General features: G+C 59.9%; 56 protein-coding genes (1 of these 56 only partly in view). 23 read left to right on the top strand and 33 right to left on the bottom strand.

Annotated features, from left to right (window positions below; all coding sequences use genetic code 11):
- Window positions 1-145: 145 nt before the first annotated feature.
- Window positions 146-490: a YbaB/EbfC family nucleoid-associated protein gene (locus tag ACRZ9X_RS13455; RefSeq protein ID WP_480519649.1), complete on the top strand. Its 345-nt coding sequence runs from the start codon at window positions 146-148 to the stop codon at window positions 488-490.
- 61 nt (window positions 491-551) lie between these two features.
- Window positions 552-1,145, top strand: coding sequence for a recombination mediator RecR (gene recR / locus ACRZ9X_RS13450; RefSeq protein WP_480519647.1), 594 nt, complete (start codon window positions 552-554; stop codon window positions 1,143-1,145).
- Between the two features lie 24 nt (window positions 1,146-1,169).
- Here the strand turns inward: recR and ACRZ9X_RS13445 are convergent, their stop codons facing one another.
- Window positions 1,170-1,763 (bottom strand): hypothetical protein, encoded by a 594-nt coding sequence (locus ACRZ9X_RS13445; RefSeq protein ID WP_480519645.1) that lies wholly within the window; start codon window positions 1,761-1,763, stop codon window positions 1,170-1,172.
- Between the two features lie 105 nt (window positions 1,764-1,868).
- On the opposite strand from ACRZ9X_RS13445, the gene ACRZ9X_RS13440 reads away from it, so the two are divergent.
- A complete protein-coding gene (locus ACRZ9X_RS13440) occupies window positions 1,869-2,357 on the top strand; it encodes a hypothetical protein (RefSeq protein ID WP_480519643.1) in 489 nt (162 codons plus the stop codon).
- Here ACRZ9X_RS13440 and ACRZ9X_RS13435 read toward each other — a convergent pair.
- Complete coding sequence (locus ACRZ9X_RS13435; protein ID WP_480519641.1) at window positions 2,354-2,983, bottom strand: ribonuclease T2 family protein; 630 nt, start codon at window positions 2,981-2,983, stop codon at window positions 2,354-2,356. The two genes, ACRZ9X_RS13440 and ACRZ9X_RS13435, sit on opposite strands and share 4 nt — an antisense overlap.
- A 131-nt stretch (window positions 2,984-3,114) precedes the next feature.
- Here ACRZ9X_RS13435 and ACRZ9X_RS13430 point away from each other — a divergent pair, with 131 nt between their 5' ends.
- Window positions 3,115-3,876, top strand: a complete 762-nt coding sequence (locus ACRZ9X_RS13430) for a DUF1013 domain-containing protein (protein WP_480519639.1) — start codon at window positions 3,115-3,117, stop codon at window positions 3,874-3,876.
- A gap of 54 nt (window positions 3,877-3,930) precedes the next feature.
- The gene (locus ACRZ9X_RS13425) at window positions 3,931-4,320 is read left to right on the top strand and encodes a hypothetical protein (protein ID WP_480519637.1); all 390 of its coding nucleotides are present in this window, start codon (window positions 3,931-3,933) and stop codon (window positions 4,318-4,320) included.
- A gap of 41 nt (window positions 4,321-4,361) precedes the next feature.
- Here the strand turns inward: ACRZ9X_RS13425 and ACRZ9X_RS13420 are convergent, their stop codons facing one another.
- Window positions 4,362-5,393, bottom strand: a complete 1,032-nt coding sequence (locus ACRZ9X_RS13420) for a permease (protein WP_480519663.1) — start codon at window positions 5,391-5,393, stop codon at window positions 4,362-4,364.
- Window positions 5,386-5,694 (bottom strand): ArsR/SmtB family transcription factor, encoded by a 309-nt coding sequence (locus ACRZ9X_RS13415; protein WP_480519635.1) that lies wholly within the window; start codon window positions 5,692-5,694, stop codon window positions 5,386-5,388. Before ACRZ9X_RS13415 ends, ACRZ9X_RS13420 begins: the two co-directional genes overlap by 8 nt.
- Before the next feature lie 123 nt (window positions 5,695-5,817).
- Here ACRZ9X_RS13415 and pdxR point away from each other — a divergent pair, with 123 nt between their 5' ends.
- From pdxR to ACRZ9X_RS13390, 5 genes are all read left to right on the top strand, one after another.
- Complete coding sequence (gene pdxR / locus ACRZ9X_RS13410; RefSeq protein WP_480519633.1) at window positions 5,818-7,278, top strand: MocR-like pyridoxine biosynthesis transcription factor PdxR; 1,461 nt, start codon at window positions 5,818-5,820, stop codon at window positions 7,276-7,278.
- A 124-nt stretch (window positions 7,279-7,402) separates the two neighbouring features.
- Window positions 7,403-9,169 (top strand): sulfoacetaldehyde acetyltransferase, encoded by a 1,767-nt coding sequence (gene xsc / locus ACRZ9X_RS13405; RefSeq protein ID WP_480519631.1) that lies wholly within the window; start codon window positions 7,403-7,405, stop codon window positions 9,167-9,169.
- 157 nt (window positions 9,170-9,326) lie between these two features.
- Window positions 9,327-12,143: a molybdopterin oxidoreductase family protein gene (locus ACRZ9X_RS13400; RefSeq protein WP_480519629.1), complete on the top strand. Its 2,817-nt coding sequence runs from the start codon at window positions 9,327-9,329 to the stop codon at window positions 12,141-12,143.
- Window positions 12,144-12,276: 133 nt separating this feature from the next.
- Entirely contained in the window at window positions 12,277-13,026 is a 750-nt protein-coding gene (locus tag ACRZ9X_RS13395) for a 4Fe-4S dicluster domain-containing protein (RefSeq protein ID WP_480519627.1), read from the top strand.
- A complete protein-coding gene (locus tag ACRZ9X_RS13390; protein WP_480519625.1) occupies window positions 13,026-13,913 on the top strand; it encodes a dimethyl sulfoxide reductase anchor subunit family protein in 888 nt (295 codons plus the stop codon). Before ACRZ9X_RS13395 ends, ACRZ9X_RS13390 begins: the two co-directional genes overlap by 1 nt.
- Window positions 13,914-14,009: 96 nt before the next feature.
- Here ACRZ9X_RS13390 and dapA read toward each other — a convergent pair whose 3' ends face one another.
- Window positions 14,010-14,882 (bottom strand): 4-hydroxy-tetrahydrodipicolinate synthase, encoded by an 873-nt coding sequence (gene dapA, locus ACRZ9X_RS13385; RefSeq protein ID WP_480519623.1) that lies wholly within the window; start codon window positions 14,880-14,882, stop codon window positions 14,010-14,012.
- Between the two features lie 133 nt (window positions 14,883-15,015).
- Here dapA and ACRZ9X_RS13380 point away from each other — a divergent pair, with 133 nt between their 5' ends.
- Window positions 15,016-16,980 carry a lytic transglycosylase domain-containing protein gene (locus tag ACRZ9X_RS13380; protein WP_480519621.1) on the top strand — a complete coding sequence of 655 codons (1,965 nt, stop codon included), beginning with the start codon at window positions 15,016-15,018 and terminating at the stop codon, window positions 16,978-16,980.
- Here the strand turns inward: ACRZ9X_RS13380 and ACRZ9X_RS13375 are convergent.
- Together ACRZ9X_RS13375 and mnmC2 are read right to left on the bottom strand one after the other, a co-directional pair.
- Window positions 16,954-17,823: a DMT family transporter gene (locus ACRZ9X_RS13375; protein WP_480519619.1), complete on the bottom strand. Its 870-nt coding sequence runs from the start codon at window positions 17,821-17,823 to the stop codon at window positions 16,954-16,956. The genes ACRZ9X_RS13380 and ACRZ9X_RS13375 overlap by 27 nt on opposite strands.
- Entirely contained in the window at window positions 17,820-18,485 is a 666-nt protein-coding gene (gene mnmC2 / locus ACRZ9X_RS13370) for a tRNA (5-methylaminomethyl-2-thiouridine)(34)-methyltransferase MnmC2 (protein ID WP_480519617.1), read from the bottom strand. Before mnmC2 ends, ACRZ9X_RS13375 begins: the two co-directional genes overlap by 4 nt.
- A 55-nt stretch (window positions 18,486-18,540) precedes the next feature.
- Between mnmC2 and ACRZ9X_RS13365 the strand changes: the two genes are divergently transcribed.
- Window positions 18,541-19,575 carry an NAD(P)/FAD-dependent oxidoreductase gene (locus ACRZ9X_RS13365; RefSeq protein WP_480519615.1) on the top strand — a complete coding sequence of 345 codons (1,035 nt, stop codon included), beginning with the start codon at window positions 18,541-18,543 and terminating at the stop codon, window positions 19,573-19,575.
- Here ACRZ9X_RS13365 and ACRZ9X_RS13360 read toward each other — a convergent pair.
- The 4 genes from ACRZ9X_RS13360 to ACRZ9X_RS13345 form a co-directional block, all read right to left on the bottom strand.
- On the bottom strand, window positions 19,567-20,364 hold the full coding sequence (locus ACRZ9X_RS13360) for an HTD2 family dehydratase (RefSeq protein ID WP_480519613.1): 798 nt from the start codon (window positions 20,362-20,364) through the stop codon (window positions 19,567-19,569). The two genes, ACRZ9X_RS13365 and ACRZ9X_RS13360, sit on opposite strands and share 9 nt — an antisense overlap.
- 47 nt (window positions 20,365-20,411) lie before the next feature.
- Window positions 20,412-20,954, bottom strand: a complete 543-nt coding sequence (locus ACRZ9X_RS13355) for an NADPH-dependent FMN reductase (protein ID WP_480519611.1) — start codon at window positions 20,952-20,954, stop codon at window positions 20,412-20,414.
- Window positions 20,955-21,064: 110 nt separating this feature from the next.
- Window positions 21,065-21,730 carry a YiaD family glycine zipper/OmpA-like lipoprotein gene (locus ACRZ9X_RS13350; protein WP_480519609.1) on the bottom strand — a complete coding sequence of 222 codons (666 nt, stop codon included), beginning with the start codon at window positions 21,728-21,730 and terminating at the stop codon, window positions 21,065-21,067.
- Between the two features lie 119 nt (window positions 21,731-21,849).
- Window positions 21,850-22,542, bottom strand: a complete 693-nt coding sequence (locus tag ACRZ9X_RS13345) for a helix-turn-helix transcriptional regulator (RefSeq protein WP_480519607.1) — start codon at window positions 22,540-22,542, stop codon at window positions 21,850-21,852.
- A 101-nt stretch (window positions 22,543-22,643) separates the two neighbouring features.
- On the opposite strand from ACRZ9X_RS13345, the gene ACRZ9X_RS13340 reads away from it, so the two are divergent.
- Window positions 22,644-22,829, top strand: coding sequence for a hypothetical protein (locus tag ACRZ9X_RS13340; RefSeq protein WP_480519605.1), 186 nt, complete (start codon window positions 22,644-22,646; stop codon window positions 22,827-22,829).
- Here the strand turns inward: ACRZ9X_RS13340 and ACRZ9X_RS13335 are convergent.
- Window positions 22,826-23,473, bottom strand: a complete 648-nt coding sequence (locus ACRZ9X_RS13335) for an RluA family pseudouridine synthase (protein ID WP_480519604.1) — start codon at window positions 23,471-23,473, stop codon at window positions 22,826-22,828. The genes ACRZ9X_RS13340 and ACRZ9X_RS13335 overlap by 4 nt on opposite strands.
- Before the next feature lie 97 nt (window positions 23,474-23,570).
- On the opposite strand from ACRZ9X_RS13335, the gene ACRZ9X_RS13330 reads away from it, so the two are divergent.
- Together ACRZ9X_RS13330 and ACRZ9X_RS13325 are read left to right on the top strand one after the other, a co-directional pair.
- Window positions 23,571-23,981, top strand: coding sequence for a nuclear transport factor 2 family protein (locus ACRZ9X_RS13330; RefSeq protein WP_480519602.1), 411 nt, complete (start codon window positions 23,571-23,573; stop codon window positions 23,979-23,981).
- Between the two features lie 2 nt (window positions 23,982-23,983).
- Window positions 23,984-24,688, top strand: coding sequence for an SGNH/GDSL hydrolase family protein (locus ACRZ9X_RS13325; RefSeq protein ID WP_480519600.1), 705 nt, complete (start codon window positions 23,984-23,986; stop codon window positions 24,686-24,688).
- On the opposite strand, the gene rarD is transcribed toward ACRZ9X_RS13325, so the two are convergent.
- The 8 genes from rarD to ACRZ9X_RS13285 all read right to left on the bottom strand — a co-directional run bounded on the left by rarD (window position 24,679) and on the right by ACRZ9X_RS13285 (window position 34,344).
- A complete protein-coding gene (rarD, locus tag ACRZ9X_RS13320; RefSeq protein ID WP_480519598.1) occupies window positions 24,679-25,584 on the bottom strand; it encodes an EamA family transporter RarD in 906 nt (301 codons plus the stop codon). The two genes, ACRZ9X_RS13325 and rarD, sit on opposite strands and share 10 nt — an antisense overlap.
- 264 nt (window positions 25,585-25,848) lie before the next feature.
- Window positions 25,849-28,302: a GcvT family protein gene (locus tag ACRZ9X_RS13315; protein WP_480519596.1), complete on the bottom strand. Its 2,454-nt coding sequence runs from the start codon at window positions 28,300-28,302 to the stop codon at window positions 25,849-25,851.
- A 34-nt stretch (window positions 28,303-28,336) separates the two neighbouring features.
- Window positions 28,337-29,230 (bottom strand): homocysteine S-methyltransferase family protein, encoded by an 894-nt coding sequence (locus ACRZ9X_RS13310; protein WP_480519594.1) that lies wholly within the window; start codon window positions 29,228-29,230, stop codon window positions 28,337-28,339.
- Window positions 29,231-29,241: 11 nt separating this feature from the next.
- Window positions 29,242-30,294 (bottom strand): alcohol dehydrogenase family protein, encoded by a 1,053-nt coding sequence (locus ACRZ9X_RS13305; RefSeq protein WP_480519592.1) that lies wholly within the window; start codon window positions 30,292-30,294, stop codon window positions 29,242-29,244.
- A gap of 3 nt (window positions 30,295-30,297) precedes the next feature.
- The gene (locus ACRZ9X_RS13300) at window positions 30,298-32,751 is read right to left on the bottom strand and encodes a GcvT family protein (RefSeq protein WP_480519590.1); all 2,454 of its coding nucleotides are present in this window, start codon (window positions 32,749-32,751) and stop codon (window positions 30,298-30,300) included.
- 15 nt (window positions 32,752-32,766) lie between these two features.
- On the bottom strand, window positions 32,767-33,147 hold the full coding sequence (locus tag ACRZ9X_RS13295; protein WP_480519588.1) for a GFA family protein: 381 nt from the start codon (window positions 33,145-33,147) through the stop codon (window positions 32,767-32,769).
- Between the two features lie 4 nt (window positions 33,148-33,151).
- Window positions 33,152-33,775: a LysE family translocator gene (locus ACRZ9X_RS13290; RefSeq protein ID WP_480519586.1), complete on the bottom strand. Its 624-nt coding sequence runs from the start codon at window positions 33,773-33,775 to the stop codon at window positions 33,152-33,154.
- On the bottom strand, window positions 33,775-34,344 hold the full coding sequence (locus tag ACRZ9X_RS13285) for a helix-turn-helix domain-containing protein (protein WP_480519584.1): 570 nt from the start codon (window positions 34,342-34,344) through the stop codon (window positions 33,775-33,777). The genes ACRZ9X_RS13290 and ACRZ9X_RS13285 overlap by 1 nt, the downstream gene beginning before the upstream one ends.
- 116 nt (window positions 34,345-34,460) lie before the next feature.
- On the opposite strand from ACRZ9X_RS13285, the gene ACRZ9X_RS13280 reads away from it, so the two are divergent.
- Window positions 34,461-34,739, top strand: a complete 279-nt coding sequence (locus tag ACRZ9X_RS13280) for a DUF1294 domain-containing protein (RefSeq protein WP_480519582.1) — start codon at window positions 34,461-34,463, stop codon at window positions 34,737-34,739.
- Window positions 34,740-34,854: 115 nt separating this feature from the next.
- On the top strand, window positions 34,855-35,244 hold the full coding sequence (locus ACRZ9X_RS13275) for an SHOCT domain-containing protein (protein WP_480519580.1): 390 nt from the start codon (window positions 34,855-34,857) through the stop codon (window positions 35,242-35,244).
- A 44-nt stretch (window positions 35,245-35,288) separates the two neighbouring features.
- Here the strand turns inward: ACRZ9X_RS13275 and ACRZ9X_RS13270 are convergent, their stop codons facing one another.
- Together ACRZ9X_RS13270 and ACRZ9X_RS13265 are read right to left on the bottom strand one after the other, a co-directional pair.
- A complete protein-coding gene (locus ACRZ9X_RS13270; protein ID WP_480519578.1) occupies window positions 35,289-35,741 on the bottom strand; it encodes a GAF domain-containing protein in 453 nt (150 codons plus the stop codon).
- Between the two features lie 93 nt (window positions 35,742-35,834).
- The gene (locus ACRZ9X_RS13265; RefSeq protein ID WP_480519577.1) at window positions 35,835-37,007 is read right to left on the bottom strand and encodes a thiolase family protein; all 1,173 of its coding nucleotides are present in this window, start codon (window positions 37,005-37,007) and stop codon (window positions 35,835-35,837) included.
- Window positions 37,008-37,107: 100 nt separating this feature from the next.
- Between ACRZ9X_RS13265 and ACRZ9X_RS13260 the strand changes: the two genes are divergently transcribed.
- The 3 genes from ACRZ9X_RS13260 to ACRZ9X_RS13250 all read left to right on the top strand — a co-directional run bounded on the left by ACRZ9X_RS13260 (window position 37,108) and on the right by ACRZ9X_RS13250 (window position 39,709).
- Window positions 37,108-37,446 carry an STAS domain-containing protein gene (locus tag ACRZ9X_RS13260; protein WP_480519575.1) on the top strand — a complete coding sequence of 113 codons (339 nt, stop codon included), beginning with the start codon at window positions 37,108-37,110 and terminating at the stop codon, window positions 37,444-37,446.
- Between the two features lie 25 nt (window positions 37,447-37,471).
- Window positions 37,472-37,918: an ATP-binding protein gene (locus tag ACRZ9X_RS13255; protein WP_480519573.1), complete on the top strand. Its 447-nt coding sequence runs from the start codon at window positions 37,472-37,474 to the stop codon at window positions 37,916-37,918.
- Window positions 37,919-38,131: 213 nt separating this feature from the next.
- Entirely contained in the window at window positions 38,132-39,709 is a 1,578-nt protein-coding gene (locus ACRZ9X_RS13250; protein ID WP_480519571.1) for a gamma-glutamyltransferase family protein, read from the top strand.
- 34 nt (window positions 39,710-39,743) lie between these two features.
- Here the strand turns inward: ACRZ9X_RS13250 and hspQ are convergent, their stop codons facing one another.
- Window positions 39,744-40,070, bottom strand: a complete 327-nt coding sequence (hspQ, locus tag ACRZ9X_RS13245; protein WP_480519569.1) for a heat shock protein HspQ — start codon at window positions 40,068-40,070, stop codon at window positions 39,744-39,746.
- Window positions 40,071-40,150: 80 nt separating this feature from the next.
- On the opposite strand from hspQ, the gene ACRZ9X_RS13240 reads away from it, so the two are divergent.
- Both ACRZ9X_RS13240 and ACRZ9X_RS13235 read left to right on the top strand, forming a co-directional pair.
- Window positions 40,151-41,032 carry an AEC family transporter gene (locus ACRZ9X_RS13240; protein ID WP_480519567.1) on the top strand — a complete coding sequence of 294 codons (882 nt, stop codon included), beginning with the start codon at window positions 40,151-40,153 and terminating at the stop codon, window positions 41,030-41,032.
- A gap of 60 nt (window positions 41,033-41,092) precedes the next feature.
- On the top strand, window positions 41,093-41,674 hold the full coding sequence (locus ACRZ9X_RS13235) for a transglycosylase SLT domain-containing protein (protein ID WP_480519565.1): 582 nt from the start codon (window positions 41,093-41,095) through the stop codon (window positions 41,672-41,674).
- Between the two features lie 12 nt (window positions 41,675-41,686).
- Here ACRZ9X_RS13235 and ACRZ9X_RS13230 read toward each other — a convergent pair whose 3' ends face one another.
- The 4 genes from ACRZ9X_RS13230 to ACRZ9X_RS13215 all read right to left on the bottom strand — a co-directional run bounded on the left by ACRZ9X_RS13230 (window position 41,687) and on the right by ACRZ9X_RS13215 (window position 47,846).
- Entirely contained in the window at window positions 41,687-42,283 is a 597-nt protein-coding gene (locus ACRZ9X_RS13230) for a LolA family protein (RefSeq protein ID WP_480519563.1), read from the bottom strand.
- Window positions 42,284-42,322: 39 nt separating this feature from the next.
- Window positions 42,323-45,214: a DNA translocase FtsK gene (locus ACRZ9X_RS13225; protein WP_480519561.1), complete on the bottom strand. Its 2,892-nt coding sequence runs from the start codon at window positions 45,212-45,214 to the stop codon at window positions 42,323-42,325.
- Window positions 45,215-45,228: 14 nt separating this feature from the next.
- Complete coding sequence (locus ACRZ9X_RS13220; RefSeq protein ID WP_480519559.1) at window positions 45,229-46,410, bottom strand: aminotransferase class I/II-fold pyridoxal phosphate-dependent enzyme; 1,182 nt, start codon at window positions 46,408-46,410, stop codon at window positions 45,229-45,231.
- 107 nt (window positions 46,411-46,517) lie between these two features.
- On the bottom strand, window positions 46,518-47,846 hold the full coding sequence (locus ACRZ9X_RS13215) for an amidase (protein ID WP_480519661.1): 1,329 nt from the start codon (window positions 47,844-47,846) through the stop codon (window positions 46,518-46,520).
- 93 nt (window positions 47,847-47,939) lie between these two features.
- On the opposite strand from ACRZ9X_RS13215, the gene ACRZ9X_RS13210 reads away from it, so the two are divergent.
- A complete protein-coding gene (locus tag ACRZ9X_RS13210) occupies window positions 47,940-49,166 on the top strand; it encodes an FAD-dependent monooxygenase (RefSeq protein WP_480519557.1) in 1,227 nt (408 codons plus the stop codon).
- On the opposite strand, the gene ACRZ9X_RS13205 is transcribed toward ACRZ9X_RS13210, so the two are convergent.
- The 6 genes from ACRZ9X_RS13205 to ACRZ9X_RS13180 form a co-directional block, all read right to left on the bottom strand.
- Window positions 49,163-49,348, bottom strand: coding sequence for a Trm112 family protein (locus ACRZ9X_RS13205; protein ID WP_480519555.1), 186 nt, complete (start codon window positions 49,346-49,348; stop codon window positions 49,163-49,165). The two genes, ACRZ9X_RS13210 and ACRZ9X_RS13205, sit on opposite strands and share 4 nt — an antisense overlap.
- Complete coding sequence (locus ACRZ9X_RS13200; RefSeq protein WP_480519553.1) at window positions 49,345-49,986, bottom strand: LON peptidase substrate-binding domain-containing protein; 642 nt, start codon at window positions 49,984-49,986, stop codon at window positions 49,345-49,347. The genes ACRZ9X_RS13205 and ACRZ9X_RS13200 overlap by 4 nt, the downstream gene beginning before the upstream one ends.
- Before the next feature lie 27 nt (window positions 49,987-50,013).
- Window positions 50,014-50,931 carry a thioredoxin gene (gene trxA, locus ACRZ9X_RS13195; protein WP_480519551.1) on the bottom strand — a complete coding sequence of 306 codons (918 nt, stop codon included), beginning with the start codon at window positions 50,929-50,931 and terminating at the stop codon, window positions 50,014-50,016.
- Window positions 50,932-51,007: 76 nt separating this feature from the next.
- Window positions 51,008-51,796 (bottom strand): exodeoxyribonuclease III, encoded by a 789-nt coding sequence (locus tag ACRZ9X_RS13190; protein WP_480519549.1) that lies wholly within the window; start codon window positions 51,794-51,796, stop codon window positions 51,008-51,010.
- Between the two features lie 80 nt (window positions 51,797-51,876).
- The gene (locus ACRZ9X_RS13185; protein ID WP_480519547.1) at window positions 51,877-52,869 is read right to left on the bottom strand and encodes an NAD(P)H-dependent flavin oxidoreductase; all 993 of its coding nucleotides are present in this window, start codon (window positions 52,867-52,869) and stop codon (window positions 51,877-51,879) included.
- A gap of 246 nt (window positions 52,870-53,115) precedes the next feature.
- Window positions 53,116-53,715, bottom strand: partial view of a response regulator transcription factor gene (locus tag ACRZ9X_RS13180; RefSeq protein ID WP_480519545.1) — the 3' portion only. Its footprint extends 87 nt past the window's final position; 600 of the gene's 687 nt are visible here — the last part of the coding sequence; its start codon lies beyond the right edge, outside the window; the stop codon is at window positions 53,116-53,118.

The following is a 53,715-nucleotide window of genomic DNA, read 5'->3' as shown; positions in this document are numbered from 1 at the left end:
GCGCGGGCAAAGCCCGCGCTGCCGGGCCCAACCGAAGGAAATGTCTTGCTAAAGACCTTGACGACGGGCGGGAGCCTCCTCGGCCCTTGTGTCGCGGAGATGCCGCCCGTATTTAGGCTTCAAACGGACTTACAGGAGAATTCCGATGCTCAAAGGTTTAGGCGGTCTGGGCGATATGGCCAAGATGATGAAATCCGCACAAGACCTGCAGACCAAGATGACCGAGATGCAGGACGAACTGAACAACCTGATGGTTGTCGGCGAATCCGGTGCGGGCCTTGTCAAAGCCACGGCCACAGCCAAAGGCGAGCTCAAAGGTCTCGATATCGATCCGTCGATCTTCAATGGGGACGACAAGGAAGTGGTCGAGGACCTGATCCTGGCCGCCATCAAGGACGCCCAGACCAAAGCCGCCGAACGCTCACAGGCCGAGATGGCGAAACTGACCGAAAGCATGGGCCTGCCGGCAGATATCAAACTGCCGTTCTGATCTTCATCTTTTCAAAAATACTCCCGCCGGAGGCTCCCTCGGGCACCACGCAGGACAGGCCGTGAGTTCGAACAGCGACATCGACAACCTGATCGACCTGATGGCCAAACTGCCCGGCCTCGGCCCCCGCTCGGCCCGCCGCGCGGTACTGCACCTGATCCGCAAACGCGCCCTGCTGCTGACGCCCCTGTCAGACGCCATGCAGCAGGTCGCCATCACCGCCCGCGAATGCCTGAACTGCGGCAATGTGGGAACCACCGATATCTGTGACATATGCGACGCCGAAGCCCGCGCGACCGGAGAGCTTTGCGTCGTCGAGGACGTCGCCGACCTTTGGGCCATGGAGCGCGCGGGTGTCTTCAAAGGTCGCTATCACGTTCTGGGCGGCACGCTGTCGGCGCTGGATGGCGTCGGACCGGATGAACTCCGCATCCCACGTTTGAAGGATCGAGTGGTGGCCGAAGGCATCACCGAGGTCATCCTCGCCCTGAACGCCACCGTCGACGGTCAGACCACCGCCCATTACATCGCCGATCAGCTAGAAGGTCAGGTGCGTCTGACCTCATTGGCGCAGGGTGTCCCGATTGGCGGAGAGTTGGATTATCTCGATGACGGGACGATTACGGCGGCGTTGAGGGCACGGAAGGAAATATGAGTTCTCAACGAGTTCAATTACTTGCTAGCAACCCTCTTTTGATGTCAAACAATGCAGAACTTCTTCGAATGTTTCCTCATTCACCGGATAAAAATCTTGGCACAGATGCGATGGAATACGTGTAAAACTGTCATGTCTAGCGTCTGGGAGTAGTTTTCCGACTACAGGTGTGTCGAACTCCGGAAGTTGTCCGAGAAATTCTCCTTCGACTGGCACGGAGATAATTGTCTCTGTAGTTTCAAAATGGACCATTTCACCTTCTAATAAGCGCGAACCGCGAAAACCGATTTGTCTGACGTAAGTATATTCGACACTTCCCTGTATCTCTTCAAACAATAGATCTTGTCCAATCCATCTCGCCAGACGATCCTCATGATCCCTGATATGCATGAAAGGTAAGTCTTGAACTTGGTAAAACTCCCCGAATACGACAAATTCGCTTACTTCCGGTGTTAATCGATCAACCAAAGCTCTAAGCCGTATCTGCGCAGCCTCATCGTTGCTTAGGTCAGCCAAAATAGGGGTTTCGGCTGGATGATCGCAACTCAAAGCAGAGGCGTTAGTTACATGCAAAGTGCAAGCTGCCGAAAAACTGATAATCGAGAGGAAGTATTTCATTCGAATTCCAGACCAAAATTTCTTCAACTTTAGCTCGCGTATAATCTAACTTGAAGAAAACTTGCCAACACTCGTCTACAAGAACCCTACAGGTGTAACCCAGACATGACCCGCCTTCTCGCCCTCGCCCTTACCGCCTTCACCGCCACCGCCTCGCTCGCCCAAGAGCTCATCGACAAGGGCTTTGTCGAAGGCTGGAACATCATGATGGACCCCGCGCTTGGCGACGGGTGCTTGATCCAGACGGTGTATCAGGATCTATCGGTTGTGCGACTGGGCTATGATGCGCTGGACAATCGCGGATACTTTGCCGTCTACAACAGGGCATGGGGCGATATCAGACAGGGGGAAAGCTATCCGATCCGGTTTGAGCTGGACGGCAAAAGCTACGATGCCACCGCAATCGGGTTCAACCAGCGCGACGTGCCGGGCGCGACCGTGTTTTTCACCGACCGGGATTTTGTCGCCGCCATAGCCCGCAACAAGACCCTGACCGTTTACAACCCGGCAGGCGAGACCGTCATGGCGATTGATCTGAAAGGCACCGCCAAGGCACTGGAATACGCGCGCGAGTGCCAAAACGGCGAGCTCTAACGAATCGGATCGAACACCGCGTCTTTCGCCGTACAGTCCCGGATCACGTCGCGGCCACAAGGCACCGGCGCCAGATCGCGCGACAGGCACAGGCGGACCTCTTCAATGTAACCCTGCTTGCAGGTGATCGTGATCATGTCAGGCTCCAACACGGGATTGGCTTTCAGAAACGCCTCTTCCACGACCGATGCGGGCAGCTTGACCGTGGCGTCCAGTTTGCGAAACACCTCGGGGCGGGTAACGCCTGAATAGACCTGTCGGGACAGGGCAAAGTAATCAGACGCGGACAGACCCGAACAGGTCCCGTGTTTTTTCCACTGATGCCAGGCCAAACCGGATGAGCCCTGAATATCCTCCATTTCCCGCGTCATGCGCCGGGACGGAGGGGTCTGAGACGTGGGACAATAAGAGGGCCAGCCCTGATGGAATTGCGGCCAGAGCCCGTGCAGAATCCAGCCATGATCATGGCGCGCATCGCATTGGTCCGATCCCCGCGCATCACCTTCGCGCGCGCACCAGTTGGGCGACCAGCTAAGAGACAGGACATAGTAATCGAAAACACCCGCCTTTTCCCCTTCGGCCAGCGCCGCGACGGCGGTGAAAAGCCACAAAACAACCCAGCGCATTCGCCTCTTTCCTTCTTTACATGACGCGACTATATAGGCCCCAAGTTCCCCGACAACGGAAACCTGCCCCAAGACCACGGGGCCGCCGAATTCCGGCGACGGGACAGATGTATTCATAAGGAGGCAGGCTGATGGCAAAACCCCTGATGGCCAAAGCAACCGCCGTATGGCTGGTGGACAACACCACGATCAGCTTCAAGCAGATCGCGGATTTCGTAGGCATGCACGAGTTGGAAGTGCAGGGCATCGCAGACGGCGACGTGGCCGCCGGCGTCAAGGGGTTCGACCCCATCGCCAACAACCAGCTGACTCAGGATGAGATCGACACGGCGCAGAACAATCCGCTGCATAAGCTGAAGCTCAAGTTCAACCCGGCGGCAACCGGCGAGGAAAAGCGCCGCGGCCCGCGTTATACGCCATTGTCCAAGCGTCAGGACCGCCCGAACTCGATCCTGTGGCTGGTCAAGTTCCACCCTGAGCTCAGCGATGGCCAGATCGCCAAGCTGGTCGGCACCACCAAACCAACCATCCAGTCGATCCGCGAGCGCACGCACTGGAACATCGCCAACATGCAGCCGATTGACCCGGTTGCTCTGGGCCTGTGCAAACAGTCCGAATTGGACGCCATCGTACAGAAAGCCGCGGCCAAGAAGGCAGTCGAAGGCGGCGTGATGAGCGATGACGAGCGGCGCAAGCTGGTCTCGACCGAGCAATCGCTGGAAATGGACTCGGCACCGAAGATCCCGACCGCGATTGAGGGGCTTGAGACCTTCTCGCTATCCGACGACCCCGAGGACAAGGAAGACGATGAGCCCATCGTCGATGCCGACAGCTTCTTCAACCTGCCCAAAAGCGGCAGCAGCGAAGATGACGAGGATGATCTGCGCCCCTGATGCGCGGATGGCCCCGACCGGACAGGGTCGGGGCCTTTTTGTTTGGGGAATGAAATGCTGAGCATACTGTCCGCAATCTTCGGACCACACCGCGCCGTTTCAATCTATGCCTTCATCAAGACCAAAGGCCTGCCCATCGCGGGTGGGATCGGTGTGATCGCGGTTGCCGCCGCGCTGCTGCTGCTGAATGACAGCGGTGAGCATGAGCACCATTCGTTCATGACAGTGCCCGTGCTGTCGGCCACGGCGATCAACGGAGACCTCAAGAACGGCGTGATCGCCTCGGTCCGGTTGCCCGATGGCTCGGCCACGTCAATCACCTCGACCGAGGCTCCGATCTCGCAAACCGTTGGGTCCAGCGCCTGCGTGGAAAAGCGCGTTTATGTCGACAGTGGCGAGCCGCGATACCGGTTCAAACTGCCTCGCTATTGCGAGGCAAGCTGACACGCAAAACCGCCTGGTGGTCACACCGGGCGGTTTTTCCTTCAGATCATCTGAAACAGAATACCTGAAACGATGGCTCCGCTGATGCCCAGCCCCAGATAAGTGGCAAAGACGCGTGGCTTAACCAGCGACCAGACCGCTGCCATCGCAGGGATCGAGCTGACTGCCCCGGCCACCATGAAGGCCATCGCGGCGCCTACGGTCATGCCCTGCTCCATCAATCCGGCCAGAAGGGGCGGCGCCACATAGGAGTTCAGATAGGCGGGCATCCCGACCAGTGCGGCGATGACAATCGGCAGTATACCTTCCCCTCCGACAACGCGGGCGATCAGGTCGGCAGGGACGTAACTGACCAGCAGCGCCTCAAGCACGTAAGCCAGCGCCAACCATTTGAGCAGAAACAAGCCGTTATGGACGAATTCCGACCGGAAGCGGACCCGGCGTTCGGCCTCCTGCCAGAATTTCCAGACCGGTTTGTCGTCTATTTTCGGGTCGCAGCCGCAGCAGCCAGCGGGTTTGTATTCACGCAAGGGCTGGGCGAACGCGCCGCCGCGCATCAGCGCGCGGACCGCGAAGCCTCCGAACAGGCCCAGCGCTACGGCGGCAACCGCCTTGCCGATGGCAAAGGGCCAGCCAAGCGCGCCTGCGGTGATCAGAAGGGTTGGCGGATCGATCAAAGGCGAGCTCAGCCAGAAGGCCATGACGGCCGACAAGGGTGCGCCCAGCGCCAGAAGCCCGGCGATAAACGGGATCACCTCGCAGGAACAAAACGGTGCCAGCCCACCAAACAGAGCGGCGAGAAAGATCATCCGCGTCTCGCGCCCTTCAAACGCGCGGGCCACCATCACCTCGGCCCCGGTGGCCTTGAGGTAGGACAGCAACAGTACCGCAAACAGGATGTATTGCCCTGTATGCGCCAGTGCCTTGGCGGCAAAACTGACCACCTCGGTCCAGTTGGCCGGGTCCAGCACGGCGACTGCAATCAGGATCGCGACAATCAGTGCCCAAGGGGTCTTAAGCCAGTCAATGACCCCTGCAGTGACCGGGCGCGGGTTTTGCGACAGTTCAGCCATCATTCGCAGCCTTTCCTACTTCGTCCGCGCAACACTCACTCAGGATGAATTGCGCGAGCTTTCTTAACTCATCGAAGCGCGCCCGGTTGATGGTGCTGCGACCGACCTTTTCCTGCTCGACAACACCACCCGCGGCCAGAAACCGCAGGTGGTGGGCCAGCGTTGATGGGGCAATTCCCGTGCGGGTTTGTATCTCGCCCACGGTCAAACCGGTCTGCCCAGCCCGGACCAGCGTTTTCAGGACCTGTAGCCGGGCCTCGGACCCCATGGCCGAGAATCCTGCGGCCGCTGTTTCCCACATTGCTTTACTCCATTACACTAGATTTCTAGTTATATGGTCTAAAGCCGCGTCATGTCAATCAACATCTTCAATCCGCCTTAAGGCCAGATTGCACCCTCCTTAGGTCCAGCCTATACACAAGGCATGGGAATCGCGGTTGAGACCTTCTTTCTGGAACGCGACGGGCAAGGCACCTTGCAGGCCCGTATCCAGCAAATGATCGCAGAAGGAATTCTGTCCGGTCGGTTCCATGTAGGTGAAAAGCTGCCCTCGTCGCGGAAGCTGGCCGCACATCTGGCAGTCAGCCGGATTACGGTCACGCTGGCCTATACGGAATTGCTGGCGAATGATTATCTGACATCGCGTGGCAGGTCTGGTTATTACGTGTCCGAAAACGCGCCGGTTCCACCAAAATACACGCCAGTGCAGCGCAGTTCCGAGACGGTGGACTGGTCCAGAACGCTGGCCCGTCAGTTTTCCGGCGGTGACATCCTGCCGAAACCGCGCGACTGGCGCGATTATCAGTATCCCTTTATCTACGGGCAGGCGGACAGCAGCTTGTTTGACCACGCCAATTGGCGGCTCTGCGCGGTACGGGCACTGGGACATAAGGACTACGACTCGCTGACAGGCGACTATGTGGATCAGGATGACCCGCTGCTGGTCGAGTTCATCGCCCGCCACACTCTGCCAAGACGCGGTATTGCTGCCCGACCCGAAGAAATTCTGATTACGTTGGGTGCACAGAACGCGCTGTGGTTGGCATCCCGAGTTTTGTTGAACAAGGGTCGGAAAGCAGCCATCGAAGACCCTTGCTATTACGCATTGCGTGACCTGTTGATCCACTCGGAATGCCAGGTGACCCCCTTGCGCGTTGATTCCGACGGCCTGCCGCCGGATGCAATCCCCGACGATACCGATGTGATCTTTACCACGCCCAGCCATCAATGCCCGACAACCGCGACAATGCCGATAGACCGGCGACAGGCCCTGTTGCAGCGCGCGCGCGAGCTGGACGCCATGATTGTCGAGGATGATTACGAGTTTGAGATGTCGTTTCTGGGTGCGCCCTCGCCGGCCCTGCGGTCGCTGGATCGGGATGGGCGGGTGATCTATGTGGGCAGCTTTTCGAAATCCCTCTTTCCCGGTCTGCGTCTGGGCTACATGGTCGGATCCGAGCCTTTTATCCGCGAAGCCCGTGCGCTGAGGTCTTTGGTGTTGCGCCATCCTCCGGGTCACATTCAGCGCACGGCAGCTTATTTCCTGTCGCTGGGCCATTACGATGCGCAGGTTCGACGCATGTCCAAGGCGCTGCAAGAGCGGCGAGAGGCGCTGGATGCCGCCATCGCCGATTGTGGTCTGACGGTCGCGGGCCGTGGCAAACTGGGCGGGTCCTCGATCTGGATGCGTGCACCCCAGCAGGTCGACACGTCCGAACTGGCCCGTTCTCTACAGCAGCAAAGCGTGCATATCGAACCGGGTGAGCCCTTCTTTTCCGGTCCCGTCAAGCCACGACACTATTACCGGCTGGGCTATTCCTCGATCACTTCGGAACGTATCGCACCGGGACTCCAATTGATCGTCGAGGCTTTGCGCCAGTCCTGACCCACTCTGGACCTATTCCGCTGCAAATTCTGGCCCTAACGTGACCCCGTGCATTGGGCCACAACCGTGTTCAAAGGCCTGACACCTCGTCTGGCCCGTTCAATCATGCGCGGGGAGTATGCCGATGAAAATGACCACCGAAGAAGCCTTTGTAAAAACGCTGCAAATGCACGGGATCGAACATGCGTTCGGCATCATCGGGTCCGCGTTCATGCCTATCTCGGATATTTTCCCTAAGGCCGGGATCACCTTCTGGGACTGCGCGCATGAAGGCTCGGGCGGGATGATGGCGGATGGCTACACCCGCACCACCGGCAAGATGTCGATGATGATCGCGCAGAACGGCCCCGGTATCTCGAACTTTGTCACCGCCGTAAAGACCGCGTACTGGAACCACACGCCGCTGCTGCTGGTCACACCGCAGGCCGCGAACAAGACCGTGGGTCAGGGCGGATTCCAGGAAATCGAGCAGATGAACATGTTCGCCGACTGCGTCTGCTATCAGGAAGAGGTTCGCGACCCCTCGCGCATGGCCGAGGTGCTCAGCCGCGTGATCCAGAACGCCAAACGCTACAGCGCGCCGGCGCAGATCAACGTGCCGCGCGATTATTTCACGCAGGTTGTGGATATCGAACTGCCCCGCATCGTCGATTTCGAACTGCCCTCGGGCGGAGAAGCCGCTCTGGATGAGGCCGCCGAGTTGCTGTCGAACGCGCGTTTCCCGGTGATCCTGAACGGCGCGGGCGTGGTTTTGTCGGGCGCGATCCCGTCGACCGTTGCACTGGCCGAGCGTCTGGATGCGCCGGTCTGCTGTGGCTATCAGCACAATGACGCCTTCCCCGGCTCACACCCGCTGCACGCGGGACCCCTGGGCTATAACGGGTCCAAGGCCGGGATGCAGCTGATCGCGCAGGCGGATGTGGTGCTGGCCCTGGGCACGCGCCTCAACCCGTTCTCGACCTTGCCCGGCTATGGCATCGACTATTGGCCCTCCAACGCCAAGATCATTCAGGTTGACGTCAAACCCGAACGGATCGGCCTGACCAAGCCCGTCACTGTCGGCATTGTCGGCGACGCCAAGAAAGTCGCCGATACGCTGCTGGAGAAACTCTCGGGCACCGCCGGAGATGAAGGCCGCCAAGCCCGCAAAGATCTGATCGCGACCACCAAATCCGCCTGGGCGCAGGAACTATCCTCGATGGATCACGAGCAGGACGATCCCGGCACCACCTGGAACGAGCGGGCGCGCGCAGACAAACCGGACTGGATGAGCCCCCGCATGGCGTGGCGCGCGATTCAGTCGGCGCTACCGAAAGAGGCGATCATCTCGTCCGATATCGGCAACAACTGCGCCATCGGCAACGCCTATCCGTCCTTCGATGAAGGCCGCAAGTATCTGGCCCCCGGCCTGTTTGGCCCCTGCGGTTATGGCCTGCCCTCGGTGATCGGTGCCAAGATCGGCTGTCCGGACGTGCCTGTTGTCGGCTTTTCAGGCGATGGCGCCTTTGGCATTGCCGTCACCGAGCTGACCGCGATTGGCCGCGAAGAATGGCCTGCGATCACGCAGGTGGTGTTCCGCAACTACCAATGGGGCGCCGAGAAACGGAACTCGACCCTGTGGTACGATGACAACTTTGTCGGTACCGAACTGGACACGCAGGTCTCTTATGCCGGTATCGCAAAGGCCTGCGGCCTGAAAGGCGTGGTCGCGCGCACGATGGACGAACTGACGGCTGCTCTGGCACAGGCGGTTGAGGACCAGAAGAACGGCATCACCACCCTGATCGAAGCCATGATCAACCAGGAACTGGGTGAGCCCTTCCGCCGCGATGCGATGAAAAAGCCGGTCGAAGTGGCAGGCATCGACGCAGCTGACATGCGCGCGCAGTAATGCAAGAAAAGGGCCGGGCCTTTTGAGGGCCCGGCCTTTTACGGATTCCGAAAAGCCGCCTGAAAAACAACGAAAAGCTTGAGCCCGGTACCAGAACTCTCAAGAATGGCCAGCACGTTCAGGTACCAAGGCGACCGGCCACAGGGAGAGATATGACGTGACGCAGCAGCCCAGGATCGACCTGTCGCCCAAGGTCTCGGACGAAGTCAGACGCACCACCTGTTACATGTGCGCCTGTCGCTGCGGCATCAATGTGCATATGAAAGACGGCAAGGTCGCCTATATCGAGGGCAACCGCGACCATCCGGTGAACAAGGGCGTTCTCTGCGCCAAGGGCAGTGCGGGGATTATGCAGGTCAACGCCCCCTCCCGCCTGCGCAAGCCGCTGCGCCGGGTTGGTCCGCGCGGATCGGGAGAGTTCCGCGAGATCGAATGGGACGAGGCGATCAGCACCGCCGTCGGCTGGCTGAACGAATTGCACGAGACCGCTCCGCACAAGCTGGCCTTCTTCACCGGGCGCGACCAGAGCCAAAGCTTTACCTCGTTCTGGGCGCAGAATTTTGGCACCCCGAACTATGCCGCCCATGGCGGGTTCTGCTCTGTCAACATGGCGGCGGGCGGCATCTATACGATGGGCGGTGCGTTCTGGGAGTTCGGTCAGCCCGATTGGGAGCATACCAAGCTGTTCATGCTGTTCGGCGTGGCCGAAGACCACGACAGCAACCCGATCAAGATGGGGATCGGCAAGATCAAGGCGCGCGGCGCGCGGGTGATCGGGGTCAATCCCATCCGCTCGGGCTATAACGCGGTGGCTGATGATTGGGTCGGCATCACGCCGGGCACCGATGGGCTGTTCATCCTGTCGCTGATCCATGTGCTGATGAAAGCGGGCAAGATCGATCTCGACTATCTCAGTCGCTACACCAACGCGCCGGTTCTTGTGAATGCCACCGAAGGCCCGGAAAAGGGCCTGTTCCTGCGCGATGCAGACGGCAAGCCGCTGGTCATCGACCGCGTGACGGGCGAACCAACGGCCTTCGACAAACCCGGCGTGCGCCCGGACCTGTCGGCCACCTACGACAAAGGCGGCGTGACCCACCGCCCGGTCTTTCACCTGATGGCCGAGAAATACTTGTCCGACGATCACACCCCAGAAAAGGTGGCCGACCGCTGCGGCATCCCGGCAAAGAAAATCCGCGCCATCGCCGCCGAAATCGCCCGTGTGGCCTTTGACGAGGCCATCGAGCTGGATCAGGAATGGACCGACTTCCGCGGCGAAAAACACGCCAAGATGACAGGCCGCCCCGTTAGCTTCCACGCCATGCGCGGCATCTCGGCCCATGCCAACGGCTTCCAGACTTGCCGCGCCTTGCATGTGCTGCAAATCCTGCTGGGCACGGTTGAGGTTCCCGGCGGCTTCCGCTTCAAACCGCCCTACCCCAAACCGATCGAGGCCCACCCTACCCCCCACGGCGACCGCCGCCCGGGCCGCCCGCTGGAAGGCCCGCATCTTGGTTTCCCACGCGGCCCCGAGGACCTGCTGCTGAACGAAGACGGCACCGCCCAGCGCATCGACAAGGCGTTTACCTGGGAAAACCCGATGTCGGCCCATGGGCTGATGCATATGGTGATCTCAAACGCCGCCGCCGGTGATCCTTACAAGATCGACACGCTATTCATGTATATGGCGAACATGTCGTGGAACTCGTCCATGAACACCAAGGGCGTGATGGAGATGCTGTCGGCCCGCAACGAAGACGGCAAATACGTCATCCCGAGGATCATCTATTCCGACGCCTATTCGTCCGAGATGGTGGCCTATGCCGACCTGATCCTGCCCGACACCACCTATCTGGAACGCCACGACTGCATCTCGCTGCTGGACCGCCCGATCTGCGAGGCGGATGCCGCCGCCGATGCCATCCGCTGGCCCGTGGTCGAACCCGACCGCGACGTGCGCGGTTTTCAGTCGGTTCTGATCCAGCTTGCCAACCGCATGAGCCTGCCCGGCTTCACCAACGAAGACGGCACGCCCAAGTGGAAGGACTATGCCGACTATATCGTCAACCATCAGCGCAAACCGGGCATCGGCCCTCTGGCCGGATTCCGGGGCGAAGATGGCGACAAGGAAGGCCGTGGCGAGGTCAACCCGGACCAACTGAACCGCTATATCGAAAACGGCGGCTTCTACGTTGCTCATATCCCCGAAGGCGCGGATTACTACAAACCGTGGAACGCTGCCTATCAGGATTGGGCCGTTGGCATGGGCCTCTATGACAGCCCTCAACCCTACCTGTTTCAACTCTATTCCGAGCCGATGCGCAAATTCCAGCTGGCCGCCGAAGGACATGGGGACCGCCAGCCCCCCGACCACCTGCGCGGGCGCCTCAAGCAAACGATGGACCCTCTGCCCATCTGGTATGAAACGGACCAACAGGGCAATGAGGGCTTCACCGTCAATGCCCTGACCCAGCGCCCCATGGCGATGTATCACAGCTGGGGCACCCAGAACGCATGGCTGCGACAGTTGCACGGGCGCAACCCGCTCTACGTGCCCACCAAACTGATGCGCGAACACAACCTGCAAGACGGAGATTGGGCGAAAGTCACTTCCCCCCATGGTGAAATCACCGTCCCGGTCATGGAAATGGCTGCGCTGAACGACAACACAGTCTGGACATGGAACGCCATCGGCAAACGCAAAGGTGCCTGGGCCTTGCAGGAAGACGCACCCGAGGCCACCAAAGGCTTCCTGCTGAACCACCTGATCCACGAACTGCTGCCGCCTAAAGGCGACGGTATGCGTTGGGCAAACTCGGACCCGATAACGGGTCAGGCCGCTTGGTTCGACCTGAAGGTCAAAATCGAAAAAACCACCCCCCCGACAGACGCCCAAAGCCAGCCTGAATTCGCGCCGATCGAATCCCCCGTCGGGGCCGGCCCGAAAGACCTGGCATGGAAGGTCGGCAAATGAGCCGGATCCACCCTTCATCTGGCCATAAATATCCCGGGGAGCCGCCATTGGTTGCGCCATTGGTTCGAGCATCCAATGGCGGCGGGCTGGCCCCTCGCTCCTGCCCTATCCAAGCACGCGAAGGCACATTGACATGACCCAGCTCCCCCAAACCACCGAGCGCAAAATGGGTCTGGTCATCGACCTCGACACCTGCGTCGGCTGCCATGCCTGCGTAATCTCGTGCAAAGGCTGGAACACCGAAAACTACGGCGCGCCGCTTTCCGATCAGGACGCATACGGAGCCAGCCCGTCTGGCACCTTCCTGAACCGCGTGCATTCTTACGAGGTGCATCCCGCCGAAGGCCCGGCCCAGTTGATCCACTTCCCAAAGTCCTGCCTGCATTGCGAAGATGCCCCCTGCGTGACTGTCTGCCCCACCGGGGCCAGTTACAAACGGGTCGAGGATGGGATCGTGCTGGTCAACGAAAGCGACTGCATCGGCTGCGGGCTATGCGCATGGTCCTGCCCCTATGGCGCACGCGAGATGGATATGGCCGAAGGGGTGATGAAGAAATGCACCCTCTGTGTCGACCGCATCTACAACGAGAACCTGCCCGAGGTGGACCGGGTCCCCTCCTGCGTCCGCACCTGCCCCGCCGGAGCCCGGCATTTCGGTGATCTGGGCGATCCGGACAGCGATGTCAGCAAACTGGTCGCCGAGCGCGACGGGGTGGACCTGATGCCCGAAATGGGTACCAAACCCGTGAACAAATACCTGCCGCCCCGGCCCAAGGATCAGGTTGAAGACCAGATCGACATTCTGGCCCCGCTGCTGGCCCCTGTGACCGAAGACCCGAAGGGCTTTCTCGGCTGGCTCGACAAGGCACTGGAGAAACTCTGATGCATCCGGCTCCTTCCGTCATCATCTTCACCACATTATCCGGTCTGGGCTTCGGCCTGCTGTTCTTCCTGGGTCTCGGCCAACCCGCCGTGACGGGCTTTGTCGCCTTTGTTTTCTACCTGATCGCTTACGCGCTGGCGGTTGGCGGGCTGTTGGCCTCGACCTTCCATCTGGGGCATCCCGAACGCGCGTGGAAGGCCTTCAGCCAATGGAAATCCAGCTGGCTCAGCCGCGAAGGGGTCTGCGCAGTGGCGGCGCTCATGGTCATGGGACTCTATGCGCTGGGGGCGGTGTTTTTGCACAGTCACTGGACGCTGTTGGGGTGGATCGGGGCGCTGCTCAGCCTCGCCACCGTCTTCACCACATCAATGATCTATACGCAGCTCAAGACCATCCCGCGCTGGAACATGAACCTGACACCCGCGATGTTCCTGTCCTTCAGCCTCGCCGGTGGTGCGCTTTTGGCCGGGGCCGAGGCGCTTACCCCTTGGCTGCTGGCCATCGCAGGAGCCGTGCAGCTGGCCTATTGGGCCAAGGGAGACGGCGCGTTGTCGCGGTCGGGCACCACGCTGGGCTCCGCCACGGGATTAGGTGCACGCGGCACGGTACGCGCGTTTGAGCCGCCTCATACCGGAACCAACTATCTGCTGCGGGAATTCGTCCATGTGGTGGGTCGGAAACACGCGCAAAAACTGCGGGTGATCTCGTTTGGGCTGGCCTTTGTGTCGCCGCTGTTGCTGATCCTAATCCCGGTCGGAGGGGTCGTGATCAAACATCTGTTCGCGCTTTTGGCCGTGCTGTCGCATTTGACCGGTGTTGTGATCTCGCGCTGGCTGTTTTTTGCGCAGGCCGAGCATGTCGTCGGGCTGTATTACGGGAAACGGTGAGGGAGGGGGCCAGCCCCCTCCTTGGCCTTGCAGGCCAATTCCTCCCCCGGGATATTTGTAGCCAGATGAAGTTTGGATCCCAGTTTCCAGGGGTCGTCAGATCAGACCAGCATGGGTCATTGCGGCATCGATGGTTGCCTTGGTGCTGCTTTCCAGTTCGGTCAGGGGCGAACGGACTTCGGTGCTGCACAGACCGAGTTTGCTAAGAGCGTACTTGGCACCGACAAGGCCGGGTTCGATGAAGATCGCCTCGTGCAAGGGCATCAGGCGGTCCTGATAGGTCAGCGCTTTGGCGTAATCTCCGGTCAATGTCGCCTGCTGGAATTCAGCGCAAAGTTTCGGGGCCACGTTGGCCGTGACCGAGATGCATCCAACGCCGCCATGGGCGTTGAAGCCCAGCGCGGTGGCGTCCTCGCCCGAGAGCTGGCAGAAGTCAGGTCCACATGTGGCGCGTTGCTGGCTGACGCGGGCCAGATCGCCGGTCGCGTCCTTGACGCCGATGATGCGCGGCAGTTTGGCGAGTTCACCCATGGTTTCGGGCGTCATGTCGATGATCGACCGACCCGGGATATTGTAGATGATGATCGGGATATCGGCGCAGTCATGCAGGGCGCGGAAATGAGCCAGCAAACCCTTTTGCGTCGGCTTGTTGTAATAGGGCGTCACCACCAGCGCCGCATCGGCACCGATATTGGCGGCGAATTGCACGAATCGGATCGCTTCGACCGTGTTGTTCGAACCCGCGCCCGCGATTACCGGAACACGGCCTGATGCGGCCTTGACCACCTCGGCCACAACGGTTTCGTGTTCCTCGTGGCTGAGCGTCGGGCTCTCGCCTGTCGTGCCCACGGGCACCAACCCGGTGGACCCTTCCGAGATTTGCCACTCGACCAGGTGTTTGAGCGTCTTCAGGTCCAACTCGCCGTTATTGAACGGGGTGACGAGGGCTGGCATCGAGCCTTTGAACATGACACGCTCCTTAAGGTGCAGTTAGCAGTTTTTGCGTCACGGGATATCACAATCATGGCGATCCGTGTTGATCCCGACGGCGCAAGGTTTATCCTGAATGGCTCTATCCTTGGTTGGTTGGGAAATGCAAGGCATGACACGCGTTCTGGCGCTTTTGGTGACTGTGATTCTGGGCTTGGCCGGACAGGGGCAAGCTGACGAGGTGGGCGATTTGCGCGCAGGGCTGCATGAGATGCGCAAAGGCGACTGGAACGCCGCACTGCGCATATCGGGCGCGCGGGGATCCGTTTCGCGCGACATCATCGTCTGGCATTGGTTACGGGAAGGATTCGGAAGCTCGGGCGACGTTCTGGTGTTTCTGGACCGCCGTCCAGACTGGCCCGGGCTGGCCTGGTTGCGGCGTCGGAGCGAGCCTGCCTTTTCAGGTGCAGACCCGGACCGGGTGGTCAGGTTTTATGCCGACACCCCGCCGCAAACCGCCGAAGGGGCGCTGAATTACGCTGTGGCACTGATGGCCAAGGGACGACACGGAGAGGCCGAGGCCGATCTGGTGGCTGCCTGGCGCACGATGCCGATGGGGTCGGGGTTGCAAAAGACCTATCTTGAGAATTTCAGCACTCTGCTGAAACCGCATCACACGGCCCGGCTGGACCGGATGTTGTGGGACGGACATCTGGTCAGTGCCGGTCAGATGCTGCCATTGGTCAGCACCGATCAACGCAAACTGGCCGAGGCACGTATTGCGCTGCAAAAGAGACAACCCGGTGTGGACGGCAAGGTGGCGGCGGTTCCGGCTACACTGGCGGACGCACCCGGACTGGCGTTTGACCGGTTTGTCTGGCGGGATCGCAAAGAGCTGGACGACAGCGCGATTGACCTGATGCTGGCGCGCTCGACTGGACCGGACGCATTGGGCGAACCTGACAAATGGGCGGAAGGGCGCCGCAGGCTGGCAAGGCTTGAGATGCGCAATGGCAGCGCGACGCGGGCTTACGCGATTGCCGCGAACCATCACATGACCCCTGAGATGGGGTATGGCTATGCCGATCTTGAGTGGCTGGCCGGGTTTCTGGCGTTGCGCAAGCTGAACGACCCGGCCACGGCTGTGCGGCATTTCCAGAACTTCTCGGACGCGGTGCAATCACCAATTTCGAAAGGGCGCGGCGGGTATTGGCTGGGCCGGGCCTATGCGGCGCAAGGCAATTCTGACAAGGCATATGAAGCCTATGCGATGGGTGCAGATTATCAGACCTCGTTCTATGGCCTTCTGGCTGCCGAACAGATCGGACGGCCCTTTGACAACGAACTGGCCAATCCGCGCCGGGCACCGCATTGGAAACAGGCCGGGTTTGCCGATTCCAGTGTGCTTGAGGCAGGGCTGTTGTTGTTGCGTGCGGGCGAGGACAACTTGTCCGAACGCTTTTTGACACATCTGGTCGAAGGTCTGGACACGACCGAGGCCAACCAGCTGGGCGATCTGGTGATCGAGCTGAAGGAGCCGCATCTGGCCGTGATGATTGCCAAGCGCGCTGCAAGAACCGGGGTTGTGTTGCCGACCGCCTATTATCCGGTGCATCCGGTGGCTGATCTGGGCCTGCCCATGGCCAAGGAAATGACTCTGGCCATCGCCCGGCGCGAAAGCGAGTTCGATCCGGTTGTGATCAGCGGCGCGGGCGCGCGCGGGCTGATGCAGGTGATGCCCGCCACCGCGCAGCTGGTTGCCAAGAACATGGGCATTCTCAGCGGCCACAATACCGGCAAGCTGACCTCGGACTGGCGGTACAACGCGAGGCTGGGCGCAAATTACCTGTCCAGCCTGGCCGAAGATTTCAACGGCAATGTGGTCATGATGGCGGCCGGGTATAATGCGGGGCCGCGCAGGCCGATCTCGTGGATGGACCGCTATGGCGACCCTCGGGCGGGTGCGATCGATATTGTCGATTGGATCGAGATGATCCCCTTCAGCGAAACTCGAAACTATGTGATGCGTGTGGCGGAAAGCCTGCCGGTTTACCGCGCGCGTTTGGGGCAACCCGCATTGCCGGTTCCGTTCTCGCAGGAGCTGACAGGCTCAACCCTTGCGGCGTTCGCGCCATAGGGTGAATAGTCCGGCTGCGATGACCAGACCTGCACCCAGCACTACAGCGGGGCGCAGGGATTCGCCAAAGATCGAAATTCCAAGGATGGCGCTCCACATCAAGTGGAAATAGGCGAAGGGCTGCACGGCGCTGGCCTCGGCCATTTCATAGCACTTAATCAACAGCCAGTGCCCCAGAACGCCACTGAGGCACAACAGGCCCATCCATAGCCAGTCACCACCGGCCATCGGTTCCCAGAACCACAGACCGACACCGGTCGTGGCCACGGCCCCGGCGATTCCGGTCCAGAAAAAGCTGGTCGCCGTGCTGTCGCTGCGGGCGGCATAGCGGGTCAACAGGCCATAGATGGCAAACATCAGGGCCGAGATCAGCGGAATGACGGCCCATGGATTGAACACTCCCATACCCGGCTGCAGAATGACCAGAACTCCGATACATCCCACGCCAATGGCAGCCCAGCGCCGCCAGCCAACCTGTTCGCCCAAAACTGGGCCACTCAGCGCGGCGATCAACAAAGGGTAACAGATGAAGATTGCCTGACTTTCGATCAGGCCAAGGATGGTAAAGGCGTAAACGGCCACGCACACCTCGCCGGCCAGCAGCACACCGCGCAGGATCTGAAGCCCGAGTTGCCTGGTGCGCGCCGTGCCCGGGATGCCACCTGGCGCGCGCAGGGCAAGGACGATCACAAAGGCCGCAAAGAACCAATAGCGGATCATCACCACCATGTAGGTGTTGTACGTACCTGCCAGATGGCGCGAAATACCGTCCTGCAGCGCAAAGACGACGGTCGCCGCAATCATCAGCGCGATCCCGGCGCGGATGTTATTTTGCTGTGTCATGTCCTCAGCGCCCGGGTCATGTGGCGCTTGTGACCGTAACCCGGCGCACGGGTGACCGTAAAACCCGCCGCCTCAAGCCCACGTCGGACAAACCCGGCGGCAGTGTAGGTCGCAGCCGTGCCCCCGGACACCGTGTGCGCGCCCACATGCTGCATCAGGTCCGCCCCCCATAGCTCGGGGTTCTTGGCCGGAGAAAACCCGTCGAGAAACCATGCATCCGCGATGCCGGACCACAGGGGCAGGGTATCGCGCGCATCTCCTTCGATCACCTCCAGCCGCAGCGTGCCCAGATCGCAAGACCCGCCATGCCATCGCGACAGAAAGCGGTCGACCCAGGGCTTCAGGTCGGGAAATGCCGCCAATGCGCGTGCCATGTCAGGACGCGCCATCGGAAACGCCTCGAAGCTGGTAAAGGTCAAAGGAGTCGTTTGCCCGGATCTTTCCCACTCGGACCAGACGGTCAGCATGTTCAGACCCGTGCCGAAGCCCAGCTCGGCAATGTGGAACCCGGGCGTGAATCGCGCGGGCAGATCGTTGCCTGCCAGAAACACGTGCCGAGTCTCCTCCAACCCGTTCTGGAGCGAGAAATAAGGGTCGTCAAACCGGTCTGAGACGGGAATCTGGCCCTCTCTCCATGTCAGCGTGGCATGCTGGTCTGCCATCGGGAAATCCTGTAGCTAAGCGGCGCGACACTGAACAAGGAAAAGGGGATTGGCAATGGTCGATGTGACAGTGCGCGGCGCGGGCATCTTTGGCCTGTCCATCGCCTGGACCTGTGCACGACGCGGCGCGAAAGTGCAGGTGGTCGATCCGTACGGTCCCGGCGCAGGGTCCAGCGGCGGGCTGGTTGGCGCACTTGCGCCGCATGTGCCCGAGAATTGGAACGCCAAGAAGGCGTTTCAATTCGACAGCCTGATCATGGCCAAGCCGTTCTGGCAGCAGGTCGAGGTCACTGGTGGCGTGTCGCCCGGCTATGCGCGTCTGGGTCGCCTGCAGCCGATCGCGGATACGCGCACGCTCGAACTGGCCCATGCAAGGGCCGAGACGGCGGCGACTCTCTGGCAGGGACAGGCAGATTGGCGCGTGGTCGATGCCGCGGATATCGGGACATGGTGCCCGCACAGCCCGACCGGATTTGTAATTCACGATACGCTGAGCGCCCGGATGCATCCACGCCGTGCCTGCGCCGCACTTGTCGCGGCCTTGGCGGTGATGGGTGTCAATGTTGTGGCGGACGCAGCAGACAAAGGGGAAGTCATCCACGCCACCGGGTTGGCAGGATTGCAGGAGCTGAGCGATGCCTTCGGCAAAACGGTTGGCAATGGCGTCAAAGGTCAGGCCGCGCTGTTGCGGTTTGACGCCGGAGAAGCGCCGCAGCTGTTTGCAGATGCGATCCATTTCGTACCTCACGCCGACGGGACACTGGCCATCGGGTCGACCTCGGAGCGGGATTACGATGACCCGAGCCGCACGGACGCCGCTTTGGACGACGTTTTGGACCGGGCCATGCGGGCTGTACCGTTATTGCATGGGGCCGAGGTGATCGAACGTTGGGCTGGGGTGCGTCCGCGCAGCAAAAGCCGTGCTCCGATGCTGGGCGCCCATCCTTTGTACAAAGGCCAGTTCATCGCCAATGGCGGGTTCAAGATCGGCTTTGGCATGGCCCCGAAAGTGGCCAAGGTCATGGTCGATCTGGTGCTGGAAGCGCAGGACTCAATCCCCGCAGATTTCCGACCCGAAGCCTCACTCTGACCGGGATTTGGCCTCGGCGGACATACACTGCCGCCCGTCCGGACCCCGCACCCAGAGCACGGTATCGTTGCGGCACAGTTCGGCGGTTTCAAAGCGCATCAACGGGGATGACGCCCGAAACGAAAATTGCGCCAGTGGCCCCACCAGCCGCTCGGCAAACAGCATCAAAAGCTGCGCCAGCAGCGGGCCATGCACGACCAGCCCGGCATAGCCTTCGACGTCACGGGCATAGTCCAAATCGTAGTGAATGCGATGACCGTTGAACGTCAGTGCCGAATAGCGAAACAACAAGGTGGAATCGAACGAGACCGCCTGCAAGTCGGTCTCATCCACCCGGGCCAACGGAGGGTCTGGCCTGACTTCTGTTGCCGACGGGTCCTCGCGATAGACCAGGTCCTTCCATTCGGTCAGACATAACGCCCCGTCCTGCCAGACCTCGTGACGCAAAGTGACAAACCCCAACGGTCCGCTGCGCCCGGATTTCGACTCGGACCTTTCGCAGATCGAACGGCGTTCGGCCGGGGCACCCGCGATCAGCGGCGCATGAAACGACAGACGTCCGCCCGCCCACATTCGGCGCGGCAAACCCATGTGGGGGATCAGTCCACCCAGTTTCGGATGCCCGTCGCGGCCCAACCCTTCCGGCGGATGAGGTGTCCAGAAATACAGCTGGTGAAAGAACGGTGGCAGCGGCGACCCGGACTTGACTGAAACCTCCAGCCCCAGTGCTGTTTGAAGGGCACAGGCTCGCGCCGGGTCGATCACATCGGTCTGTCTGTCCTCGGTCATTGGGGCACCCTAGTCAGCCCGCATGGTTCGGACAAGCCGGCGAAACCTCAGAACCCGGCCTCGGTCCGTAGTCTTTGCATCAGGGTGCTCAGGGCAGTTTCATAGCGTTCGCTCAGCAACCTGCCTTGTTCGTCAAATTCATTCGAGCTGTTGGCCAGATGTATTTCAGGCCCCTGAAGGATGCGGGGTTGAAACGGCACCATATAGCTGCGCAGCACCATTTGCGCGCGCTCTCCACCTGCACGACCGGCGGCGGCGGACATCACGGCAACGGGTTTGTCCGCCCAGGGTTTGGTCTTTGTCCGGCTGACCCAGTCCAACGCGTTTTTCAGTACGCCGGATGGCCCCTTGTTGTATTCCGGCGTCGAGATGATGACTGCATGGGCCTGCGCAATCTGTTCAGACAGGGTTTGCACAGAGTCCGGAATACCCTCGCCCTGTTCCAGATCGCCGTCGTACAGCGGCAGATTCAGGTCCGCTTCGATATAGGTGCCGGGATCGAATAACCGCGCCGCTTCGCGCAGCAATTTTCGGTTGGTCGCACTTTCGCGCAATGAACCCGAAAGGCTCAGAAGAATTGGATCGGACATGGACACACTCCGTTTGTGGCGTTGTCCATTAAGTAGCCCGAGAATTCTGCGCGCCAAAGCCCGGTTGACGCGCAGTCAATGTGCAAAACGGTATGCCGAGCGGGTCCGCGTTAACCGCTCGGCACAATCACAATCTCAACCCGACGGTTCTGGGCCTTGCCCGCTGGGGTCAGATTGGACGCGATTGGCCGGTTCTCGCCCAGACCAATCGTTGTGATCCGAGATCCGTTCACGCCGTTGGCCTGCAGGATATCCGCGACCGAGCGTGCCCGCCGTTCGGACAGGCCCTGATTATAGGATGCCTCACCATCGCTGTCGGTGTGGCCGATGATCTGCACGTTTGAATTGGGGTATCTCGTCAGGTTCTGCCCCACTTTCACCAGATCGGACCGCAGCGCCGGGTTTACCGTCGCGCTGTCGGTGGCGAATGTGATGTCGTTGGGCACCGTGACGATCAGACGATCACCGGCGTTGACGATGGTAATCCCGTCATTGGCCAGTTGCTGACGCAGCTCGGCGGCCTGTTTGTCCAGCTGATTGCCGATGATACCGCCACCCGCTGCGCCGATTGCGCCGCCCGCCAACGCCCCCAGCAACGGATCGGAATCGTTGGCAATCGCACCAACACCGGCCCCGATCAAACCGCCCAGAATCGCACCTTGTTTGGCGTTCTGGTTGGGATCGGCAGGCAGGTTCAGTGTGCCCGGGTCAGTACATGCGCCCAGAACCAAAACCGAGCTTAGCCCGGCGGCGGCGACAAACTTGGAAATCGTCATGAATTCAACCTTCTGCTCTGACACCAGTTTACCGATGCCACATTCGTTACCCTATTATATCGCCCCGGACGACCGCAGGCTCAAGCAACAATCGGGTGAGTTGCTCAGTTACTTGCCGTTCAACCGGCCGGTGCAGGCTCTTGCCAGTGGTTTTGCTCCTGCCATATGGCGCGCAGAGGCTCGCCCTGGCCGCAAAAATGGTCTTCTGTTATCTCGCATGCCCAGATGCGATCTGTGCGAAAGTGCCTGAATCCATTGCGCAATTCACACCAAGCCGCCAGCATCGTGCATTCGATGTGATAAATCAGGGCAACCGGGCGTACGACCCGTTCGCTCCGTTCGCCTTCTGAATTCACATAAGTGATGCGAATCTTGCGCTCGGCCCGGATTGCCTCACGATAGTTCACGACCGGCACGCAGCCCTTTGCAGGATCATCCGCAGGCGCTCCCCACGGGGCGACCTGCAACCAGTCGGCAGGCGCGCGCAACGCGTCTATCTTGCGACACACCCGATCCGCCGCCTGTTGCAGCGTGCTGTCGCCGGTGCGCGCCAGCATCGACAGACCAACCCAAAGGGCCTCGACCTCTTCCGCATCGAAGTTCAGCGGCGGCAAGTCATATCCGCGCCGCATCAGATAACCGACCCCGGCCTCGCCCTCGATCGGCGTGCGCTGCGCCTGAAGCGCCGCAATGTCGCGATAGACGGTCCGCACCGACACTTCGAGCTTTTCTGCCAATGCTTCGGCTGTCACGGGTGCACTTGCGGCACGCAATATCTGAATGATCTCAAACAGGCGGGTCGAACGGCGCATGATGGTCTCCGGCTAAACTGCTGACACTCTAGCACAGCCCCCTGACAAGGTGGTGGCAGGAGTGATCGTCAAAGCTGGGTTCAAAGCAAAGGAGGTTTCTCATGCCAAGCCGAGACCATCACGTCCTTATGACCCTGAAACTGGACCGCTGGACACAGGATCACGCCCTGCGCGGGTTCGAGATCGAACGCGAGATTATGACCGCCCGCCAACCTTGCGTTCACCGACGCCGCAACCGGCGACTTTCGCTGGGTAATCTGAAAATGCTGTGGTCCGGGTCGGCCTAGAAATCCGCCTTGGCGCGGAATTTCATCGCAACGCCACCTTCCGGGTTTTTCAGGCGCAACTCTTCGGAATGCAGCATCAATCGCGGGAAATCCCGCGCTGCACCCTCGGCATAGAACGGGTCCCCAAGGATCGGGTGGCCGAGGGCCTGCATATGAACGCGCAGCTGGTGCGAGCGTCCGGTCTTCGGAAATAGCCGTATCCGGGTCGCGTCGCCTTCATACTTTAGAACCCGCCAGTCCGTAACCGCCGGTTTACCCGTCTCATGGCACACCATCTGACGTGGACGGTTGGGCCAGTCCACGATCAGCGGCAAATCCACTGTTCCGGTTTTTTCTGCCATCCGGCCCCAGACCCGCGCGACATAGGTTTTGCGGGTCTGGCGATGTTCGAATTGCAGGCCCAGATGCCGCTGCGCATGTGGGGTCTGGGCGAACACCATCACGCCCGATGTGTCCCGATCCAGCCGATGCACCAACAATGCCTGAGGAAAAACCGCCTGCACCCGGCTTAGCAGGCAATCCGCCAGATGCGCCCCTCGCCCCGGCACGGATAACAGCCCCGAGGGCTTGTTCACCACGATCAGTTGCGCATCTTCATACAGCACATCCAGCGGCGTTTGGGGGGGCACGTAGGTCTCGTTCATGCAGGTGTGCCTATCGCAGGATGCGACCTCCCGCAACGTCGGCCTTGCCCGAACGGATCGGTTCAGCAATTCTGATCTCCAAAGCGCAGGAGTAGCCATGCACCCCACAATCAAGCGTCTGCAAGAGGTGGTCGCCAAAGGCGATGAGAGCCTGATCCACGAGGTGCTGGCGCAAGACGTCCGATTCTCGCCACCGACCTACTACAGCACGTGGACCGGCCGCACACCGGTAGCAGCGGTGCTGGGACATGTGAGTCAGGTGTTTGCCGATTTCCGCTATCGCCGGATCATGGGAGAGGGCAAAGATTGGGCGCTCGAATTTCAATGCAAGGTCGGCGATCTCGACGCGGTTGGGGTCGACCTGATCACCCTGAACGATGACGGGCTCATACAAGAGTTCGAAGTCGTCATGCGCCCCTACAAAACCATTGGTGCCCTGCGACAAGCGATGATGACCCGTGTCATGACCGATGCGCGCTTTCTTGAATTCAAAGACGCGCTGGGGTGAACATGCCTGTCGCAGCCGATCAGGTCTTGCGCCTGCCGTTGTTGCCATTACTGGCAGTGCAAGGGCTGTCCGTGCGTCGAAACGCGCGGCTTTTGCCGGAACCTTCAGGGGAAAGACAAGGGCGCGCGGGTCGCGGACCCCGGCTACGCCTGTTGATCACCGGCGACAGCTCGGCTGCGGGTGTCGGCGCCGGCACACAAGCGCAGGCCTTGTCCGGATATCTGGTGCGCGAACTCTCTCGTCACCACACGGTCGAATGGCAACTTGAGGCCACCACGGGGCACACCACGAAGGACACATTGGACCGGCTCAACCGGTTGGAGGGTCAGTTCGACGCAGTGGTTACTGCCCTCGGCGTAAATGACGTCACCCGCGGCATCACCCAGGCCCGGTTTATCACTCAGCAGACCCAGCTGATCACGCTCCTGACCGGCCCGCTGGCCGCGCGCCGCGTGGTCGTGACGGCTGTTCCTCAGATGCACCGTTTTCCGGCGCTGCCGCAACCTTTGGCCTGGGTATTGGGCCAGCAGGCCGCGCGACTGGACAGAGGCTTGCAACAGGTCGCTGAACGCTTTCCTCAGGTCAGTCACCTGACGCTGGACCTGCCCGATGACCCGGCGCTGGCAGCCCCGGACGGGTATCACCCCAGTCCCAGAACCTATGCCATCTGGGCACAGGAAGCCGCACGCCTGCTGCGTCAGGGTTGACGTCGCATCTGCCGGATTACCGGAATCGAATACACAACCAGTGCCAGCCAGATCAGCGGAAACGCAATCACCCTTCCACGGTCGATCTGCTCTCCGAATACCGCGATGGCCGTAATGAATATCATGGTCGGGGCGATGTATTGCAGAATGCCAATCGTGGACAGCCGTACCAGCTTGGCCCCATTGGCATAAACCAACAATGGAACGGCTGTCACCACACCGCATCCAAGCAACAGCATGGTATCCGTCCCCATCACCCCAAACTGCCCGGCGCCTCGTGCACCCAGCCAAGTGACATAGGCCAGTGCCGGAACCAGAAGGATCAGCACCTCAAGCAGGAATCCCTGATTGGGGCCAATGGGAAGTGAGCGTTTAAAGAATGCATAAAACCCCCAACTCACCATCAAACCAAACGCAGCCCACGGCAGGCTTTGCGCCTGTATCACGAGGATCAGAACTCCGGTTGCCGCAATCCCGACAGCCACCAACTGCGTTTTGGTCAACGGCTCGCGCAGCAGAATTGCACCCAGCGCGATGCTGAATAGCGGGTTGATGTAATACCCCAGCGCTGCATCCAATGCGTTGCCGCTGGCAATCGCCCAGATGTAAATCGCCCAATTCACCGAAATCAGCGCCGCCGTCAGACACGCCATGCCCAACATTCTGGGGTTGCGCAAGGCAGCTTTGAGGTCCCCGGTCCGTCCCAATGCAATGAGCAGAATTCCCGCCAGGGGCACTGACCAGATGATGCGATGGGCCACAATCTCTACCGGACCAATATGCGACATCGCCTTCATGTAAAGCGGAAGAAATCCCCACAAAACATATGCGGTCACAGCCAAAGCAAGACCTTTCGGCGTATCCGCGTTTTGAAGTTGTGAGGTAGACGCTGCCATGAACAGTCTCCGGCTGATACCGTTTGTCTTTAGGCAAACTGCGCCAACTTGGAAACTCCGAAAACCGTGAACATAAGCATAACGATTTGTTATGCGACTTCATTCCAGTCGCCCGCTTTCGACATCCTCGTCATGCGAGGCTCTGCCTCGCGCTCCGGAGTATTTGGAAAAAGATGAAGGGCAGAAGATGGCTTCATCTTTTCGAAAATACTCCGGGGGAGTCGCGGCTTGCCGCGGCGGGGGTAGAGCCCCCATCCATAGTAGTCAGGTTTTGACACGCTCCGATTTCGGGTCATACATCGGCTTCAACGACGCCTCAGCCCTTACCTTGACGCCGCAAACGTCAATCTCATATCCCGATGCCAATATGTCTGTCGCTTTTTCTCCTTCGCACGGGACATAGCCCATACCAACCGCGCCGCCCAGCGTGTGGCCATAATTGCCCGAACTCAGGTAGCCGACATACTCTCCATTCCTGACGATGGGTTCATTGTGGAACAACAACGGCTCCGGGTCGGTCAGGCGGAATTGCACAAGGCGGCTCTTTGGCCCCGACGCTTTGCGTTCAATTACGGCATTGCGGCCAATGAAGTCGCAGCCTTTGTCGGTTTTGACGGCGAAACCAAGCCCCGCATCGACCACATGATCCTCGCAAGTGATATCATGCCCGAAGTGGCGGAAGCCCTTTTCGATCCGGCAGCTGTCCATCATATGCATGCCGCAAAGCTTCAACCCCATGTCCTGCCCGGCCTCGTGCAACGTTTCAAAGACGTGACCTGCCATGTCGGATGAGACATAAATCTCCCATCCAAGCTCACCCACATAGGTTACGCGATGAGCGCGAGCGAGACCCATGCCAATTTCGATCTCTTGCGCGGTGCCGAACGGGTTGGTCGCGTTTGAGAAGTCGTTGGGTGAGACTTTTTGCAGCAACGCGCGAGCATTGGGCCCCATGATCGCCAGCACGCCCTCGCCCGCAGTGACATCGGTGATGACAACGTTAAAGTCGCCCGCATGACGCTGCATCCAGGTTTGGTCCGCCAGCCGCGTCGCAGCGGGGGTGACAACCAGATAGGCCGTCTCGGACAGGCGTGTGACGGTGACGTCTGCCTCAATCCCGCCGGCCTGATTGAGGAACTGCGTATAGACGATCTTGCCGTTGGGAACCGAGTAATCGCCTCCACCGATGTAGTTCATGAACCTTTCGGCATCCGGCCCTTCCACGCGGATTTTTCCGAACGATGACATGTCATACATGCCCACATTCTCGCGGACAGCTTTGTGCTCGGCGGCGGAATTCTCGAACCAGTTCTGGCGTTTCCAGCTGTATTGGTAGTCGCGCTCCTGCCCCGGGTTGGCAAACCAGTTGGCGCGTTCCCATCCGGCCAGTTCGCCGAAGACCGCGCCATGTTCTTTCAGATGGTGGTGGAACGGTGTCCGGCGCACCCCGCGCGCGGTGGCTTTCTGGCGATAAGGGAAGTGGTCGGCATAGAGCAGACCCAGCGTTTCCTTGGACCGTTCAAACAGGTACTGCTTGTTGCCCTGAAAAGGCTGCATTCGGCTGATGTCCACATCACCCAGATCAAAGGGCTTTTCGCCGCTGTCCATCCACTCGGCCAGCGCCATGCCCGCGCCACCGGCAGACTGGATGCCGATCGAGTTGAACCCGGCAGCGACCCAAAAATTGTCCATCTCGGTGGCCAGCCCGAGGTGATAGGCATCATCGGGAGTAAAGCTTTCGGGACCGTTGAAGAAAGTGTGAATCCCCGCCTCGGCAAGCATCGGCATCCGGTTCACCGCCGCCTCAAGGATTGGCTCGAAGTGGTCGAAATCCTCGGGCAGTTGGTCAAATTCAAAGCTGTCAGGGATACCGTTCATCGCCCAGGGTTTCGCGTTCGGCTCGAACGCCCCCAGCAGGATTTTGCCTGCATCTTCTTTGTAATAGGCGCATTCATCCGGCACCCGCAGCACAGGCATTTGTGCCAGTCCTTCTATGCCCTCGGTGACGATGTAAAAATGCTCGCAGGCATGCAGCGGGACGTTCACGCCCGCCATGCGGCCAACTTCGTGACCCCACATGCCGGCGCAGTTGACGACCATGTCGCAGGCGATATGACCCTGCGCCTGTCCGTCATCGCTGATCCAGTCGACACCGCTGACGTTCCGGCCCTGCCGCGAAATTCCCGAAACCTTCACACGTTCGCGGATAACAGCACCGCGCTGGCGGGCCCCTTTGGCAAGCGCCAGCGCAATATTGGCGGGATCAGCTTGCCCATCCGTTGGCAACCAAACGCCGCCGGTCACGCCTTGAAGATTGATATGCGCGTAGCGCTCTTTGACTTCTGCAGGCGACAGTTCCTCGACCGGCACGCCAAAGGCACGCGCCATCGCGGCGTTTCGGTACAGCTCCTCCAGGCGCTCATTGGTCAGCGCGACCGAGACGGACCCGACCTGACGCAGCCCCGTGGCCACGCCGGTCTCTTCCTCCAACCCCAGATACAGTTCCGCTGAATACCGCGCCAGCTTTGTCATGTTCGAGGACGCGCGTAGTTGTCCGATCAGCCCGGCCGCATGCCACGTGGTGCCGCTGGTGAGTTGCTTGCGCTCCAGCAGTACAACGTCTGTCCAGCCTTTCTTGCTCAGATGATACGCGACCGAGCAGCCTATGACGCCGCCGCCGATGATGACCACGCGGGCCTTGGTGGGAAGATCAACCATCTGGGTGCCTTTTCCTGTCTTTCAGAGTTTGGTGTCAGACGATCCGGTGACCGGCGTCGCGAAGATGATGTGCCAGCGCGGCGATATGCTCTGGCCCAACCTCGCAGCAGCCACCCACGATTGTGGCTCCCTGTTCGACCCAACCCATTGCGTGCGCGGCATAGGCCGCAGGGCCCAGATCGCCGCGCTGTTCAAGCGCATCGACGGTGGGAGCATCTTGCAGAAAACCGTCGGTGATGCCGGTGAAGCCGTTGGCATAGGCCCCGAAAGGCAGGCCCATCGGGGCCAGAATGTCCAGCGCCGCCGGGATCGCTTCGGGGCGTGAGCAGTTGATCAGCACAGCCTCGGGGCGGAACCGTTCGAGCACGGGGGCAATGTCGCCCAGCGGCTCGCCCGAGCGAAGCCGCGTGCCGTCGTCATCCTTGACCGAAAAGCCGATCCAGACGGGTTTGCCGTGCCCTTCGACACCGCGCAGCGCGCCTTCGGCTTCCTGTAGCGACGACACGGTTTCGATCAGGAGCAGATCGACACGGTCGGCCATCATCGCGGCCAGTTCACCGAATTTCTCGGCAGCCTCGTCGGGGTCGGGGTTCAGGTCGGGGCGGTATGTAGCCAGCAGTGGACCCAACGCCCCGGCAATCCGGCCACCATGGCCCGAGCGGGCGTGTTCTGCTTGCGACAGGGCTGCGTCGATCAGGGCAGGCAGTTGATCCTCGATCCCTTCGCGCACAAGGCGCGAGCGATGGATGGCATAGGTATTCGTGGTCGCGACCGTGGCACCGGCGCGGAAATAGGCGTCATGGACTTCGGCCAGAATGGCGGGCTTGTCGATCATCACGCGGGTGGACCAAAGCGGCGTCGGCCGGTCGCCGCTGCGCTTGACCAGTTCCTGCCCGATTGAACCATCCAGAAGTGTGATGTCAGCCATGTTCGTCGTCCTTAAGGGATCAGCACCAGTTTTCCAGGCAGTGTTTTCGACTGAAAGTCCTCTTGCGCCTGCGCAATGTCTTTCAGCGGATATGTCTTTGAGATCAGCGGTTTGATCCGATCCGCGTTTATCAGTTCGACCAGACGGCCAAAGACCTCGAACGCCTGATGGGTGCAGCCGTGGATGGTGATGTCGCGCAGGTAGATATCGCGCAGATCGGTCTCGACGATGGGCCCGGCGATAGCACCCGAGACAGCATAGTGGCCGCCGGGTTTCAGCGACAGGATCAGTCCGGGCCACGCGGGGCCTCCGACCACATCGATCACCGCGTCGAACATGTCTTTTGGCAAGGGCGCATTCCGGTCGAAGGTTTCCGCCGCGCCTTGACGTGTGACCACATTCGCTTTGGTCGCGCTGGTGACGGCGTAGACATGCGCGCCCCGGATCGCGGCCAGTTGCACGGCGGCAAGGCCAACGCCACCCGATGCGCCGGTGATCAGAACCTTTTGGCCAGCGGTCGCGCCCGCACGGGTCAATAGGTTCTCGGCCGTACCAAAGGCGCAGGGAATGGCGGCAATTTCGATGTCGGACAGGGGCGAGGTCGAGACGTCATAGAGGTCATCCGCCTCGACCAGACAATATTGCGCAAAGGCCCCGTCAAGCTCGGAGCCCAGCGCGATGAACCCGGTCGGTTTTCCGGGGCTCGGGCGCGGCAGGTTGATCGGGCAAGTCACACGCTGACCCGGTTGGAAGCCAGTCTCGGGGCCAGCCAGTTCGACAATGCCACACAGATCGCCGCCCTGAATGCGCGGGAACTGCAAGGCTCCGCCCCAGCCACCTGCATCCACGTCCTGATCAACCGCATCGGTTGCACCGGTCACCTCCGATGAATACCAGCCGACCCGCGTGTTGATATCGGTGTTATTCACCCCGGCTGCAGCGACCCGGACGAGGACCTGACCGTGTCCGGGGCTAGGCACGGGGATATCCTCGCGCCATTCCAGCGCATCCGGCCCGCCGTGACGGGTCAGGTAGACACCTTGCATGACGCTTGGAACGCCCATGGATCAGGCCCGCAACCGCTCGTTGACCGGGTCCCAAAGCGGTTGATCCTCTTGCACCACGGCGGGGTATTTCTGGCCGTAGATTTCAACCTCCAACGCGGTGCCGGGGTTCGCCAGTTCAGCCTTGATCATACCCAGCGCGATCGACTTGCCGACACGATATCCCCATGCGCCCGAGGTCGTCTCGCCGACGATCTGATCACCCTGCCAGATGCAGGACATGTAGGGCGCGTCGCAGTCACCGGCCTCAACCGTCAGAGTGACAAAGGATTTCTTCACGCCCTGCTGCTTTTCGTTCAGGATCGCCGCCTTGCCGGGGAAGTCTTGTGGCTTGTCCAGCTTGACGAACCGCTCCAACCCGCCTTCCAGCAGCGAGTAGTCGGTGGACAGGTCACCCTTCCACGCGCGATAGCCTTTTTCGATCCGCAGCGAGTTCAAGGCATACATCCCGAACGGCTTGGCACCCGCTTCGAGGATCGCGTCATAGATGGCGGGCATGTCCGCGTTCTCGGCGTGGACCTCCCACCCAAGCTCTCCGGCGAAGGACACGCGCAAAAGTGCCACCCATCCGCCCTTGATCTCGCTTTCCTGAAAGCTGAGCCACGGCAGGCTCAGGTCGGCATCGCAGACCTTGGCCAGAACCTCGCGCGATTTGAGGCCGGTCACGATCAGCGTGTCCATCCGCGTGGTCCAGTCTTCCAGCGTAAAGGCGGCATTGGCAGGCATGTGGCGTTCAAGCCATTCCCGGTCATGCCATTGGGCGGTCGCCGCTGTTACCAGTACGAACAGGTCTTCGGCTTCGCGGGTTACGGACATCTCGGTCAGGATGCGGCCGCGATCATCCGAGAAATAGACCAGCCCGACGCGACCAATCTTGGGCAATGACCCGGTCACAAGCCCTCGCAGCCATTCGTCCGCGCCGGGCCCCTGAATTTTGAACCGCGAGAAACCCGGCAGGTCGAGCACGCCACAATGATCGCGAACCGCCTCGCATTCTTCCTTGATCCGCTGCTCCCACGGGCCCGAGCGGCCCCAGGTATGCGTGGCCTCAAGCGAGGTATCGTCGCCCGGCTTGGCGAACCAGTTGGCGCGTTCCCAGCCGTTATAAGCCCCCATGACACCGCCCAGTTCCTTGACCTTGGCGTGAACGGGCGAGACTTTCTTGTCGCGCGCCGCAGGCCATTCATGATGGGGGAAGTGCATGGCGTATTCGTTGCCATAAACTTCCATGCCCTTCTGGTTGCAGTAGTCCTGATCGGTGTAATCCGTGTAACGACGCGGATCGACGGCCCACATATCCCATTCGGTGTGGCCATCGACGATCCATTCGGCCAGCACTTTGCCTGCGCCGCCGCCTTGCGCGATGCCAAAGGTAAAGCTGTGCGCTTCGAACGCGTTTTTCACGCCGGGCATCGGGCCGATCAGCGGCAGACCATCCGGCGCATAAGGGATCGGACCGTTGATGACACGACCCACGCCCGAGGTTGCCATCAGCGGCACCCGCTCCATCGCGTCGGTGACGATATCCTCGATCCGGTCCAGATCGTCGTTCCACAGCTGGAAGCTGAAATCCTCGGGCATCGGATCGTCCTCGGTCATCCAGTGGCCCTTGCAGTTGCGCTCATAAGGTCCGAGGTTGAAGCCGTTCTTCTCCTGCCGCAGGTAATAAGACACGTCCACGTCGCGCAGCAAAGGCAGCTTGCCGCCGTTTTCCTTGGACCAAGCTTCGACCTCGGGCACTTCGTCGGTCAGCAGGTACTGATGGCTCATGACCATGGCCGGAACGGTTCGCCCGCCAAAGGGTTTGAACATCTCACCCACGCGCTGCGCGTAATATCCGGCAGCGTTGACCACATAATCACAGGCAATGTCGCCCTTCTCCGTGTGGACGGTCCATGTGCCATCCTCATGCTGGGTCACACCCGTCGCGGGACAAAAGCGGATGATCTTCTGGCCAAGATCGCGCGCGCCCTTGGCCAGCGCCTGCGTCAGCTGCGCCGGGTCGATGTCGCCATCGGTCGGGTCGTAGAGCACGCCCTCAAGGTCATGGGTTTCCAAAAACGGATAGCGCTCTTTGGCCTCTTCCGGCGTCCACATCTCCATCGCGATGCCCTGATAGCGACCCATGGAACAGGCGCGCTCAAACTCCTGCATCCGCTCGGCGCTGTGGGCCAGACGGATCGAACCCGAGACATGGTAGTTCATCGGATAGTCGACCTCATCCGCCAGCCGCGCATACAGCTCGGTCGAATAGCGCTGCATGTTCATGATCGCCCATGAGGTCGAAAAGGTCGGCACATTCCCTGCCGCGTGCCAGGTGGAGCCCGCTGTCAACTCGTTCTTTTCCAGCAAAACGCAATCGGTCCAGCCTTTCTTGGCCAGATGGTACAGGGATGAGCAGCCGACAACGCCGCCGCCGATGATGACCACACGGGCCTTGGTTGGAAAGTCACTCATGCGCTTGGGTCCCTGTTAATGTGCCCGTTGGGGCAGATCGTCCTGAATGTCGTAATAGTCGCCCTTGTCGGCGACAAAGATGTGCTGGGCGAGCCTCAGCCCCGTCGGTTCGTCCAGTGACCCGACCGAGACAGCAATCGTGTCCTCATCCTTGTGTTGCCAGAACAGGAACGAGCCGCAGGCGCTGCAGAACCCGCGTTTGGCGATGTCCGAGGCGCGAAACCAGCCCAGCGTCTCGCTGGCGGTAAAGCTGAGGTTGTCCTGATGCGTCACGCTTGAGGCCCACAGATGCCCCGACTGCCTGCGGCACTGGCCACAGTGACAGGCATTTGGCGGGGTCAGGTCTCCGTCAATGGTGAACGCGACCTTGCCGCACAGGCAGGACCCTTTGTGCATATCTTTACCCCTTTGCTGTGGGCGTGGTGCTGGTGCCCAGCAACACGCCGTAGATGATGAAACAGGTCGCCATGATGCGGCGCACCCATATGTTGAACACAGCGCCCAGCGCCGCTTTGCCCATCAGCGCACCCAGCAGGGTAAAGCCTGTATAGCTGAGCGTGGTAATGACCAGCGCGGTGGGCATGATGACCTCCATCTGCTGCCAGATCGGAACCTCCGGCTGCACGAATTGCGAAAAGGCCGCGAGGTATCCGGCCACGCTTTTGGGGTTGATCGTCGCCACGGCAAGCGCATGCAAATAGATGTGCCGCGCGGGCCGTTCCGAGGCGGGCGCGGGCTTACTGGCGTTCATCCAACCGCGCACCCCCATCCAGATCAGGAACCCAGCTCCGATCAATTTGGCGACGAAGAACCCGGTGGGTGAGGCCGCGATCAGCGCCGTGACGCCCAGCGCCGACAGGATCAGAAACGCACTGGCCTGCGTCAGGATTGCCAGCACGCCGAGCATGGCCTTGGGAAACGGCAGGCTCATGCCGTTTGAGATGCAATTGACCGCATTCGGCCCCGGGGTGGTGACGAACACCACCCAGAACAGTGCGAATATGGTCCAGGCCTCGAAACTCATCAGTACACCGGCGGCGCGATGACCCAGACGGCCACGGCGGGCTCATCATAGGGATTGGACCAAAGATGGCTTTCATTCCGAATGCGGAAACTGTCTCCGGGACCAACAGTGAACGAACGATCCCCGATGGTCAGGTCCAGCTTGCCGGACAGGATATAGCCCACCTCTTGCGTCGGACGCAGCGTGGGCGTTTTCAGACGGGATCCGGGTTGGAACGTGGAATGGACGACTTCAAAGTCATCGGTCAGATCGGGTGAGAGCAATTCCTCGATCAGACCTTCCTCGCCGGATCCCATCTTTCGACGGGACCCCGCGCGAACGACAAGGCCCTGTTCGTCGGCAGGGGCTGCGGATTGGCCGAACAGCATGGACATCGGAACGTTGAGGCACTGCGCAATCTGCCGCAGGTCCGAGATCGAAGGTTCGGACTTGTCCCGCTCGACCTGACTGAGCCAGCCGACCGAGCGATCCAGCCGCGCCGCGATCTCGGTCAGTGTCAGACCCCGCGCTTTGCGCAGGGCGCGCAGATCGGCACCAAGAGAGGCGCTATGAGGGGCCTGGCTGTTCAAAATGCGCTCCGATCTTCGTGAAATTTTCAGCTTAAATTTCACGATGCCTCGAATCGGTGAAATTTCAAAGCATTTTTTCACTTGGGTGCGTCGAATCCTTTGGCTATGCAGGCAGCATGTGGATTGCAGTGCTGTACCTGTGGGTGATCAACGCCCTGACTTTGCTGGCTTTTGGCTGGGACAAGCTGCGCGCGCGCCGGAAAAGATGGCGCGTGCCCGAGCGGCGTTTGCTGTGGCTGGCGGTTCTTGGCGGTAGCCCCGGAGCGGTGCTGGGGCGATGGATCTTTGGGCACAAGACGCGTAAGACAGGCTTCTCGGCCAAACTATTCGCCATTCTGGCCGTCCATGGCGCGCTGATCTTTGTTCTGATGACCGAAATTCTTCCGGTTTCGTAGAAACACCCGGTGCACGGCGCGGGTTTGGAATGACCGGTGCACCACTTGTCTGTTACATTGACGTGATCTCTGGTTGCAGAGGTTTTTTCAGATATTCAAGAGGGTTGGATCGAAAATGGAAAACGGGCTCGGTTTCTTTGATATTGTCTGGTCGATTTTTTGGCTGTTCCTGATGGTCGCCTGGTTCTGGGTGATGATATCGGTGGTCGCGGATGTCTTTCGCTCAAAAGATCTGAGTGGGTTTGCCAAGGCGATCTGGATTGCCTTCGTCATCCTGATCCCCTGGCTGGGCGTGCTGGCCTATCTGATCGTGCGGGGCGATCAGATGCATCAGCACAATGTCGATGCGATGGAACAGATCGAAAAGGCACAGAAAGACTACATCCGGTCGGTCGCAAATGTTTCGACCGCCGATGAGCTTGAACGGCTGGCCGCGCTCAAAGAAAAAGGCGTGCTGACGGATGAGGAATTCGCCAGCCAGAAAGCCAAGATTCTGTCGGCCTGAGACCTGAGTTAAGTTTCGGTTGAAGGGGCGGATTGACGCCGCCCTTATCCTTTGAAGACGCGCGTCAGGATCGCGCCTAGCTCGCGCGCATCCCGGTCGGAAAACGCGTCAGGCTGATCGCTGTCGATGTCGAACACGGCGATGACTTCGCCATCGCGGTTTCGAACCGGTAACACAAGTTCGGACCGCGTGGAGGACGCGCAGGCGATATGCCCGGGAAAGGCATCAACATCCGGGACTAGCTGAACCTCGGCTGTTCGCGCCGCAGCGCCGCAAACGCCGCGATCAAATGGGATGGTCAGGCAGCCATGCCCGCCCTGATACGGGCCGATTTTAAGCATTCCCGGCTCGGTCACCCGGTAAAATCCGGTCCAGTCAAAGCGGTCGTCCGAATGGTGCACCTCACAAGTGACGGTGGCCATCAGAGCGACCTGGTCCGTTTCGCCTGCGGTCAGCGCGGCGATGGTTTTTGCGAGGGTGGTGTAATCGACAGTCATGCGGCCTGACCTTGTTGAGGGTGCAGGGGGCGCGGCCCCCTCTTGAGCCTGCGGCTCAATTCACCCCCGGAGTATTTGGAAAAAGATGAAGGGTCAAACCCGTTCGACAGCGATGGCGGTGCCTTCACCACCTCCGATGCAGATGGCGGCGACACCGCGTTTGAGGTTTCGTTTTTCCAACGCGTTGAGCAGTGTTACCATGATCCGCGCGCCTGATGCCCCGATCGGGTGACCCAAGGCGCAGGCACCGCCGTTGACATTGACGATGTCACGCGACAGGCCCATCTCGTGCATGAAAGCCATCGGCACAACAGCGAATGCCTCGTTAACCTCCCAAAGATCCACGTCTTCTTTTGACCAGCCGAGGCGGGCCAGCAGTTTTTGTGTGGCGGGAATCGGTGCCGTTGTGAATAGGCCGGGAGCCTGCGCATGGCTGGCGTGACCGGCAATGCGCGCACGTACAGTCAAAGAGTCGGCCTCGGCCGCGTCGGTCGATGCAAGCATCAATGCAGCCGCACCGTCAGAAATTGACGAGGAATTTGCAGCCGTTACTGTACCGTCCTTGCGGAAGGCCGGTTTCAAGGTCGGGATTTTCTCTGGTCGCGCCGATTTTGGCTGTTCGTCGCTTGCCAGCACGGATGTGCCCTTGCGTGTTTGTACAGTGACCTCGGTGATTTCACCGTCGAACGCGCCGCTGTCTTGGGCGGATAAGGCGTTGGACAGCGACTGCAGCGCGTATTCATCCTGAGCTTCGCGCGTGAACTGATAGGCTTCGGCACAATCCTCGGCGAAGGTGCCCATCAAACGACCCTTGTCGTAGGCATCTTCCAAACCATCGAGGAACATGTGGTCGACGACCTGACCATGGCCGATGCGGGCACCGCCGCGCATTTTCGGCAGAAGATAGGGTGCGTTGGTCATACTCTCCATACCTCCGGCAATCATGGTATCGGCATGGCCGAGTGCGATTTGGTCATAGGCCATCATCGCAGCTTTCATGCCCGAGCCGCACATCTTGTTGAGTGTGGTGGCCGGAACATCCTGCCCCAACCCTGCAGCAAACCCCGCCTGACGGGCCGGAGCCTGCCCCTGACCGGCAGGTAACACGCAGCCCATCAGAACTTCGTCAACGGTTGCGGCACCAGCTTCCGCCAGCGCGGCGCGAATGGCAGCACCGCCAAGTTCGGTCGCCGGAACGCTTTCAAACATTCCTTGAAACCCGCCCATCGGCGTGCGTGTGGCCCCGGTTATCACGACTTCCTTCATGTGACCCCTCCGTCAAAAATTCAGCCTCTGGATACCGAATGGTAAGAAATGCAGTCTAGCGTATTTCTACCAATAAATTTCAAATCTGAGGACGGCGATCATGACGCTCAGCAGTTCCATGGCCGGGGAAACCCAGGTCATCACCGTTCATTGCAGCCGGATTGACGCGGCGATGGCGATTCAGTTCAAAGAGGATATGCGCGCAGAGACCGTCGATGGCGCGTCGCGGGTGGTTTTGGATCTGTCTGGGGTCGAGTTCATCGATTCAAGCGGGCTTGGCGCCATTGTCGCTTCGATGAAACAACTGGGAAATGACCGAAAACTGGATCTGGCCGGTTTGCATCCCGTTGTGGAAAAGGTGTTTCGCCTGACCCGCATGGACACCGTCTTCCGGCTGTTTGCCGGCTTGGATGACGCAATAACTTCGGGCCGCGTCTGACGCCGCCCCGGATTGGATCATCGTGGTGTCTGACCGTGAAGAAAACTGCCTGGACCTCAGCTTTCCGGCGGTAGATGCGCATGCAAGCCAAGGCATCGAGACGCTGAGCACGCGTTTACGGACGCATGGGCTTCCGACAGACAAGGCGGATGATATCAGAATTGCCGTGACCGAGGCGATCAACAATGTGGTCGAGCATGCCTATGCAGGCGTCGTGCCCACTGAGATCATGGTCAGTTGTCGTCTTTGCAAGAAAATGTTGGACGTCTCAATCTCGGACAAGGGCAATCCGATGCCGGATGCCGGTGTGCCCGACGGAACTCCGGCGACGGTTGAAACAGAGCTTGCGGATTTGCCGGAAGGTGGGTTTGGCTGGTTCCTGATCCGCAAACTGACAAGCGAAGTGCAATACCAAAGGGTCGAAGGAACAAACACATTGCGTCTTAGGTTTGTGTTTGCGGACATGAAGTAAGCAATGTCAAATGCCACAATAACGCCCTGATCGGACCATTGTCGTGCCTCAAACAACGGTCAAAAAGACAGGGTAGCTCAGATAGCTTCCCTCGGCGTCGAACGTCACAGCCCCCACCCAGTGAACGGCGCCGAGGACCTCCCCCTCTGATTTCATTGGACTATGCACGCAGCCGACATACTGTCTGTGCGAAACCACGCAGAGGACCCCAGCATGCGCGACTTGCACCAACCAGGCCGTTCCGAAGTTCTGGCAACCGAAGGAATGTGCGCAACGTCTCATCCATTGGCCGCAAAGACTGCTTTGGACATTCTGCAAAGCGGCGGAAACGCGATGGACGCGGCGATTGCCGGGGCGGTCTTGCTAGGTTTTTGTGAGCCGCAGATGACCGGTCTGGGCGGAGATTGCTTTGTCCTGTTCAACCGGGCGGGCGAAAACGGAATCAGGGCCTTGAACGGATCGGGGCGGGCTCCGGTTGCAGCGGATGCACAGGCGCTGCGGGACAATGGTCTGGACACCATTCCGGTGACAAGCACAGATGCGGTAACAATACCGGGGGCGGTGGATGCGTTTTGTCATCTGGCGCAGACCGAAGGGCGGCTGGGGCTGGATGCGATCCTGCAACCTGCCATCCATTACGCAGACGCCGGCATCCCGGTCGCCTCGCGTGTTGCTTACGACTGGGTCAACGGCACGAATGCGTTGCAAGGCGCGGCACGGCGTCACTATTTGCGGGACGGCAGGGCCCTTGGGACAGGTGATATTTTTCGCGCCCCTGGTCAGGTAGAAGTCTTAAGGCGTCTTGCCCGAGACGGGCGCGCGGCGTTCTATTCCGGCGAAGTTGCCGATGACATGAGGTCTGCGCTGACCAATCTGGGCGGTTCGCACACAGCTCAGGATTTCGAAGCGACCCGATGCGAGGAGACAGAGCCTGTCAGCGGCGATTACGGCGGAATGGAACTGTTGGAACACCCGCCCAATGGTCAGGGTGCCACAGCGATTTTACTGCTCAACATCCTGAGTCATTTTGATCTGCGCGCGATGGACCCCTGGGGCGCGGAACGCATTCACATCGAGGCCGAAGCCTCCAAACTGGCCTATGATGCAAGAAACCGCTTTATTGCTGACCCCGATCATACAGCGCGGATGGAACATTTTCTGGCCCCCGAAACAGCAAAACGGCTGGCAGGTTTGATTGATCCGAACCGTGCTATGGCGGCGGCGGCCCCGCTGACGGAATCCGTGCACAAGGATACCGTTTACATCACGGTCGTTGACCGCGACCGGATGGCGGTCTCGTTGATTTATTCGATATTCCACGGGTTTGGATCAGGCATCGCGTCTGAGAAATTCGGAATTTTGCTGCAAAACCGGGGGGCTGGCTTCAATCTGATTCCCGGGCATCCCAACGAACTGGGCCCGGGCAAACGGCCAATGCACACGATTATTCCCGGGATGCTGCGCCAGAAAGGGCAAGTTATGATGCCCTTTGGCGTGATGGGCGGGGCCTACCAACCAACTGGCCATGCCCGGTTCCTGTCCAACCTGGTGGACTATGAAACAGAGCTTCAAGAAAACCTGAATGCCCCTCGCGCCTTTGCCGATGGGGGCGTTTTAAAGGTCGAACGCGGCTATGACGTTAAAGTGCGCCAACAGTTATCCGAAATGGGCCACTCTGTTGAGGTTCCGGAAACCCCACTTGGCGGAGCACAGGCCATTCGAATCCTGGACAGTGGCGTTTTAGAGGGTGCAAGCGACCCGCGGAAGGATGGGTGTGCGCTTGGGTATTAAGCGCGCATCCGCGATCCGGCCTGATCACCGTCAGTCAGTTCAGTTGGAAGTGCAACGGATAAGACCCGTCCTGAAATGGACCGAACATATTGGGGATATCAGGATGATCGACCGGCTCTCCAGATTGGTCCTCGATCAGATTTTGTTCTGAAACATAAGCAACATAGAAGGATTGGTCGTTTTCGGCCAGCAGGTGATAAAATGGCTGATCCTTGATGGGACGACTGTCTTCCGGGATGGCCTGATACCACTCTTCAGAATTCGAGAATTCAGGATCCACGTCGAAAATCACCCCTCGGAAGGGATGTTTCTTGTGTCGGACCACTTGTCCCAGTCCGTATTTGGCATTCGTTTTAAGCATTGTTCCAGCCCCCGAACACGTTACTACATCGTTTCGGGCCCAAAAGCCAATAATTGAACTGAAATTCGGGGAAACAGTCTGTGAACATAATTCTGACAGTGTTTGAGATTGTGGCTCCGGTTTTCCTTTTGTCTGCAATAGGTTTCGCCTGGGTCAAGCTGGGATTCGAGTACCGGTTGCAATTTGTCACACGCCTGGGAGTGACGCTGGCCGTGCCCAGCCTGATTTTCGTGGCACTGATGCAGACGGACATTCCGGGTGGCGACCTTACCCTTTTCACCCTGGCGGCGATTGCGGGGCATGTGGTTCTGGCTGGCGCATTCTGGGTGTTTGTGCGTGTCGCACGGTTGGAACAGCGAACCTACCTGTCTCCGCTGATCTTCGGAAATACCGGCAACCTTGGGCTGCCGCTGTGTATCTTCGCCTTTGGTCAGACCGGGCTGGGATTTGCCGTGATCTTTCTGGCCGTGACTGCGCTGTTTTCCTTTACCTACGGGATTTATCTGGTGGCAGGGCGCGGAGCGTTTGGAAAAGTACTGCGCGAACCGATGGTCTGGGCAACGTTGCTGGGGGCGCTGTTTCTGTGGCGCGGCTGGGAAACGCCTGTGTTTTTGACAAACACGCTGGATCTGCTGGGTCAGATGGCAGTTCCGCTGATGCTGATCACCGTGGGTGTGGCGATTGCACGGCTGACAACGAAGAAACTCGGCCAGGCCATTTGGCTGTCAGGACTCAAGCTGGCGGTCTGTTTCGGTGTGGGATGGGCCTTGGCCGCAACTTCCGACCTTGGCCCGGTGGCATTCGGCGTGCTGGTGGTTCAGATGTGCGCACCCGTGGCCGTGACCTCATACCTGCTGGCCGAACGCTTTGAGGCCGATGCAGACGCGGTTGCGGGTATGGTCATGATGTCCACGCTGCTTTCTGTGGCAGCGATGCCTATAATTCTAGCTATTGTTCTGTAACGATTGTGATTTCCTCAAAGCTCAATCTGCGCTAGAATAAAAGAAAAAGGCACGAGGCACATGAGCAGAATTCTTTTCGTACTCTTCGGGGTGCTGCTTTTGGCATCCTGTGGGGGTGGCTCCAAACAGCCGCCCAGCAGACTGAACGACGCGTGCAGCATTGCGCGCGAAAAACCCGATTACATCAAGGCCTTCAAAAGCACCGAACGGAAATGGGGCGTTCCCGTCCACGTTCAGATGGCGACGATCTATCAGGAGAGCCGCTATCGCCACGATGCGCGCACCCCGCATAAATACGTGCTGGGCGTTATTCCGATGGGCCGCCAGAGCAGCGCCTATGGCTATGGTCAGGCGCTTGATGGCACATGGGAAGAATATCAGCGCGAAACCGGCAAACGCCGCGCCAAGCGGGATCGCATCCGCGATGCATCGGATTTCATCGGCTGGTACATGAACAAAAGCTACGAACGCAACGGTATTCACCCTGCGGACACGCGCAACCAGTACCTAGCTTATCATGAGGGCCACACCGGTTTCGCGCGCGGCAGTTATAATCAAAAGTCATGGCTGTTAAACGTCGCAAGCGACGTAGATGCCCGTGCGCAATTGTATCAGGCGCAGTTGGCCAACTGCCGGTATTGAAACACGAGCGGGTCAGCGATTGCCTGACCCGCGGCGTTTTCTATCGGAAAACAGGCTCGAGTCGATGCGGTCGCCTTCGGTCAGCGGGCCAAGCAATACCGTTGTCTGTCCGCCCGCATTATCGTGAATAACCCATTTGCGCAGCTCAACCGGGTCACCTGTGAACATCAGCTCGATCCGTCCGTTTTCTGGGTTTTTGGGATCTTGCGCTGTCACCACAGTCGCGGTTCCGTCAAAATCGTGTCCGACCACCATATTGGCCTGCGACAGGTTCACATTCCGCGCCAGCACCAGCGACAGAGGAGTGCGCCGCAGCGGGTATTGCTCGGGCGGCTGGTTCGATTTTGGATCAAAAATCTGCACGGTTCCGGCCCGCGCCAGCACCACCGCATCATTGGGCGGATCGTATTCAAACCGCATCTTGCCCGGTCGCTGCAGCCACAGCTTTCCGGTGCTCAGCGAGCCGTCATCATTCACCTGCGTGAACGTGGTCTGAACCGTTTTCAACTGGTTCAGATAGTTAGATATCTGCGACAGTGGCAGCTTGTCCGCCGCCCATGCGGCGGGCGCAGCCAGTGTCAGAACAAGGGCAAAAGCAATCTGTTTCATGAGACCCAGATAGTCGCTCTGCCCTTGTTATTAAATATCCTATTGCTCGGGGACGAGGATTTCGCGCTTACCCACGTGATTTGCCCCGGAAACAACACCTTCCTCTTCCATCTGCTCAACCAGCCGGGCGGCTTTGTTGTAGCCGATGGCAAGTTTCCGCTGGATATAGGAGGTCGAGCATTTGCGATCCTTGATCACAATCGCCACCGCCTGATCGTACAGGGCATCCTCTCCGTTCGTGTTGCCTCCGGTGTTCAGGCCCAGAACGGCGTCGATATTGTCGGCCTTTTCCTCAGCCGGTCCATCAACCACGCCGCTCATGTAGTCCGGCGGGCCGAACTGTTTCAGATGGTTGACGATTTCCTCGACCTCTTCATCCGACACGAACGGCCCGTGGCAACGGGTGATCTTGGCGCCACCCGCCATATAGAGCATGTCGCCCTGCCCCAGCAGTTGCTCGGCGCCCATCTCGCCCAGAATGGTGCGACTGTCGACTTTTGAGGTCACCTGGAACGAAATCCGGGTGGGGAAGTTCGCCTTGATCGTGCCGGTGATCACATCGACCGACGGACGCTGCGTCGCCATGATCAGGTGAATACCCGAAGCCCGCGCCATCTGTGCCAGACGCTGGATGCAGGCTTCGATCTCTTTGCCCGCGACCATCATCAGGTCGGCCATCTCATCGACGATGACGACGATATAGGGCATCGCTTCGGGGGCGAATTCCTCGGTCTCGAACATCGGTTCCCCGGTTTCGTCATCGAATCCGGTCTGTACCGTGCGGCTGAACAGCTCACCCTTGGCCAGCGCGTCCTTCACGCGTCCGTTGTAGCCCGCGATGTTGCGCACGCCCATTTTGGACATCTTGCGATATCGATCCTCCATCTCGCCCACCACCCATTTCAGGGCGACGACCGCCTTTTTCGGGTCGGTCACAACGGGTGAGAGCAGATGCGGGATGCCGTCATACACAGACAGTTCCAGCATCTTGGGGTCGATCATGATCAGGCGGCATTCATCCGGTGACAGCTTATACAGCAGCGACAGGATCATCGTGTTGATCGCCACTGACTTACCGGAACCGGTCGTTCCCGCGATCAGTAGGTGAGGCATCTTCGCAAGGTTCGCCACAACGGACTCGCCCCCGATATCCTTGCCCAAAGCCAATGGCAGCGCGTGGTTGCCGTCGCCAAAATCGCGGCTGGCCAGGATTTCGCGCAGCACCACCATCTCGCGATTTTCATTGGGCAGTTCGATCCCGATAACCGAACGGCCCGGCAGGGTCGACACCCGCGCAGACAACGCCGACATCGACCGCGCGATATCGTCGGCCAGACCGATCACCCGGCTGGCTTTCAGGCCCGGAGCAGGCTCCAATTCGTACATGGTGACGACAGGACCTGGGCGGACACTGACGATCTCGCCCTTCACGCCGTAGTCGTCCAGCACGTTTTCCAGCATCCGTGCGTTTTCTTCCAGCGCCTCATCGCTCAGGTGATGACGTTGAATGCTGGCCGGGTTGGCCAGCAGACCCAGCGGCGGCAGCTCGAAATCGGAGTGTTTTTCCTCGAAGGATAGTGCAGGCTGTGCTTCGGCTTGTGCGCGGCGCGAAGGTGGCGGCGCACGACGGACAGGCTGCGCGACAACTGGCTTTCGCGGCTCAGCCACCGGGATTTTGACCGCAGGGCGCGCTTGCGGCGCGGGCTCTGGCGCGTCTTCGAACACGTCGTCGAAATCTGCTTCGGCTGTAAACTCCTCATGCAACGGGTCTTGTCGCCATTCGGGTGCAGGGTCCGCAGTCAGGACCGGCTCCGGCGGCAAACCCGCCATGGTCACGGGGGGCTCGGGCGGCAATGCGTCGCCAGAGTTTGGGTTCAGGATCAGCGGGTCCGGGCCCCGGCCACGCCCTTTGGTCAGTGGCAGGCTAGGATCGGGTTCGGGCGTCATCTCTCCCGTTGCGACCTTCCGATTGCGCACGGCGGCGGAAATCTTGGATCGGATGCGGTCTTCGCCCGGCATTTCGTCGAATCCGGACACGGGTGCGCGATCGATCAGTTCGGGTTCGGGCATCGGATCCGGGCGTCGGATCAGATCAGGGATACGCGCCAACAGGCCCGGTTTTGCAGGCTCCGGTACCTCCAGCGGAGGTTCTTCGAAGACAGTATCCGAATAGGCAAGCGCGTCTTCATCCTCGGCTTCGACAGCCAAAGCACGCGCAGCCTTGCGTTCGTCCCAATGCGCGCGGCGGTCCCGTGCAGCTTGCGCCGTCGCAGACGCCCCCCGCCCCAGCACATTCATCAGCCCGTCATAAGACATGACCAATCCCAACAAAAACGCGCGAAAGCCCTTTCGGACATCCTGCCGGGTAAAGCCCAGTACAAAGACACCCAGGACCAGCATTCCTGCAGCCATCACAAGCGACATCAGCTTGACCATGAAATGCGATGCCACCGGCAGCAGCGTCAGCAGAGCCCCCATGACCGTGTCACCAAACAATCCCCCCAGCCCAAAGCTGTGGGTTGCGCGCCACGCCTCACCCGGAACAAGCGTGGCTGCATAAACGGACACAATCGCGATCCAGATCGGAGCGAATATCAGGCGCGCAATCGCCCGGTCTTCGCCAAAATGCCCGGCAAATCGCAAACCCCAGCCGATCAGCACCAAAGCGATGCTCCAGCTGCCCCAACCGACGATCATGAACAAGGGCGCGGCAATCGAGGCACCAATCCGGCCCATCCAGTTTTGCACCGGTGCATCAGTGGACACCATCCAGTTTGGATCATCCGGCGTGTATGACCAGATCATCGCAGCAGCAGCACATCCCAGCAGGATCAGAGCAATTCCGATCAGTTCCTTGCTGCGCCGTTCAATCGCGGCCTGCGTGGTGCTATCCAGTAACGGATCGCGGTTTCGCGCGTTCAATGATGCCATTTTGCCCTCGTACCTCACGAATAGATGCAGTCGCGCAACGTAATCAGCCCGCGCTGCAACTCTGTTTTTGGGGCCACCAAGGCAGCCCTGATAAATTGTTCGCCCGGGTTTTGCCCCGGATCGCCCTGAGAAAGATATGCGCCCGGCAGAACCCGAACCCCGGTATCCTTCCAGACTTTCAATGCTGTTTCTTCGCCGTTTTCGACCGGCAGCCACAGGAAAAACCCGGCCTCGGGCGACATGTATCCCTGCACACCGGAAAAGACCTCATCGGCGATGGCGTATTTTTCCTGATACAGCGCACGGTTCTCGGCCACATGGACCTCATCCGCCCAGACCTTGGCGGCTGCCGCCTGAAGCGGTAAGGGCAAGGGCGCGCCAGCGTAGTTGCGCAACTGTTTCACACGTTTGATCGTCTCTGGCCCGCCCGCGATCAGGCCCGAGCGTAGCCCGGCAAGGTTGGACCGTTTCGACAACGAGTTGAACAGGATGACGCGTTCAGGATCGGCACCCACCTGGTGCGCGACGGTCAAGGCACCGGTCGGCGCGTCGTTGCGGTAGATCTCGGAATAGCATTCGTCGGCGAAGATACGGAAATCGTATCTCTCGGCCAATTGGATCAGTTCGGCCCAGTAATCGCGTGATGCCACCGCCCCCTGCGGGTTGGCGGGCGAGCAGATATAGGCGGCTACAGTGCGGTTCAGAATGTCCTCGGGCAGGCCCGCATAGTCGGGCAGATGGCCCGTCGCTGCGGTGGCGGGCACAAAGACCGGCTCGGCCGCGACCGAAATCGAGGCGACCATATAGACCTGATAAAACGGGTTCGGGCACAGGATCACCGGCTTTTTGCCGTTCTTCTGCTCGGGGCACAGCGCCATTGCGGCGTTATACAGACCTTCTCGGGTACCGTTCAGCGCCATGACGTTGGTGTCAGGGTCCATCTCGACGCTGTAGCGGCGCTTGATCCAGTCGGCAATTGCCCCGCGCAGCTCGGGTGAGCCTTCGTTGGGCGGATAGCCTTGAAAACCCGCCGCATTTTCGGTGATGACGTCCGTCACCCAGGCTGGGAAATCATGCATCGGCGCACCGATGGTCATGTGAATAACCTCTCCGCCCGGCTGGTGGTGATCCAGCAAGGTGCGCAGACGCGGGAATGCATATTCCGGTAGGTTCGAAAACCGCTCGGGGAAATTCATAACTACTGCCTCAATGTCGGGATCATAACGCCCCGTTTGCCAGCAGGTTACAGCCCGCCTCGCGCTTCGTCCAGACAAAGCGGTGCCGAATCAGGGGATTGTGGCATTCAGGCCAAAGCCGTCTCGGCGGCGGAACCCAGCCGCAACAGCACCTCTTCGGACCGTGGGTGGCCAAACATCATCAGCCCGCAGCCGGGAGTTCCTGTGGGTAACGTCAACGCGGCCAGCCCCATCAGGTTGCCAATTCGGGTATTGCGAAGCGACAGCAGGTTTTCGGTGACGTAAAAGTCGTGATCCGTGATCAGACGCTCCAGATTGGGCGGCAGGATCGGCGCGGTCGGGGCCAGCACAGCATCAAACCCCGAGGTCGCCGCATCCCAGGCGTTTCGGCAGGCTTCAAGCTTGGCCCAGGCGGCGACGTAATCCGGGCCAGATACGGTTTTGCCGCTCCTGAAGCGCTCCAGGATTTCGGGGTACATCGCGTCCGGGTTGGCCTCGATCACATCGCGCCACAATCCATAGGCTTCGGTGGTATAAAGCACACCCGACAGCGCCATGGCCTCGGCCAGCTCCGGCACTTCGATCGGTACGATTTCTGCCCCGGCATCGCGCAACCGGGCCAGTGCAGCCTCGTGGGCCTGACCGGGGACAGCGCGCAAATCATCCCGGGCCACGGTCTGCAGATCGGCAAAGCGGCGTCCTTTCAGTGTTGCGCCGCGCAAATCGACAGGCGCACCGCCCTCAAGCAGGGCGAGCATGTGGGCGGCATCTTCCACCGACCGGGCCAGAGGCCCGACCGTGTCGAATTTCAGGCACAGCGGCACCGTGCCTTCAAGGCTCACACGTCCAGCGGTGGTTTTCAGCCCTACAAGATTGTTCCAGGCCGATGGGATACGCACCGATCCACCGGTATCCGAGCCAATCCCGCAGGCGGCCAGCCCCCACGCGACCGAGGCCGCAGCCCCCGATGACGATCCGCCCGGAACCGCATCTTCATCGTCAATGCAGGGCGGTGTTTCGGTAATAGGGTTCAGGCCCAAACCGGAAAAGGCCAGCTCGCTCATGTGGGTTTTGCCCAGACACACAGTTCCCTTGGAGGTCGCGTTGCGCAGCACCACAGCGTCGGCGCGGGGCACGCGACCGTTTAGCAGGGCCGATCCGGCTTCGGTTGCAATTCCTGCCGTGTCGAACAGGTCTTTCCAACTGATCGGCACACCATCCAGCAGCGACCGGCGCAGACCCAGATTGGCCCGTTCTTGCGCGGCCTTCGCTTCGGCCCGGGCCCGGTCATGAGTGACACGCGCATAGATGCGATCCCGATGAGGATGTGCGTCGATGGCCGACAGATAGGTCTCGGTCAACGCGACGGGGTCGATCTGGCCCATCCCGATCCCCCGGCCCAGATCACATGCTGTCATGGTCAGCCAGTCCTGCATCCCCTGCCCCCGTTCGAAGTTCCAAGCTATGACCGGACGGTAGCGACAGGACCGCACATGGACAATCCCGAAAGGGCGCGCATAGTGCGGATCATGACACATAATTCCGATATCCTGATCGTAGGTGGCGGTCTGAATGGCCCGGCTCTGGCGCTGGCTTTGGCGCAGACGGGCCACACCGTTACAGTGATCGACGCATTGGCAGAAACGGTGCGCAAGAATGCCGCCTTCGACGGGCGCGCCTATGCGCTGGCTTTGGCTTCCAAACGCTTGCTGGACGCTGTCGGAATGTGGGAGCGGGTGGCTGATCACGCCCAGCCGATGTTGGAAATCAAGGTGACCGATGGTCATGCCGGAACAGGCCCATCCCCGTTTTTCATGCATTTCGACCATGCCGAGATCGAAGAAGGCCCGATGGGCTATATGGTCGAAGACCGCCACCTGCGCCGCGCCTTTCTGGATGCGATGGCTGCGGACAAGGCGATCACCCGGATCAGCGGCCGCACGGTGGTGGCACAAGAAAGCAACCCGACCGGCGTGACCTTGTCACTGGATGACGGGTCCTTGTTGGCCGGCGGCCTGCTGGTCGGGTGCGATGGCCGCCGCAGCGGCACCGCCGCGCGGGCGGGGATCAAACGCACCGGGTGGGATTATGGTCAGACCGCGCTGGTCTGTGCCATTGAACACGACCTGCCGCATCACGGCGTCGCGCACCAATTCTTCATGCCGCCCGGCCCATTGGCGATCCTGCCATTGACAGGCAATCGCAGCTCGATCGTCTGGAGCGAACGCACCGAGACGGCAGCCCGCATCAACGCCTTGCCCGAGGCAGACTACCTGCAAGTCCTTCGCCCGCGGTTTGGCGATTTTCTGGGTGATATCCGCCTGCAGGGGGACCGGTTTACCTACCCGCTGAACCTGACAATCGCCAATGCATTTATCGGCGCGCGGATGGCATTGGTGGGCGACGCCGCGCATGGAATGCACCCGATTGCAGGGCAAGGCCTGAATGCCGGTCTTCGCGATGTAGGCGCGCTGGCCGAGGTACTGACCCTGGCCGGACGCCGGGGCGAGGACATCGGATCGACCCTGGTACTGGAGCGTTATCAGGAGTGGCGCCGGTTCGATACTGCCGCCCTGGCCATGGCGACCGACGTGTTCAACAAGCTGTTCTCAAACGATAATCCGCTTCTTCGGATCGGGCGCGATATCGGAATGGGTGTTGTTGGCGCCCTGCCCGGCTTGCGGCGTGGTTTCGTGCGCGAGGCCGCCGGTCTGACCGGGGACCTGCCGAAACTGCTGCAGGGACGCGCGATTTAATCCAGCTCGCGCGCCTCATCGACCAACATGACCGGAATGCCATTGCGGATCGGAAATGCCAGACCCGCAGCTTTTGAAACCAGTTCCTGTCGCTCGGCATCGTAATGCAGTGTGGTGTGTGTCTGCGGGCAGATCAGCGCCTCAAGCATGTGCCGATCAAAGGCGGGTTCAGATGCGGTCATTGCAGTTTTTCCTCATTCGATCCGCCACGCATGGCAAATTCGATCAATGTGACCAGGGTTTCACGGCGAGTCCGCAGGCAAGGTGCCTCTAACAGGGCCTGTTTCTCTTCAGCGTCAAAATCCAGCAGCATCGACAACGAGTTCACCAGCAACTCATCATCGGCGTCTTTCATCGTGTCCCAGTCCGTTGCCAGCGACCGCGAGGAAAAGAAACGCTCGAGTAAATCCAGGAAACGACTACGGTCAAGCGCGTCATCAGTCTCAGCCTTGCCAAGGTCGCGGTCAAACCCGGCCCAGGACACGGCACAGCGCCGATATGGCGTGAAACTGTCCAACTCGGTGGTGACGCGGAACCGGGAAACGCCTGTCAGCGTGACCAGATACCGGCCATCCTCGGTCTCTGAAAACTGGGTCACGCGCCCGGCGCACCCAATCTGGTGCAGCTTGGTTTCGTCGCCCTGACAAGTGTTCGGCTGAACCATCCCGATCAGACGCTCGGGAGTTTTCAGCGCATCGTCCAGCATCTGCAGATACCTGGGTTCGAAAATATGCAATGGCAGCCTGGAACGCGGCAACAGCAGCGCCCCGGGCAATGGAAATACGGATACGGTTTCCGGCAGATCGGCGGGATGCATCATATACCCGAGTCTAGCTCTGTTCAGAATTTAGGCAAATATCATTGAGCTGAGTTTGCGACGTCCGTTCAGAACAATCGGATCGTTGGGCTTGAGTGCATCAAAGATGGTAAACAACTGCGCTTTGGCCGCACCGTCATTCCATTCACGGTCCCGACGGAACAAGTCCAGCAATTGCGCCACGGCCTCTTCCACGTCGCCATTCGCGTGCAGCGCCTGCGCCAGATCGAACCGGGCCTGGTGGTTGTCGGGGTCTGCCTCGACCGCTGCGGTCAGCTCGGCCACAGGGCCTGCATCAGCGGCCTGCTTTGCCAGCTCAAGCTGTGCATGGGCAGCTTCAACCTCGGTCGAGGTCGAAATCTCGGCAGGGGCACCGTTCAGAATCGCTTCGGCCTGCTCCAGATCACCCGAGGCGATATGCGCCCGCACCAGCCCCCCATACGCGGCAGGGTGGTTCGGATCTTCTCCAAGAATGGCGGCAAATGTCTGCGCCGCATCCACTGCGGCGCCTTCGGCCAACATATCTTCGGCCGCCTGAACGGCCTCATCCAGCTGACCACCCGGGCTTTCTCCACCTGCGGCTTCAATTACCCGGTCCACAAAAGCCTTGATTTCCGAGCCAGGCACTGCGCCCTGGAACCCGTCAACAGGTTGTCCTTTGAAAAAGGCGTAAACGGTGGGGATCGACTGCACGCGCAATTGCGACGCGATCATCTGCGCTTCGTCCACGTTGATCTTGACCATCTTCACCGCGCCCTTGGCGGCGGTCACGGCCTCTTCCAGCATGGGGCCCAGCGTCTTGCACGGGCCACACCATGGGGCCCAGAAATCAACGATGATCGGTGTTTCCTGCGACGCTTCGACCACGTCAGCCATAAAGGTGGCCTCGGATCCGTCCTTGATCAGGTCGGTGGTGTCAGGATTGGCTGCGCCGCTCAGAAGGTCCATTGGGTATCGTCTCCGGTTCGAACTTGCGCCTTATATGCAACCTCAAGCCGCGGAAACCAAGGGCAGAGTTGCGCAATTACAGATCGAATGTGGCGAAAACAGGGGCGTGGTCGCTGGGCTTTTCCCATCCGCGCGCGTCCCGCAGAACGCGACTGGAATGCCCGGCGTTGGAAATATCCGGCGTGGCCCACACGTGATCCAGCCGTCGCCCCTTGTCCGCCGCATCCCAATCGCGGGCCCGGTAAGACCACCAGCTGTAAAGCTGACCTTCCGGGATATCCTTGCGCGTGATATCGACCCAACCGCCTGCTTCCTGCGTTTCCGCGAGGGTGTCGACCTCAATCGGCGTATGCGAGACAACTTTGAGCAACTGCTTGTGTGACCACACATCATCTTCGCGCGGGGCGATGTTCAGGTCACCAACCAGAATGGACTTCTGCGGCGTCTCGGCATGGAACCAGTCGCGCATATCGGCCAGGTAATCGAGCTTCTGTCCGAATTTCTCGTTCACTTCACGATCCGGCACGTCGCCGCCTGCCGGGACGTAGAAATTGTGGACCGTTACGCCATTTTCCAAACGACCGGCGATGTGTCGGGCATGACCCAAACCTGCGAAGTCCTTGTCGCCGACCTCTTCCATAGGCAGGCGAGACAAGATGGCGACACCGTTATACCCCTTCTGACCCCGTGCGACCATGTGCGTGTAGCCAAGCGCCGCAAACCCTTCGGTCGGAATCTTCTCGACGGGCGACTTGCACTCTTGCAGGCAAAGGACGTCCGGAGCTTCTTCTTTTAATAATTTCAGAACGATAGGTTCGCGCAGACGGACCGAGTTGATGTTCCAGGTGGCAAGGGTGAAAGGCATAGTCGGTATTCCTCTGTCGCGATTGGCGCCACGTTAGCGTGGTGAACGAAAGGGGGCCATCGGAAAAAGAGACCCGCTGATCAAAGTCGCGAAACGCCAGATTTCAACAGAGCCTGCGCGTCATCGAATATCTCATCAACTATCTCGGCGGCCGGCATCACTTTTTGGACCAGCGAGACACCTTGCCCCGACCATAGTGACATTGCTTCGATATCGCCTTCCGTACCCGGCAACGGCGTGTAGCTTTGGTATCGCACCACGGCCTCTCCATCCGGTCGGTGGCCGATAACTTCCTGCTCGTTTGGGCGATATCCCGGCCCGGCAGAACCCGCGTCCCTCCAGCTCTGCGCTGTGGAATTTCGAAGCGCGCGATGCGGGGCTTGCGGCCATTTCACGTCATAGAGGTCATGATACCATTCGGTCTGTGTCTCGGTCGCCGTCAGGATGCGATTGCGATAGACCTCGTGAATTGTCGCCTCAGTGCTGGCCAGAAAACGCGTCCCAATCCAGACAGCCGACGCGCCGAGCATCAAAGCCGCCGCCATGCCGCGCCCATCCGCGATGCCTCCCGCAGCAACGACGGGGATCGAGACCGCGTCGGCTACGGCCGGAATCAGCGCCATAGTCGAAACCTGCCCCCAGACGTGACCGCCAGCTTCCCACCCTTGAGCGACGATGATGTCCGCACCGGCATCCTGAGCGATCCGGGCTTCTTCTGCGTTCCCGATACTGGCCATCACGACCAGACCGGCCTGCTTGGCCTTCGAAATCGCCGCAGGATCGTGCCCCCAGAACAGGGACACCGCATGAACCCGCTTGTCGATGCATACCTGAAGCTGATCTTCGAATGGAAAGCCAAGGTTCAGGTTGACCGCAAAATTCCGGTCAGTCAGCGCGCGTATCCGGTCAATCCCATGCGCGACCTGTTCCTCAGGTTTCCCCCACAAGGGGATGACACCGTACCCGCCTGCGTTACAGACAGCCGCGACAAGCTCGGGACCTGCCGCTCCGCCCATCGGGGCGGACAGGATGGGCTTTGTAACATTCAGCAAACTACAGATGTCATGTGCCAATTATTCGCCCTTTCGATGTAATGTGCTGAATTGGCACCGGTTCACCTGGACAAGTCAAGCCGTCGGGTAATTGGCATGATCCAAGGAATCCTGATGCAGACCTTCGTACCTCAAAAGAAAAAAGCCGGGCCATAAGGCCCGGCAGTCCAACAGGGAGGTACATGTCATGACCCGGACATGCACGGGTTAGGAACACCCTAAATATGTCTTCAATGTATCACTTTGATCCACATCAATCCACAACGATCAAGAGACCAAACGATATCCGCCGGATTCTGTGACCAAAAGGCGCGCATTGGATGGATCGGGTTCGATTTTCTGACGCAGGCGATAGATATGCGTCTCAAGAGTGTGCGTGGTCACGCCCGCATTGTAACCCCAGACCTCATGCAGCAGTACATCGCGGGCCACCACTCCATCGGTCGAACGGTAGAGAAACTTGAGAATGTTGGTCTCTTTCTCGGTCAGGCGAATCTTGCGCTCATCTTCGGTCATGAGCATTTTCATAGCCGGTTTGAAAGTGTACGGGCCCAGAACGAACACGGCATCTTCGGATTGCTCATGCTGGCGCAGCTGGGCGCGGATACGAGCCAAAAGAACCGGGAATTTGAACGGCTTAGGAACATAATCATTGGCACCAGCGTCCAGACCCAGGATCGTATCGGCGTCGCTGTCGTGGCCGGTCAGCATCAGGATGGGGCTTTTGACACCCTGTTTGCGCATCAGTCGGCACAGCTCGCGACCGTCTGTATCTGGCAGGCCTACGTCCAGAATGACCAGATCGTAAATCGCCTCGCGGGCACGTTCCATGGCGGATGATCCGTCCGACGCTTCGAAGACGTCAAA

This window comes from Ruegeria sp. AL1, assembly GCF_056540905.1.
Note: the sequence above shows the minus strand (reverse complement) of the source record. Positions and strands in the feature narration are given on the sequence as shown.

What these genes read in the sequence shown, in the direction of transcription:
- ACRZ9X_RS13455 (WP_480519649.1), top strand. Translation starts at nt 146, where the DNA reads ATGCTCAAAGGTTTAGGCGGTCTGGGCGATATGGCCAAGATGATGAAA.
- ACRZ9X_RS13445 (WP_480519645.1), bottom strand. Translation starts at nt 1,763, where the DNA reads ATGAAATACTTCCTCTCGATTATCAGTTTTTCGGCAGCTTGCACTTTG.
- ACRZ9X_RS13440 (WP_480519643.1), top strand. Translation starts at nt 1,869, where the DNA reads ATGACCCGCCTTCTCGCCCTCGCCCTTACCGCCTTCACCGCCACCGCC.
- ACRZ9X_RS13435 (WP_480519641.1), bottom strand. Translation starts at nt 2,983, where the DNA reads ATGCGCTGGGTTGTTTTGTGGCTTTTCACCGCCGTCGCGGCGCTGGCC.
- ACRZ9X_RS13430 (WP_480519639.1), top strand. Translation starts at nt 3,115, where the DNA reads ATGGCAAAACCCCTGATGGCCAAAGCAACCGCCGTATGGCTGGTGGAC.
- ACRZ9X_RS13425 (WP_480519637.1), top strand. Translation starts at nt 3,931, where the DNA reads ATGCTGAGCATACTGTCCGCAATCTTCGGACCACACCGCGCCGTTTCA.
- ACRZ9X_RS13420 (WP_480519663.1), bottom strand. Translation starts at nt 5,393, where the DNA reads ATGGCTGAACTGTCGCAAAACCCGCGCCCGGTCACTGCAGGGGTCATT.
- ACRZ9X_RS13415 (WP_480519635.1), bottom strand. Translation starts at nt 5,694, where the DNA reads ATGTGGGAAACAGCGGCCGCAGGATTCTCGGCCATGGGGTCCGAGGCC.
- pdxR (WP_480519633.1), top strand. Translation starts at nt 5,818, where the DNA reads ATGGGAATCGCGGTTGAGACCTTCTTTCTGGAACGCGACGGGCAAGGC.
- xsc (WP_480519631.1), top strand. Translation starts at nt 7,403, where the DNA reads ATGAAAATGACCACCGAAGAAGCCTTTGTAAAAACGCTGCAAATGCAC.
- ACRZ9X_RS13395 (WP_480519627.1), top strand. Translation starts at nt 12,277, where the DNA reads ATGACCCAGCTCCCCCAAACCACCGAGCGCAAAATGGGTCTGGTCATC.
- ACRZ9X_RS13390 (WP_480519625.1), top strand. Translation starts at nt 13,026, where the DNA reads ATGCATCCGGCTCCTTCCGTCATCATCTTCACCACATTATCCGGTCTG.
- dapA (WP_480519623.1), bottom strand. Translation starts at nt 14,882, where the DNA reads ATGTTCAAAGGCTCGATGCCAGCCCTCGTCACCCCGTTCAATAACGGC.
- ACRZ9X_RS13380 (WP_480519621.1), top strand. Translation starts at nt 15,016, where the DNA reads ATGACACGCGTTCTGGCGCTTTTGGTGACTGTGATTCTGGGCTTGGCC.
- ACRZ9X_RS13375 (WP_480519619.1), bottom strand. Translation starts at nt 17,823, where the DNA reads ATGACACAGCAAAATAACATCCGCGCCGGGATCGCGCTGATGATTGCG.
- mnmC2 (WP_480519617.1), bottom strand. Translation starts at nt 18,485, where the DNA reads ATGGCAGACCAGCATGCCACGCTGACATGGAGAGAGGGCCAGATTCCC.
- ACRZ9X_RS13365 (WP_480519615.1), top strand. Translation starts at nt 18,541, where the DNA reads ATGGTCGATGTGACAGTGCGCGGCGCGGGCATCTTTGGCCTGTCCATC.
- ACRZ9X_RS13360 (WP_480519613.1), bottom strand. Translation starts at nt 20,364, where the DNA reads ATGACCGAGGACAGACAGACCGATGTGATCGACCCGGCGCGAGCCTGT.
- ACRZ9X_RS13355 (WP_480519611.1), bottom strand. Translation starts at nt 20,954, where the DNA reads ATGTCCGATCCAATTCTTCTGAGCCTTTCGGGTTCATTGCGCGAAAGT.
- ACRZ9X_RS13350 (WP_480519609.1), bottom strand. Translation starts at nt 21,730, where the DNA reads ATGACGATTTCCAAGTTTGTCGCCGCCGCCGGGCTAAGCTCGGTTTTG.
- ACRZ9X_RS13345 (WP_480519607.1), bottom strand. Translation starts at nt 22,542, where the DNA reads ATGCGCCGTTCGACCCGCCTGTTTGAGATCATTCAGATATTGCGTGCC.
- ACRZ9X_RS13340 (WP_480519605.1), top strand. Translation starts at nt 22,644, where the DNA reads ATGCCAAGCCGAGACCATCACGTCCTTATGACCCTGAAACTGGACCGC.
- ACRZ9X_RS13335 (WP_480519604.1), bottom strand. Translation starts at nt 23,473, where the DNA reads ATGAACGAGACCTACGTGCCCCCCCAAACGCCGCTGGATGTGCTGTAT.
- ACRZ9X_RS13330 (WP_480519602.1), top strand. Translation starts at nt 23,571, where the DNA reads ATGCACCCCACAATCAAGCGTCTGCAAGAGGTGGTCGCCAAAGGCGAT.
- ACRZ9X_RS13325 (WP_480519600.1), top strand. Translation starts at nt 23,984, where the DNA reads ATGCCTGTCGCAGCCGATCAGGTCTTGCGCCTGCCGTTGTTGCCATTA.
- rarD (WP_480519598.1), bottom strand. Translation starts at nt 25,584, where the DNA reads ATGGCAGCGTCTACCTCACAACTTCAAAACGCGGATACGCCGAAAGGT.
- ACRZ9X_RS13315 (WP_480519596.1), bottom strand. Translation starts at nt 28,302, where the DNA reads ATGGTTGATCTTCCCACCAAGGCCCGCGTGGTCATCATCGGCGGCGGC.
- ACRZ9X_RS13310 (WP_480519594.1), bottom strand. Translation starts at nt 29,230, where the DNA reads ATGGCTGACATCACACTTCTGGATGGTTCAATCGGGCAGGAACTGGTC.
- ACRZ9X_RS13305 (WP_480519592.1), bottom strand. Translation starts at nt 30,294, where the DNA reads ATGGGCGTTCCAAGCGTCATGCAAGGTGTCTACCTGACCCGTCACGGC.
- ACRZ9X_RS13300 (WP_480519590.1), bottom strand. Translation starts at nt 32,751, where the DNA reads ATGAGTGACTTTCCAACCAAGGCCCGTGTGGTCATCATCGGCGGCGGC.
- ACRZ9X_RS13295 (WP_480519588.1), bottom strand. Translation starts at nt 33,147, where the DNA reads ATGCACAAAGGGTCCTGCCTGTGCGGCAAGGTCGCGTTCACCATTGAC.
- ACRZ9X_RS13290 (WP_480519586.1), bottom strand. Translation starts at nt 33,775, where the DNA reads ATGAGTTTCGAGGCCTGGACCATATTCGCACTGTTCTGGGTGGTGTTC.
- ACRZ9X_RS13280 (WP_480519582.1), top strand. Translation starts at nt 34,461, where the DNA reads ATGTGGATTGCAGTGCTGTACCTGTGGGTGATCAACGCCCTGACTTTG.
- ACRZ9X_RS13275 (WP_480519580.1), top strand. Translation starts at nt 34,855, where the DNA reads ATGGAAAACGGGCTCGGTTTCTTTGATATTGTCTGGTCGATTTTTTGG.
- ACRZ9X_RS13270 (WP_480519578.1), bottom strand. Translation starts at nt 35,741, where the DNA reads ATGACTGTCGATTACACCACCCTCGCAAAAACCATCGCCGCGCTGACC.
- ACRZ9X_RS13265 (WP_480519577.1), bottom strand. Translation starts at nt 37,007, where the DNA reads ATGAAGGAAGTCGTGATAACCGGGGCCACACGCACGCCGATGGGCGGG.
- ACRZ9X_RS13260 (WP_480519575.1), top strand. Translation starts at nt 37,108, where the DNA reads ATGACGCTCAGCAGTTCCATGGCCGGGGAAACCCAGGTCATCACCGTT.
- ACRZ9X_RS13250 (WP_480519571.1), top strand. Translation starts at nt 38,132, where the DNA reads ATGCGCGACTTGCACCAACCAGGCCGTTCCGAAGTTCTGGCAACCGAA.
- hspQ (WP_480519569.1), bottom strand. Translation starts at nt 40,070, where the DNA reads ATGCTTAAAACGAATGCCAAATACGGACTGGGACAAGTGGTCCGACAC.
- ACRZ9X_RS13235 (WP_480519565.1), top strand. Translation starts at nt 41,093, where the DNA reads ATGAGCAGAATTCTTTTCGTACTCTTCGGGGTGCTGCTTTTGGCATCC.
- ACRZ9X_RS13230 (WP_480519563.1), bottom strand. Translation starts at nt 42,283, where the DNA reads ATGAAACAGATTGCTTTTGCCCTTGTTCTGACACTGGCTGCGCCCGCC.
- ACRZ9X_RS13225 (WP_480519561.1), bottom strand. Translation starts at nt 45,214, where the DNA reads ATGGCATCATTGAACGCGCGAAACCGCGATCCGTTACTGGATAGCACC.
- ACRZ9X_RS13220 (WP_480519559.1), bottom strand. Translation starts at nt 46,410, where the DNA reads ATGAATTTCCCCGAGCGGTTTTCGAACCTACCGGAATATGCATTCCCG.
- ACRZ9X_RS13215 (WP_480519661.1), bottom strand. Translation starts at nt 47,846, where the DNA reads ATGCAGGACTGGCTGACCATGACAGCATGTGATCTGGGCCGGGGGATC.
- ACRZ9X_RS13210 (WP_480519557.1), top strand. Translation starts at nt 47,940, where the DNA reads ATGACACATAATTCCGATATCCTGATCGTAGGTGGCGGTCTGAATGGC.
- ACRZ9X_RS13205 (WP_480519555.1), bottom strand. Translation starts at nt 49,348, where the DNA reads ATGACCGCATCTGAACCCGCCTTTGATCGGCACATGCTTGAGGCGCTG.
- ACRZ9X_RS13200 (WP_480519553.1), bottom strand. Translation starts at nt 49,986, where the DNA reads ATGATGCATCCCGCCGATCTGCCGGAAACCGTATCCGTATTTCCATTG.
- trxA (WP_480519551.1), bottom strand. Translation starts at nt 50,931, where the DNA reads ATGGACCTTCTGAGCGGCGCAGCCAATCCTGACACCACCGACCTGATC.
- ACRZ9X_RS13190 (WP_480519549.1), bottom strand. Translation starts at nt 51,796, where the DNA reads ATGCCTTTCACCCTTGCCACCTGGAACATCAACTCGGTCCGTCTGCGC.